51 protein-coding genes and 1 tRNA gene (1 of these 52 only partly in view) are annotated in these 56,704 nt (G+C 64.0%); 25 read left to right on the top strand and 27 right to left on the bottom strand.

Going from position 1 to position 56,704, the window contains the following annotated elements; all coding sequences use genetic code 11:
* The 3 genes from AU381_RS09850 to AU381_RS09840 all read right to left on the bottom strand — a co-directional run.
* Positions 1–1,927, bottom strand: the 5' portion of a protein-coding gene (locus tag AU381_RS09850; RefSeq protein ID WP_064241527.1) for an efflux RND transporter permease subunit. 1,259 nt of this gene lie to the left of the window's left edge; only the first 1,927 of its 3,186 coding nucleotides appear in the window; the start codon lies at positions 1,925–1,927; the stop codon falls past the left edge of the window.
* 131 nt (positions 1,928–2,058) lie between these two features.
* Positions 2,059–3,261 carry an efflux RND transporter periplasmic adaptor subunit gene (locus tag AU381_RS09845; RefSeq protein WP_064241526.1) on the bottom strand — a complete coding sequence of 401 codons (1,203 nt, stop codon included), beginning with the start codon at positions 3,259–3,261 and terminating at the stop codon, positions 2,059–2,061.
* Positions 3,262–3,302: 41 nt separating this feature from the next.
* Positions 3,303–4,118: an alpha/beta hydrolase gene (locus AU381_RS09840; protein WP_064241525.1), complete on the bottom strand. Its 816-nt coding sequence runs from the start codon at positions 4,116–4,118 to the stop codon at positions 3,303–3,305.
* 136 nt (positions 4,119–4,254) lie between these two features.
* Between AU381_RS09840 and AU381_RS09835 the strand changes: the two genes are divergently transcribed.
* The gene (locus tag AU381_RS09835; protein WP_064241524.1) at positions 4,255–5,166 is read left to right on the top strand and encodes a LysR family transcriptional regulator; all 912 of its coding nucleotides are present in this window, start codon (positions 4,255–4,257) and stop codon (positions 5,164–5,166) included.
* Positions 5,167–5,190: 24 nt separating this feature from the next.
* On the opposite strand, the gene AU381_RS09830 is transcribed toward AU381_RS09835, so the two are convergent.
* From AU381_RS09830 to dapD, 3 genes are all read right to left on the bottom strand, one after another.
* A complete protein-coding gene (locus AU381_RS09830; protein ID WP_064241523.1) occupies positions 5,191–7,092 on the bottom strand; it encodes a DEAD/DEAH box helicase in 1,902 nt (633 codons plus the stop codon).
* Positions 7,093–7,246: 154 nt separating this feature from the next.
* Positions 7,247–7,630, bottom strand: a complete 384-nt coding sequence (locus tag AU381_RS09825) for a DUF805 domain-containing protein (RefSeq protein ID WP_064241522.1) — start codon at positions 7,628–7,630, stop codon at positions 7,247–7,249.
* A 2-nt stretch (positions 7,631–7,632) separates the two neighbouring features.
* Positions 7,633–8,490 carry a 2,3,4,5-tetrahydropyridine-2,6-dicarboxylate N-succinyltransferase gene (gene dapD, locus AU381_RS09820; RefSeq protein ID WP_064241521.1) on the bottom strand — a complete coding sequence of 286 codons (858 nt, stop codon included), beginning with the start codon at positions 8,488–8,490 and terminating at the stop codon, positions 7,633–7,635.
* 307 nt (positions 8,491–8,797) lie between these two features.
* Here dapD and AU381_RS09815 point away from each other — a divergent pair, with 307 nt between their 5' ends.
* Complete coding sequence (locus AU381_RS09815) at positions 8,798–9,697, top strand: LOG family protein (RefSeq protein WP_064241520.1); 900 nt, start codon at positions 8,798–8,800, stop codon at positions 9,695–9,697.
* Between the two features lie 187 nt (positions 9,698–9,884).
* Here the strand turns inward: AU381_RS09815 and AU381_RS09810 are convergent, their stop codons facing one another.
* The gene (locus tag AU381_RS09810) at positions 9,885–10,598 is read right to left on the bottom strand and encodes a pyrimidine 5'-nucleotidase (RefSeq protein WP_064241519.1); all 714 of its coding nucleotides are present in this window, start codon (positions 10,596–10,598) and stop codon (positions 9,885–9,887) included.
* A 102-nt stretch (positions 10,599–10,700) separates the two neighbouring features.
* On the opposite strand from AU381_RS09810, the gene AU381_RS09805 reads away from it, so the two are divergent.
* Entirely contained in the window at positions 10,701–11,615 is a 915-nt protein-coding gene (locus AU381_RS09805) for a DMT family transporter (protein WP_064241518.1), read from the top strand.
* 110 nt (positions 11,616–11,725) lie between these two features.
* Complete coding sequence (locus tag AU381_RS09800) at positions 11,726–12,493, top strand: isocitrate lyase/PEP mutase family protein (RefSeq protein WP_064241517.1); 768 nt, start codon at positions 11,726–11,728, stop codon at positions 12,491–12,493.
* A 162-nt stretch (positions 12,494–12,655) separates the two neighbouring features.
* Here AU381_RS09800 and argB read toward each other — a convergent pair whose 3' ends face one another.
* On the bottom strand, positions 12,656–13,543 hold the full coding sequence (gene argB, locus AU381_RS09795) for an acetylglutamate kinase (RefSeq protein WP_064241516.1): 888 nt from the start codon (positions 13,541–13,543) through the stop codon (positions 12,656–12,658).
* 200 nt (positions 13,544–13,743) lie between these two features.
* Here argB and AU381_RS09790 point away from each other — a divergent pair, with 200 nt between their 5' ends.
* Complete coding sequence (locus tag AU381_RS09790; RefSeq protein WP_064241515.1) at positions 13,744–14,451, top strand: anti-sigma factor; 708 nt, start codon at positions 13,744–13,746, stop codon at positions 14,449–14,451.
* A 259-nt stretch (positions 14,452–14,710) separates the two neighbouring features.
* On the opposite strand, the gene AU381_RS09785 is transcribed toward AU381_RS09790, so the two are convergent.
* The 5 genes from AU381_RS09785 to rpmH all read right to left on the bottom strand — a co-directional run bounded on the left by AU381_RS09785 (position 14,711) and on the right by rpmH (position 18,618).
* Positions 14,711–15,250 carry a DUF1269 domain-containing protein gene (locus tag AU381_RS09785; RefSeq protein WP_064241514.1) on the bottom strand — a complete coding sequence of 180 codons (540 nt, stop codon included), beginning with the start codon at positions 15,248–15,250 and terminating at the stop codon, positions 14,711–14,713.
* A 227-nt stretch (positions 15,251–15,477) separates the two neighbouring features.
* Positions 15,478–16,128, bottom strand: a complete 651-nt coding sequence (gene yihA, locus AU381_RS09780) for a ribosome biogenesis GTP-binding protein YihA/YsxC (RefSeq protein ID WP_064241513.1) — start codon at positions 16,126–16,128, stop codon at positions 15,478–15,480.
* Positions 16,129–16,280: 152 nt separating this feature from the next.
* Positions 16,281–18,065: a membrane protein insertase YidC gene (gene yidC / locus AU381_RS09775; protein ID WP_174552525.1), complete on the bottom strand. Its 1,785-nt coding sequence runs from the start codon at positions 18,063–18,065 to the stop codon at positions 16,281–16,283.
* A complete protein-coding gene (gene rnpA, locus AU381_RS28390; RefSeq protein ID WP_162273412.1) occupies positions 18,065–18,463 on the bottom strand; it encodes a ribonuclease P protein component in 399 nt (132 codons plus the stop codon). The genes yidC and rnpA overlap by 1 nt, the downstream gene beginning before the upstream one ends.
* A gap of 20 nt (positions 18,464–18,483) precedes the next feature.
* Positions 18,484–18,618, bottom strand: a complete 135-nt coding sequence (gene rpmH, locus AU381_RS28385) for a 50S ribosomal protein L34 (RefSeq protein WP_077068067.1) — start codon at positions 18,616–18,618, stop codon at positions 18,484–18,486.
* Positions 18,619–18,949: 331 nt separating this feature from the next.
* On the opposite strand from rpmH, the gene AU381_RS09770 reads away from it, so the two are divergent.
* The 5 genes from AU381_RS09770 (at position 18,950) to AU381_RS09750 (ending at position 25,100) form a co-directional block, all read left to right on the top strand.
* Positions 18,950–20,947, top strand: coding sequence for a methyl-accepting chemotaxis protein (locus AU381_RS09770; RefSeq protein WP_064241511.1), 1,998 nt, complete (start codon positions 18,950–18,952; stop codon positions 20,945–20,947).
* Positions 20,948–21,135: 188 nt separating this feature from the next.
* Positions 21,136–21,933, top strand: a complete 798-nt coding sequence (locus AU381_RS09765; protein WP_064241510.1) for a TVP38/TMEM64 family protein — start codon at positions 21,136–21,138, stop codon at positions 21,931–21,933.
* A 19-nt stretch (positions 21,934–21,952) separates the two neighbouring features.
* Positions 21,953–23,377, top strand: coding sequence for a dihydrolipoyl dehydrogenase family protein (locus AU381_RS09760; protein WP_064241509.1), 1,425 nt, complete (start codon positions 21,953–21,955; stop codon positions 23,375–23,377).
* Between the two features lie 22 nt (positions 23,378–23,399).
* Positions 23,400–24,881, top strand: coding sequence for a sensor histidine kinase (locus AU381_RS09755; protein WP_064241508.1), 1,482 nt, complete (start codon positions 23,400–23,402; stop codon positions 24,879–24,881).
* Between the two features lie 142 nt (positions 24,882–25,023).
* Positions 25,024–25,100, top strand: a tRNA-Arg gene (locus AU381_RS09750).
* Between the two features lie 149 nt (positions 25,101–25,249).
* Here AU381_RS09750 and AU381_RS09745 read toward each other — a convergent pair.
* Entirely contained in the window at positions 25,250–27,559 is a 2,310-nt protein-coding gene (locus AU381_RS09745; protein WP_064241507.1) for an amylo-alpha-1,6-glucosidase, read from the bottom strand.
* A 157-nt stretch (positions 27,560–27,716) separates the two neighbouring features.
* On the opposite strand from AU381_RS09745, the gene AU381_RS09740 reads away from it, so the two are divergent.
* The gene (locus AU381_RS09740; protein WP_064241506.1) at positions 27,717–28,241 is read left to right on the top strand and encodes a hypothetical protein; all 525 of its coding nucleotides are present in this window, start codon (positions 27,717–27,719) and stop codon (positions 28,239–28,241) included.
* Positions 28,242–28,322: 81 nt separating this feature from the next.
* On the top strand, positions 28,323–29,360 hold the full coding sequence (locus AU381_RS09735) for an SDR family oxidoreductase (protein ID WP_082909751.1): 1,038 nt from the start codon (positions 28,323–28,325) through the stop codon (positions 29,358–29,360).
* A 68-nt stretch (positions 29,361–29,428) separates the two neighbouring features.
* Here AU381_RS09735 and AU381_RS09730 read toward each other — a convergent pair whose 3' ends face one another.
* Positions 29,429–29,899, bottom strand: coding sequence for an aminoacyl-tRNA deacylase (locus AU381_RS09730; protein WP_064241505.1), 471 nt, complete (start codon positions 29,897–29,899; stop codon positions 29,429–29,431).
* Positions 29,900–30,064: 165 nt separating this feature from the next.
* Positions 30,065–31,252, bottom strand: a complete 1,188-nt coding sequence (locus AU381_RS09725) for a hypothetical protein (protein WP_064241504.1) — start codon at positions 31,250–31,252, stop codon at positions 30,065–30,067.
* A 38-nt stretch (positions 31,253–31,290) separates the two neighbouring features.
* Between AU381_RS09725 and AU381_RS09720 the strand changes: the two genes are divergently transcribed.
* The 3 genes from AU381_RS09720 to AU381_RS09710 all read left to right on the top strand — a co-directional run bounded on the left by AU381_RS09720 (position 31,291) and on the right by AU381_RS09710 (position 34,178).
* Complete coding sequence (locus AU381_RS09720; protein ID WP_064241503.1) at positions 31,291–31,596, top strand: hypothetical protein; 306 nt, start codon at positions 31,291–31,293, stop codon at positions 31,594–31,596.
* Between the two features lie 118 nt (positions 31,597–31,714).
* Positions 31,715–33,466, top strand: coding sequence for a hypothetical protein (locus AU381_RS09715; protein WP_064241502.1), 1,752 nt, complete (start codon positions 31,715–31,717; stop codon positions 33,464–33,466).
* A 103-nt stretch (positions 33,467–33,569) separates the two neighbouring features.
* Positions 33,570–34,178 carry a helix-turn-helix transcriptional regulator gene (locus AU381_RS09710; RefSeq protein WP_064241501.1) on the top strand — a complete coding sequence of 203 codons (609 nt, stop codon included), beginning with the start codon at positions 33,570–33,572 and terminating at the stop codon, positions 34,176–34,178.
* 273 nt (positions 34,179–34,451) lie between these two features.
* Here the strand turns inward: AU381_RS09710 and AU381_RS09705 are convergent, their stop codons facing one another.
* The 6 genes from AU381_RS09705 to spdA all read right to left on the bottom strand — a co-directional run bounded on the left by AU381_RS09705 (position 34,452) and on the right by spdA (position 41,927).
* Positions 34,452–34,880 (bottom strand): DUF1810 domain-containing protein, encoded by a 429-nt coding sequence (locus AU381_RS09705; protein WP_064241892.1) that lies wholly within the window; start codon positions 34,878–34,880, stop codon positions 34,452–34,454.
* Between the two features lie 46 nt (positions 34,881–34,926).
* Positions 34,927–35,913 carry an aldo/keto reductase gene (locus AU381_RS09700; RefSeq protein WP_064241500.1) on the bottom strand — a complete coding sequence of 329 codons (987 nt, stop codon included), beginning with the start codon at positions 35,911–35,913 and terminating at the stop codon, positions 34,927–34,929.
* Between the two features lie 94 nt (positions 35,914–36,007).
* Positions 36,008–36,592, bottom strand: a complete 585-nt coding sequence (locus AU381_RS09695) for an IMPACT family protein (RefSeq protein ID WP_064241891.1) — start codon at positions 36,590–36,592, stop codon at positions 36,008–36,010.
* A gap of 262 nt (positions 36,593–36,854) precedes the next feature.
* Positions 36,855–40,562 (bottom strand): trifunctional transcriptional regulator/proline dehydrogenase/L-glutamate gamma-semialdehyde dehydrogenase, encoded by a 3,708-nt coding sequence (gene putA / locus AU381_RS09690; protein WP_064241499.1) that lies wholly within the window; start codon positions 40,560–40,562, stop codon positions 36,855–36,857.
* A 187-nt stretch (positions 40,563–40,749) separates the two neighbouring features.
* The gene (locus tag AU381_RS09685) at positions 40,750–41,064 is read right to left on the bottom strand and encodes a YkgJ family cysteine cluster protein (RefSeq protein WP_064241498.1); all 315 of its coding nucleotides are present in this window, start codon (positions 41,062–41,064) and stop codon (positions 40,750–40,752) included.
* Between the two features lie 56 nt (positions 41,065–41,120).
* Positions 41,121–41,927, bottom strand: a complete 807-nt coding sequence (gene spdA / locus AU381_RS09680; RefSeq protein WP_064241497.1) for a 2', 3'cyclic nucleotide phosphodiesterase SpdA — start codon at positions 41,925–41,927, stop codon at positions 41,121–41,123.
* Between the two features lie 202 nt (positions 41,928–42,129).
* On the opposite strand from spdA, the gene AU381_RS09675 reads away from it, so the two are divergent.
* On the top strand, positions 42,130–43,164 hold the full coding sequence (locus AU381_RS09675) for a proline racemase family protein (RefSeq protein WP_064241496.1): 1,035 nt from the start codon (positions 42,130–42,132) through the stop codon (positions 43,162–43,164).
* Between the two features lie 53 nt (positions 43,165–43,217).
* On the opposite strand, the gene AU381_RS09670 is transcribed toward AU381_RS09675, so the two are convergent.
* Entirely contained in the window at positions 43,218–43,751 is a 534-nt protein-coding gene (locus AU381_RS09670) for a sel1 repeat family protein (protein WP_425288617.1), read from the bottom strand.
* A 287-nt stretch (positions 43,752–44,038) separates the two neighbouring features.
* On the opposite strand from AU381_RS09670, the gene AU381_RS09665 reads away from it, so the two are divergent.
* Complete coding sequence (locus AU381_RS09665; RefSeq protein ID WP_064241494.1) at positions 44,039–44,659, top strand: FecR family protein; 621 nt, start codon at positions 44,039–44,041, stop codon at positions 44,657–44,659.
* Between the two features lie 9 nt (positions 44,660–44,668).
* Here the strand turns inward: AU381_RS09665 and AU381_RS09660 are convergent, their stop codons facing one another.
* Positions 44,669–46,537: a CHASE2 domain-containing protein gene (locus tag AU381_RS09660; RefSeq protein ID WP_064241493.1), complete on the bottom strand. Its 1,869-nt coding sequence runs from the start codon at positions 46,535–46,537 to the stop codon at positions 44,669–44,671.
* A gap of 5 nt (positions 46,538–46,542) precedes the next feature.
* Positions 46,543–47,247, bottom strand: coding sequence for a Crp/Fnr family transcriptional regulator (locus tag AU381_RS09655; protein WP_064241890.1), 705 nt, complete (start codon positions 47,245–47,247; stop codon positions 46,543–46,545).
* A 233-nt stretch (positions 47,248–47,480) separates the two neighbouring features.
* Between AU381_RS09655 and AU381_RS09650 the strand changes: the two genes are divergently transcribed.
* Positions 47,481–47,918, top strand: a complete 438-nt coding sequence (locus AU381_RS09650; RefSeq protein ID WP_064241492.1) for a DoxX family protein — start codon at positions 47,481–47,483, stop codon at positions 47,916–47,918.
* A gap of 73 nt (positions 47,919–47,991) precedes the next feature.
* Here AU381_RS09650 and AU381_RS09645 read toward each other — a convergent pair whose 3' ends face one another.
* Positions 47,992–48,420 (bottom strand): RbsD/FucU family protein, encoded by a 429-nt coding sequence (locus AU381_RS09645; RefSeq protein ID WP_064241491.1) that lies wholly within the window; start codon positions 48,418–48,420, stop codon positions 47,992–47,994.
* Positions 48,420–49,652 (bottom strand): ROK family transcriptional regulator, encoded by a 1,233-nt coding sequence (locus tag AU381_RS09640; protein ID WP_064241490.1) that lies wholly within the window; start codon positions 49,650–49,652, stop codon positions 48,420–48,422. Before AU381_RS09640 ends, AU381_RS09645 begins: the two co-directional genes overlap by 1 nt.
* Before the next feature lie 201 nt (positions 49,653–49,853).
* Here AU381_RS09640 and AU381_RS09635 point away from each other — a divergent pair, with 201 nt between their 5' ends.
* The 7 genes from AU381_RS09635 (at position 49,854) to AU381_RS09605 (ending at position 56,590) form a co-directional block, all read left to right on the top strand.
* On the top strand, positions 49,854–50,879 hold the full coding sequence (locus AU381_RS09635) for a sugar ABC transporter substrate-binding protein (protein ID WP_064241489.1): 1,026 nt from the start codon (positions 49,854–49,856) through the stop codon (positions 50,877–50,879).
* A gap of 289 nt (positions 50,880–51,168) precedes the next feature.
* On the top strand, positions 51,169–52,254 hold the full coding sequence (locus AU381_RS09630; protein ID WP_064241488.1) for an ABC transporter permease: 1,086 nt from the start codon (positions 51,169–51,171) through the stop codon (positions 52,252–52,254).
* The gene (locus AU381_RS09625; RefSeq protein ID WP_064241487.1) at positions 52,254–53,036 is read left to right on the top strand and encodes an ATP-binding cassette domain-containing protein; all 783 of its coding nucleotides are present in this window, start codon (positions 52,254–52,256) and stop codon (positions 53,034–53,036) included. Before AU381_RS09630 ends, AU381_RS09625 begins: the two co-directional genes overlap by 1 nt.
* A complete protein-coding gene (locus AU381_RS09620; protein WP_064241486.1) occupies positions 53,033–53,653 on the top strand; it encodes a nucleoside triphosphate hydrolase in 621 nt (206 codons plus the stop codon). The genes AU381_RS09625 and AU381_RS09620 overlap by 4 nt, the downstream gene beginning before the upstream one ends.
* A gap of 197 nt (positions 53,654–53,850) precedes the next feature.
* Positions 53,851–54,888 (top strand): dihydroorotase, encoded by a 1,038-nt coding sequence (gene pyrC / locus AU381_RS09615; RefSeq protein WP_064241485.1) that lies wholly within the window; start codon positions 53,851–53,853, stop codon positions 54,886–54,888.
* 23 nt (positions 54,889–54,911) lie between these two features.
* Positions 54,912–55,610, top strand: a complete 699-nt coding sequence (locus tag AU381_RS09610; RefSeq protein WP_064241484.1) for an orotate phosphoribosyltransferase — start codon at positions 54,912–54,914, stop codon at positions 55,608–55,610.
* Between the two features lie 53 nt (positions 55,611–55,663).
* Complete coding sequence (locus AU381_RS09605; protein ID WP_064241483.1) at positions 55,664–56,590, top strand: carbohydrate kinase family protein; 927 nt, start codon at positions 55,664–55,666, stop codon at positions 56,588–56,590.
* Positions 56,591–56,704: the final 114 nt, after the last annotated feature.

Raw genomic sequence — 56,704 nt, 5'->3', positions numbered from 1 at the left:
CGAACGGCTTCAGCGACACGAAGACGATGCCGGAATTGGACGAGTTGGTGAAACCGTTGATCGACAGGCCCGGGAAGGCGATGGCGTGCTCGACGCCCGGATGCTTCAGCGCGATGTCGCTCATCCGCCGGATGACGTCCTCCGAGCGGTCAAGCGTCGCCGCATCCGGCAATTGCGCGAAACCGATCAGATATTGCTTGTCCTGGGCCGGCACGAAGCCGCCGGGGACGGAGCGGAACAGCGCGAAGGTGACGCCGAGGAGGATCACATAGAGGCCCATGATCAGCGACTTGCGCGTCAGGATGCCACCGACGCCGCGGCCATAGGCTTCCGAGCTCGCCCCGAAGAAGCGGTTGAAGCCGCGGAAGAACCAGCCGAACAACGCGTCCATGATCCGCGTCAGGCGGTCCTTCGGCGCGTGATGGTCCTTCAGTAGAAGGGCGGCCAGCGCCGGCGACAGCGTCAGCGAGTTGAAGGCCGAGATCACCGTCGATATCGCGATGGTGAGCGCGAACTGGCGGTAGAACTGGCCGGTGAGCCCGGTGATGAAGGCAAGCGGCACAAAGACGGCGACGAGCACCAGGGCGATCGCGATGATCGGCCCGGAGACTTCCTGCATGGCGCGATAAGTCGCCTGCACCGGCGAAAGGCCCTGCGCGATGTTGCGTTCGACGTTTTCCACGACGACGATCGCGTCGTCGACGACGATACCGATCGCCAGCACCAGGCCGAAGAGGCTCAGCGCATTGATCGAGAAACCGAAGACATACATGACCGCGAAGGTGCCGACGATCGAGACGGGAACCGCGACGAGCGGGATGATCGAGGCGCGCCAGGTCTGCAGGAAGACGATGACAACGAGGACGACGAGCGCGATCGCTTCGAGCAGCGTATGCACGACCGATTCGATCGACGCGCGGACGAACTGCGTCGTGTCATAGACGATCTCGTAGTCGACGCCTTCCGGCATCGTCTGCTTCAGCTCGGCCATCGCCTTGTGGACGTTCTCGGAGATCTGGATGGCGTTCGATCCGGGTGCCTGGAAGACGCCCATGCCGACGGCGGCCTTGTTGTCGAGCAGCGATCGCAGCGAATAGTCCGCGGCGCCCATCTCGACGCGCGCGACGTCGCCGAGGCGGGTGATCTCGCCACTGGCGCCGGACTTGACGACGATCTCTGCAAAGTCCTCCGGCGTCCTGAGCCGCCCTTGCGCGTTGACGGAGAGCTGCAGGTCGAGGCCGGCGACGGACGGCGAGGCGCCGATGACGCCGGCGGCCGCCTGGACGTTCTGTCCGCGGATCGCACTGGCGATGTCACTGGCGGCAAGCCCGCGCTCGGCGGCCTTCTCCGGATCGATCCAGACGCGCATCGAATAGTCGCCGCCGCCGAAGATCTGCACCTGGCCGACGCCCTCGACGCGCGCCAGCCTATCCTTGACGTTCAGGACGCCGTAGTTGCGCAGATAGTTGATGTCGTATTGGCCGTTCGGCGAGATGAGATGCACGACGAGCGTCAGGTCCGGCGAGCTTTTCACCGTCGTGACGCCGAGCCGGCGTACCTCTTCCGGCAGCCGCGGCTCGGCTTGCGAGACACGGTTCTGCACCAGTTGCTGTGCCTGGTCCGGGTCGGTGCCGAGCTCGAAGGTGACGGTCAGCGTCATCAGGCCGTCGGCGGTTGCCTGGCTCTGCATGTAGAGCATGCCTTCAACGCCGTTGATCTGCTCTTCGAGCGGGGTCGCGACGGTTTCGGCGATGACGGACGGGTTGGCGCCGGGATATTGGGCGCGCACGACGATCTGTGGCGGTACGACCTCCGGATATTCGGAAATCGGCAAGCCGGTCATGCCGATCAGGCCGGCGACGAAGATCAGCACCGAGAGAACGCCCGCGAAGACCGGGCGGTCGACGAAAAAGCGTGAGAAGTTCATAACGATCCCCCTTGGGAACTTCAGGCAAAGCGGCGGACGTTCACGGCGGAAATCTCCGCCGCGCGCCTATGCATGCCATTCGAATTGTCTTTACGCCGCCCTGCTTCTCAGAGAGGCAGGGGCGCTGATGACTATGGTTTTGCGATCGAGGCGGTCGCCTGTTCGGCCGGCTGCGGAGCGACGACGACGCCGGGGCGCACGCGCTGCAGGCCATTGACAACGATGCTTTCGCCAGGCTTCAGGCCGCTCTCGACGATCCGCATGCCGTCAGCCGTCGGCCCGAGGGTCACCTGCCGGTATTCCACCTTGTTGTCCGAACCGACGACCAGCACGAATTTCTTGTCCTGGTCGGAGCCGATGGCGCGGTCGCTGATCACCAGCTTCTCGGCCGGCGACGGATCGCCGATCCGTATGCGGACGAACTGGCCCGGGATAAGCCGGCCGCGGGTGTTTTCGAGCGCCGCGCGGACGCGGATCGTGCCGGTCGCCGCATCCACCTCGTTGTTGATGAGCTGGATATGGCCGCTGATCGGCGTGCCCTCGTCGGCGGCCGTGCCGATCTGCACCGGAATGCTCTCGATCGCATCGGTACCGGCCGAAGCGGAAAGCTTGGCGAGCGCGGCTGCAATCACTTCCTCGCTGACGTTGAAGCTCGCATAGATCGGGTCGACGGAGACCAGCGTGGTCAGCACCGGCGAGGCGGAGCCCGCCGCGACCAGGTTGCCTGCCGTCACCTCGAGCCTGCCGGCGCGTCCGGCGATCGGAGCGCGCACCTCGGTATATCCGAGGTCAAGGCGGGCGGAGCGCAGCGCCGCCTTGGCTGAACGGACATTCGCCTGCGCCTCGTCATAGGCGCTGAGCCGCTGGTCGACGCCGCTCTGCGGGATGGCGCTGGTGCTGACCAGCTTGCGGGCGCGGTCGAGCTCGGTCTTGGCGAGTGCCACCCGCGCTTCGGCGGCCGCGACCTCCGCCTCGGCCCGCTCGACGGCGGCCGCATAAGGCTCGGGGTCGATGGTGACGAGCAGATCGCCCTTTTCGACGAGCGCTCCCTCGCGGAAATGGGCACTGAGGATCGCACCGCCGACGCGGGGACGAATCTCGACCCGCTCGATCGCCTCGAGCCGGCCGGAGAAGCTTTCCCAGGTGGTGATCCGGCGCGTCTCCGCCTTGGCGACGGAAACGGGAACGGCGGGCGGCGCGGCGGGCGCTTCGGTCGCGGCGTCCGCTTCGAAGCGCGCCGGGAGGCCGAGAAGGACGGCTCCTCCGCCGGCGACGGACAATAGAATGCTGAGGCCGGCGCCCCACAGGGCGCGGCGAGTAACGCTCGACGTCATGATCTCTCCTTGCCGGTTGGGAGCCGGCGTTAAATGTCTGCTTACTTCTGTGTGGCCTTCGCTCCCGCCTTCTCGAAGAAGCGGGAGAAAATGCCGGATATGATTTCTTCTTGTTCGGGCCAGCTTTGCTGGGCCGAGACATTGGCCGGGACCCAGGCGGCACGGCCCGGCAGGACGTGCATCTCCACCGGAACACCGGCAATTCGCAGGCGCTCGGCATAGGCTTTGGCCTCGTCGCGCATCGGACATTCTTCGCTGGTAATCACGAGGGCCGGAACGAGCCCGCCGAGCCGGGTGCAATGACCGGGCGCCGCGTAGGGGTGGGTCAGGCCGCTGCCTTCGCCGAGATATTGCTGCCAGCCGTCGGCGATCGACTGTACCGAGCTCTGCGGACAGAACTTGCGGAACGATGGCGTTGCCAGGCAGGGGTCGAGCAGCGGCGAAAGCAGGATCTGCCCCTTGAGATCGGTCAGAAACTGGTCCCGCGCCATCAGCGCCAGGCCGGCCGCGAGGTTGCCGCCCGCCTCCTCGCCGGCGACGAACAGCAGCGATTTCTTGTGCGCGAACTGCGGGCAGCGGCTGCGCATCGAAGCGAGCATGGCGTAGGCGGCGTCGAGCGCCGCCGGAAACGGATTGAGGCAGGCCGATGGATATTCCGGCGAGACGACGACGGCACCGGCAGCCGCAAGGGCACCGGCGACCTTCTCTCCGGCTGCGACCGAATCTCCCGTGAAGCTGCCGCCGTGCAGATGCAAGACGACCGGCGGCGGCGCGAGCAACGACGCACCCTTGTAGACGCGCACGCGGCACGAGCCTTGGCCCGTCTGCATCGTCTCTTCGGTAAAATGCGTTTCCATCTCTTGCCCCGGTAATGGGTGAATCCCTAGATGAGGGACAACCCGCGACGATCACATCCTACCATTGTATTACCTTTGGAATAGTCCGCCGGGTTTGATTACACTATTCGAAGTTTCGAACAATCGGCTATTGAAAATGGACCAGCTCACGGCCATGCGCGTGTTTCTTCGAGTGGTGGAGACCGGTAATTTCACCCGGGCCTCCGCTTCGCTCAACATGCCGAAGGCGACCGTTACCAACCTCATCCAGGGGCTGGAGGCGCACCTTCGCACCAAGCTCCTCAATCGCACCACGCGGCGGGTTCTGGTGACGCCGGACGGCGCACTCTACTACGAACGCGCCGCGCGCCTGCTCTCCGATATCGACGAATTGGACGGCAGTTTGTCGAGCGCCCAGAGCCTGCCGAAGGGCCGGCTGCGCGTCGAAACGGCGAGCGCCTTCGCCAATCTGATCATCATTCCGGCATTGCCCGAATTTCAGGCGAAATACCCGGAGATACAAATTGATCTCGGCGTATCGGACCGTACGATCGACTACCTCGCCGAGAACGTCGATTGCGCCATCCGCGGCGGCAACTTGACGGACCAGTCGCTGATCGCCAGGCGCATCACGGAGATGAAATTCATCACCTGTGCCTCGCGTGACTTCCTCGAGAGGCACCCTATGCCGCAACATCCATCCGACCTTGAGAAGAATTGCTATGCTGTCGGCTACTTCCTGCCGAAGTCGGGGCAGCAGATGCGCTTTCAATTCCGCAGGGGGAACGAGGAGATCGAGGTCGATAGCCGCTATACCGTGGCGGCAAACGAAGCGACGACCTATGTCGCGGCGGCGCGAGCGGGAATGGGCGTCATCCAGGCGCCGCACTTCATGGTTCGCGACGACCTTCGTGCCGGCACCATGGTCCCCGTCCTGACCGACTGGCAGGTCGATCCGATGCCGGTCTATCTGGTTTATCCGCCGAACCGGCATCTGAGCAGCCGGCTGCGGGTCTTTGCCGACTGGGTGGTGAAGGTGATCGCGCAGTCGCAGCTCGATGGCGCGTAAGCCGAGGACGAACTTGGCTGTGGGTCAGGCCTGCCGGTTCTTGGCATTGTTGCGCTTGGACTTCGGCTTGAAGTCACCGGCCGTTTTCCGCGCGTCAGGCTTCCCCTTCTTCTTGCTCCAGGGCTTTTCGTCCCGCTTCTCCGGATGCGCGTCCTGCGTGAGGGGAGGCTTCTTTTCGAACTTGCGTTTCGGCTGAAAGTCTTTTTGGCCACGCTCCGGCGCAGTCTCTGCCGGCCGCGGCCTTTTCCTCGCGAATTCTTGCTTGTCGTCGCGGGGCCGCGAGCTGTCCGGGGCGCCCGGCAGCGACTTGACGCGAATGCCCTTTTCCAGCGTCCTGTTCGGGCCGATCGCGGAGAGGAAGCGCTCGGCGCCTTCGGCCGTCAGCTCGACATAGGTTTCCTCGGGCTGCATGCGGATCGCGCCGATGTCGCGCTTGCTGAGCTTGCCATGGCGGCAGAGCATCGGGATCAGCCAACGGGGCTCGGCGTTCTGCTTGCGCCCGACGGAGAGCGAGAACCATTGCCCGTCGGTGAAGTCGGCGCGCGGCGCGGGGCCGTTGTCGCCGGTTAAGGCCGGGCCGTCGCGGCGGGCTTTTTTCCGGTCGTCGGAAAGGGAGACGTCGGAAAGCTCCTCTGGCGCTGAGCGGCCGGCGCGAAACTGCCGCAGGAAGGCGGCGGCGAGCTTTTCGGCACCATGGCGCTCGATCAGCGCATGCACGATCGCCTGCTCGTCGTCGCGCAGCGGCTCATCGAAGGCCGCATCGGCAATGAGGCGCTCCTCGTCGCGGCGCGTCACCTCGTCCGCGGACGGCGGTTTCGCCCAGGCTGCGGTGATGCGGGCGCCGTCCAGCAGTCGCTCCGCTTTCCGCCGCTGATTGAGCGGCACGATCAGAGCGCTGACGCCCTTCTGGCCGGCGCGGCCGGTGCGGCCGCTGCGGTGCAGCAGCGTCTCCGAATTGGTCGGCAGGTCTGCATGGATGACGAGCTCGAGACCCGGCAGGTCGATGCCGCGCGCTGCCACGTCGGTCGCGATGCAGACCCGGGCGCGTCCGTCGCGCATCGCCTGGAGCGCGTGGTTTCGCTCATTCTGGCTGAGCTCGCCCGAAAGCGCCACGACCGAGAAGCCGCGATTGTTGAAGCGGGCCGTCAGGTGGTTGACCGCGGCGCGCGTCGAGCAGAAGACGATCGCATTGCGAGCCTCGTAATAGCGAAGCACGTTGATGATGGCGTTCTCGCGGTCGCTCGGGGCGACGAGGAGCGAGCGGTATTCGATGTCGCCATGCTGCTTCTGCTCGGAGGCGACGCCGATGCGCACGGCGTCGCGCTGGTAGTTCTTGGCAAGGGTGGCGATCGAGCGCGGCACGGTCGCCGAGAACATCAGTGTGCGGCGCTCGGCCGGCGATGCTTCGAGGATGAATTCCAGGTCCTCGCGGAAGCCGAGATCGAGCATCTCGTCGGCTTCGTCCAGAACCACCGCCCGCAACGCCGAAATGTCGAGCGAGTCGCGGCGGACATGGTCGCAGATCCGCCCCGGCGTTCCGACGACGATGTGAGCGCCGCGCTCGAGCGCCCGCCGTTCGCTGCGGATATCCATGCCGCCGACGCAGGAGGCGATCGTTGCCCCTGTGATCTCATAGAGCCATTCGAGCTCGCGCTTGACCTGCAGCGCCAGTTCGCGCGTCGGCGCAATGACGAGCGCCAGCGGCAGGCCAGGCGCATCGAATTGCTTTGCAGGGCCGAGCAGCGTCGGTCCGAGCGCCAGACCGAAGGCAACGGTCTTGCCGGAGCCGGTCTGAGCGGACACAAGCGCGTCGGCGCCCTCGAGCGCCGGGTCGAGCATCGCCTTTTGAACCGGTGTCAGGGTGTTGTAACCGCGTTTCGCCAACGCCTCGCCGATCGAGGGCGCGATCCCTTCGAACTCTGTCATGTTCTGTCTTTCGGATTTCGGTCGTCGCACCGGCAGACGAGCGGACCATGGATCGGGTCGTCATCAGGCGTCGATAGCCGCGGCCAACGTCGCGGCCCTGTTCATTTGCGGCGCTACATACGCGCTGCCGGAGAGAATGTACAGGGGCGGGTGGTCAGTGCCGCGGGCCGTTGCGGCGCATGCCGAATTCGTTGGCACCTTGCACGCCGGGCCAGAGACAGAGGGCGATGAAGACGATAGGGCTTAGCACCGGGATGAAAAGGCAGAGGGCGAGCGGGCCGGGATAGCCGATATCGTGCAGGCGCTTGATCGCCAGCATGGCGATCGAAACGGTCGAGGCAACGCCGGAGCCTATAAGCGCCAGCGTCCAGAGCGCCAGTGCCGCGTCCTGGTCCTCGTATTTCAGCATCTGCATCAGGACGATACCGCCCAGCACGCACCAGAATAACCAGGAGAGAAAGAAGGGGAGGCGGCCGATCCGGCCGGACGGGCTGAAGAACAGCCAGGTCATGCTCGGCTGCCGCCCCTCCTCGGCCATGGTCAGTCCCGGAGCAGCTCGTTGATGCCGGTCTTGGAGCGCGTCTTCTCGTCGACCCGCTTGACGATGACGGCGCAATAGAGGTTCGGCGCCGGCTGGCCGTTTGCCATCGTCGAGCCCGACGGCATGGAGCCGGCGACGACGACCGAGTAGGGCGGCACCTCGCCATACATGACTTCGCCCGTGGCGCGGTCGACGATCTTCGTCGACTTGCCGATGAAGACGCCCATGCCGAGGACGGAACCTTCGCGGACGATGCAACCCTCGACCACTTCGGAGCGGGCGCCGACGAAGCAATTGTCCTCGATGATCGTCGGTCCGGCCTGCATCGGTTCAAGCACCCCGCCGATGCCGACGCCGCCCGAAAGATGCACGTTCCTGCCGATCTGTGCGCAGGAGCCGACGGTCGCCCAGGTGTCGACCATCGTTCCCTCGCCGACATAGGCGCCGAGGTTGATGAAGGAGGGCATCAGGACCGCACTCGGGGCGATATAGGCGGAGCGGCGCACCACGCAGTTCGGCACGGCGCGGAAGCCCGCCTTCTCGAATTCGTTGACGCTCCAGCCATCGAACTTGGAGGGGACCTTGTCCCACCAGACGGATTCGCCCGGGCCGCCCTTGACGAGCTCCATGGGGTTCAGCCGAAAGGAGAGGAGCACGGCCTTCTTGAGCCACTGGTTGACGGTCCAGGCCCCATCGGCGCCGCGTTCGGCGACGCGCACCTTGCCGCTGTCGAGCAGGTTCAACGCCGCCTCGACCGCATCGCGGATCGCGCCGCGTGTGCTGGTGTTGACGGTCTCGCGATCTTCAAACGCGGTCTCGATCGTCTGCGACAGGGAGGCGAGGTCGTGGTTCGTCATCGGAATTCCTTAACGTTCGGCGTTGTCCAGCAAGCTCTACTGCATAATTCTTCAAACCGGAACCGATTTAAGGTCGGAATCGGCCGGCAATTCAGAGGGCGCCGCCAACCGCTCGCGCCTGAAAGAAGTGCGTCGCCGCGGCACCTGGCTCTGAAAAGTTGAAGGGCTTTTCGGCCCGCTCTCCGAACGGGGGACTTGGCAAGCCTTCCCGTTTCCGGCAGAGAGACGCACTTATGGCTTAGCAACATATGCATGGACGTGTCCGGACGAGATGCCGGCTGTTCGGAACGCGACGGGACGAAGATATATGGGACGCATGAAGAAGCGCAGTTTGCGCCGCAAGGGCGGGGTCTGGGATCCGCTCGCAGACAGCTCGCAAAGCAGGCAGCGCGCCTCGACTGTTCCTCTGACGCCCCAATCGGCCTCTCCGACCTACCGGCTCGCCTATATCGACGACGATTTCCTGTGCCGCGAGGAACTGCGGCCGGTGCGCCTGCAGCTCGAACTTTTGAAGACGGAGATGATGCTCGAGGAGCGCGGCATCAACTCGACCGTGGTGATGTTCGGCGGCGCGCGCATTCCGGAGCCGGGCGGCGAGGCCTGGGCGGCCAAGAACGAGACGCAGCGCCAGAACCTGGAGGCGGCCTCGGTCTACTACACCGAGGCGCGCAAGTTCGCCAGAATCTGTTCCGAGCAGTCCGCCAAGCTCGGTCACAAGGAATATGTGATCGTCACCGGCGGCGGTCCGGGCGTCATGGAGGCGGGAAATCGCGGTGCCGCGGATGCCGGCGCGCCATCGATCGGCCTCAACATCGTCCTGCCGCACGAGCAGGCGCCGAACAGCTACGTCACGCCGGAACTGTCCTTCAACTTCCACTATTTCGCCATCCGCAAGATGCATTTCCTGCTGCGCGCCAAGGCGGTGGCGGTCTTCCCCGGCGGCTTCGGCACGCTCGACGAGCTGTTCGAGACCATGACGCTGATGCAGACCGGCCGCCTGGCGCTCGTGCCTCTGATCCTCTTCGGCGAGAAGTTCTGGCGCACCATCATCAATTTCGAGGCACTGGCCGAGTTCGGCACCATCGCGCCGAACGATCTCGACCTCGTGCATTTCGTCGAAACCGCCGAGGAGGCCTGGGAGATCATCGCCCGCTTCTACGAGACGGTGGATCCGCGCTCGGTGCCGATGGCGTCTGGCAGGCGGTAACACAGGATAACGAAGACCCCTCCCACAAGGGGGAGGGGCTTCCCGGCTGCACCGTATCGACCCTTACTAACGGCCGTTGCGTCCAGCGCGACGGTTCGAACGGGGCAGGTGATCGCGGCGGGCGCCGAGCCCCTCCCACCTGTGGGGAGGGGTTGGGGAGGGCATTCGCACCCTCTTCAGTCGCCGATCACGCCCCTGCCACCACCCGACGCAGGAAGCCTGCCAGGTCCTCGGTGACGTAGTCGATCTGCTCGTCCGCGTCGCTGGAGGTCTCCCAGGCTTCGGCGAACTCGTATTCGAGGTTGCGCGGCACCAGCAGAACCGTCTTCATGCCGAGCGCTTTCGGCACCAGGAGGTTGCGCGGCAGGTCCTCGAACATCGCCGCGTGCTGCGTGTCGACGCGGTGAAGACTCATGAACTTGTCGTAGGTATCGCCGGCAGGCTTCGGCACATAGCCGGCGGCGACGATGTCGAAGATGTCGTCGAAATGATCGAGAATGCCGAGCGCGCGTGCCGTCATCTCGGCATGCATGACGCTGCCATTGGTGAAGATGAACTTGCGCCCAGGCAAGGCCCTGATGGCTTCGCCAAGCTCAGGGTTCGCCGGTACCACGCTGTAATCGATCGCATGCGCCCTTTCGAGGAAGTCGTTCGGATCGATGCCGTGATGGATCATCAGGCCCTGGAGCGTGGTGCCGTGATCGCGGTAGTATTCCTTCTGGAGCTTTTTCGCCTCCGCCGGCTCGAGCGACAGGAGTTCGGCCACATAGGCCGTCATGTTGCGGTCGATCTGCGCGAAGAGATTGACGTGGTGCGGATAGAGCGTGTTGTCGAGATCGAAGACCCAGTCTATGACATGGGCAAATTCTTCATGGGTCGGCAGGCGGTCGAGCTTTTTCATGGCCGCCTTATGGCATGGCGCGTTGGCGAGGAAAACGGATTTATTTTACGCGCGCTTCGCCGGCGCATGGATTGTCGCCGTTCAGCATGCTAGCCGGCGAAGATGGAAACCTGGATTCTCATCACCGTCGCCGCAGCCTTTCTGCAGAATATCCGCTCCTCCATGCAGAAGCACCTGAAGGGCGCCATGGGCACGACCGGCGCCACCTTCGTGCGCTTCGGCTTCGGGATGCCCTTCGCGCTCCTGTATCTGGGCATACTGTGGCGGGTTGCGGGACACGACCTGCCGGTTCCGAACGGCACATTCTTCTTCTGGTCGCTCGTCGGCGGACTGGCGCAGATCGCCGCCACTTTCCTGCTTGTCCATCTCTTCTCCTTCCGCAACTTCGCCGTCGGCACGGCCTATTCCCGCACCGAACCCGCCCAGGCGGCGCTTTTCGGCTTGATCTTCCTGGGCGAGAAGGCAAGCCTCGGCGCGCTGGTCGCGATCGCCATCTCGGTGGTCGGCGTCATGCTCATATCCGTCGCCCGAACGACGCTGAGTGCCGGCTCGCTGCTCACTTCCGTCTTCAGCCGGACGGCCGCGATCGGGCTCCTCTCCGGCACGTTCTTCGGTCTCTCGGCCGTTTCCTATCGCTCCGCCTCGCTGGCCTTGGCGCCGAGCCTTCCGGCGCCGGATTATCTGATGCAGGCGAGTTTCACCCTCGGCTTCGTCATCCTGCTGCAGACGATCGTCATGCTCTTCTGGATCGTCGCGCGGGAGCCGGATGAGTTGAAGCGGATCGGTGTCGCATGGAGGCCCGCCTTCGTCGTCGGCTTTGTCGGAGCCTCGGCCTCCTTCGGCTGGTTTTCGGCGATGACCTTGCAGCAGGCCGCGATCGTCAAGGTGGTGGCCCAGGTCGAGATGCTTTTCACCTTCGCCTCGTCCTTCTTCGTTTTTCGCGAGTGGATCAATCGCCTCGAACTGACCGGTTGCCTCCTGATTGTTCTGGGCGTGGTGATGCTGATCGTGCTTTGATGCATCGGCGCAACGTGATCCTATAGCGACATTGCACCGCGAACCGGTACTATTCAGGCGATTCGCACGTGGCCAAGGCGAACGGGGCGTCTAATCAAGGAGGAGATGCGATGACCCAGGAGGAGAGGGCGCTTGCCTTTGCAGGCCTGCACCGCAAGGGCGATCCGATCGTTCTCTACAATATATGGGACGCGGGCAGCGCCCGCTGCGTGGCCGAGGCCGGCGCCAAGGCGCTGGCCACGGGAAGCTGGTCGGTGGCGGCCGCGCATGGTTTCGGCGACGGGCAGAAGATCCCGCTGCAACTGCTGGTCGAGATCGCCCGCGAGATCGCCGCGGCGACCGACCTGCCGCTGTCGGTCGACTTCGAGGGCGCCTATTCGGAAGATCCGGCCCAGGGAGCGGCCAATGTGGCGCAATTGATCGACGCCGGCGCGATCGGCATCAATTTCGAGGATCAGGTCGTCGGCAAAAACGGGATTCATCCGATCGACAAACAGGCGGCTCGCATCCGCGCGATCCGCGACATGGCGGAACGCCAGAACGTCCCGCTTTTCATCAATGCCCGCACCGACCTGTTCCTGCAGGAAAGCGATGCGACACGCCACGCGAATTTGCTGGATGGTGCGATCGCCCGCTCCAAAGCCTATGCCGAAGCGGGGGCGAGCGGCTTCTTCGCGCCGTGGCTCGTCGATGTCGACCTGATCGGCAGGCTTTGCGCCGCGTCGCCGCTGCCGGTGAATGTCATGATGAGGCCCGGCGCGCCGGACCTTGCAACGCTTGCCGCCGCCGGAGTCGCCCGCGTCAGCTACGGGCCGTTCCCGTATCGGGCGATGATCGCCTGGCTGCGCGGTGAGGCGGAGAAGGTCTACGGGAAGTAACTGTCAGGAGGGTTTGCCCCTCATCCCGCTGCCGCGACCTTCTCCCCGTTGGCACGGGGAGAAGGGGTATGCCGCGCCGCCTCTGTCCCCTCTCCCCGCGCGCGGGGAGAGGGTTAGGGTTAGGGGCAAAGTTGCGGTGTGTAGAGGCGGAGACGCCCGCCCTTACGGCACGATCAGCGTGCCGGCGCCGCGCTCGGTGAAGATCTCCAAGAGCACCGAATGGGCGGTCTTGCCGTTGAGGATGACGACGCCCTGCACGCCCGCCTTGATCGCCTCCATGCAGGTTTCGACCTTCGGGATCATGCCGCCGGAAATGGTGCCGTCGGCGATAAGCGCGCGCGCCTGGGCGACCGAAAGCTCCTTGATGAGATTGCCTTGCTTGTCGAGAACACCGGGAACATCTGTCAGGAACAGGAGGCGCGTCGCGTTGAGCGCGCCGGCGATGGCGCCCGCGAAAGTATCGGCGTTGATGTTGTAGGTATGTCCGTCGCGGCCGGGAGCGACGGGGGCGATCACCGGGATCATTTCCGAGCGCGCCAAGAGGTCGAGAAGTGTGCGGTCCACTTCGACCACCTCGCCGACGAAGCCGAGATCGAGTATGCGTTCGATATTGGAGTCCGGATCCTTGATGGTCTTCCGCGCCTTTTCCGCGAAGACCATGTTGCCGTCCTTGCCGCAAAGCCCGATTGCCCATTCGCCGGTCTGATTGATGAGCGCGACGATCTCCTTGTTGATCGAACCGGCGAGCACCATCTCGACGATCTCGACGGTCTTCTCGTCCGTGACGCGAAGCCCGCCCTCGAATTTCGATTCGATGCCCATCTTGTTGAGCATGGCGCCGATCTGCGGTCCCCCGCCATGCACGACGATCGGATTGACGCCCGACTGCTTCAGGAGCGCGATATCGCTGGCGAAGGCGCGCCCGAGCTCGGGATTGCCCATGGCGTGGCCGCCGTATTTGACGACGATCGTCTTGTTCTCGTAGCGCTGCATGTAAGGCAGGGCCTGGGCGAGCAGGCGTGCCTGGATTTCACTCTCTGTTGCGGACATGACGGACCCTCGAAGATTGCCGGCTGCTGTTTAGCGCAAGTTTCCGCCGGATGGAATGATCCGGGCGCAACATAAGTCGACCCACGATGACGCCGGCCCGTGGCGAAAAGCTGTCACCTGTACGATTGACGAGATTTGGGATTTGGCTGATCCTGCTTAAGTCCGAGGTGAAATCTCTCGAATCGAGAGAGCATGGAACGATGACGACGCAGAAACCCGAGAGCGGGGATTCCCGCCGCGATGAGGTGATCGCCGGGGAATACGTGCTGGGCGTGCTGTCCGCAGAAGACCGCCGCAAGGTCGAAGCGCGCATGGCGACCGACGGGGACTTCGCTGCCATGGTGCTGCGCTGGCGGAACAACCTCGCATCCCTCGACTCCGCCTATGAAACGATTGCGCCGCCGCGCGCCTTGCCTGCCGTCGAGCGCCGGCCGCTGCATGGCGGCGTGGGCGATTCCACGGGATTGTGGAGTTCCGTGTCTTTTTGGCGCAGCCTCGCCATCGCGTCGCTGGCCGCCCTCGCCGTCCTGGTGATCTCCCTGGCGGGACTGTTCGGCGGCGGTTCGGGCGGCCGGCCGCTGGTGGCAGAACTGACGGGGCAAGGCATTTCAGTGGGTCTTGTTGCCCAGTTCGACGTCGGCTCCGGACGGCTGCGGTTGACTCCGGTTGCGGCGAGCCAAAGCGGGGAAAAATCCCTCGAACTCTGGCTGCTACGGGGCAACGATCCTGCGATCTCCCTCGGCGTTATGCCGCAGTCCGGTGAAGGCGAGTTCCGGGTTCCTCCCTCGATGCGGACGAAGATCACCGAAGGCTCGACCCTCGCCGTCAGCCTCGAGCCGCGCGGTGGTTCGCCGACCGGCTCTCCCAGCGGCCCGGTCCTCGCCCGAGGCACTGCCGGCTATCGTTGAACGTACGAGACATGCAGGTCAGCATCGTCGTCGGCAACCCTCATCCCGCTGCCGCGACCTTCTCCCCGCAAGCGGACGCAAGCGGGAAGAAGGGGCATGCCGCAGCCTCTCGTTCCCTAACGTGGCTTGGCGAGGGGATGCCAACCTAATGCATGTCCCCCAAAAGTGTGCAGCGGTTTTGGGATGACGGCATCCATGAAACAAAGACCTAAAGCGCGCCGCGTGAATACGTTTGAACGCCACGCGCTTTAGCAGCAGATCAAAACGTCCCGGCTTGCGGCGAGGGCGTCTGCACATCGGAAAGGGCGGCCTGGAGCTTCTGCTCCTGCTCCGGGGAGAGGGAGGTCTTCAGCACACGGCCGCGAAGTCCCGACAACTCGGCGAGCACCTTTTCCGGCTGCACCTTGCGCACCAGGATGAAGAGGGCGGAAGAGTTGTTCGGAATCGTGCTGCCGAGCGACTTGATGAAATCGTCGTCGATGCCGTAATCGGCAAGCGAACCGGAGAGGGCTCCGGCCCCTGCGCCGATCGCGCCGCCGATCGCGAAACCTGCGAGCGGGTTCAGGAAAAGCAACCCGACCAGTCCGCCCCAGAGCGAGCCTGACAGGAGGCCCGAGGCCGCACCGACAGTTGGGAGATTGATGCTCTGTTTCAGATGCACCTTGCCCTCGGCATCGCGCACCACGACGACCGCGTCTTCCAGATCGATCAGATATTCCTTCTTCAGGCTATGGAGCTTCAGGAGGACGCGGTCGGCCTCCTCCGGCGTGTCGAAACCAATGACAATCAAGTCGGACATCTCTCTCTCCTCTGACACTGCAGCGCAATGCGTCTTCCAGGCGCACAAAGGTCGCTGCAGCACTTTTGAATGCTGCATGTCTCCTTGGGTTGCGGCCCAGGGAAACATGCAGGGCGACGAGCGCCTGTCGTCGCCAGCGAGGAAGATAGAGCGGCTGAATTCGCCGGGTAGTGAGTTGCGGCAGATGTGTATGGCAGCGCAGGCGACCGGTGCTGCGCATGACGGTTTTAGCGCAGGACGGCCTGTTCGATTGCTGAGCGCAGATCTTCGATCCCGGCGCCCTTTTCCGAGGACGTCGACAACACCTCCGGATAGGCGGCCGGCCGCTTCTTGATCTTGTCGAGCGTTTCGGCGATCAGCCGCGGCACGCCGGCGGCCTTGATCTTGTCGGTCTTGGTGAGCACGATCTGGTAGGAGACCGCCGCCTTGTCGAGGAGCGACAGCACTTCCTCGTCGTTCTTCTTGATGCCATGGCGGGCGTCGATCAGCACATAGACGCGCTTCAGCGTCGAGCGGCCGCGCAGATAATCGAAGACGAGCTTCGTCCAGGCATCGACCTGCTCCTTCGGCGCCTGGGCGTAGCCGTAGCCGGGCATGTCGACGAGCGCCATCGGCGGCAGATCGTCGGCCTCGCCGGAATAGCCGTCCGGCACGAAATAGTTGAGTTCCTGGGTGCGCCCGGGCGTATTGGAGGTACGGGCGAGGCCCTTGTGGCCGACGAGGGCGTTGATCAGCGACGACTTGCCGACATTGGAACGGCCGGCAAAGGCGACCTCCGTCGGCCCCTCCGGCGGCAGGAACTTCATCGCCGGCACGCCGCGGATGAAGATCCACGGCCGGCCGAAGACACTGGCGTTCTGATTGTTCTTCCCCGACATGTTCTGACGTTCCTCTTTGCCGCGCCGGCATCCGGCTTTTGAGACTGCTTGTCAAGCGCGGCCGCGCCCGCTGCCCTGACGCCCCGCCGTACGTGAAAGAAAAAGCCCCGGACTTTTCGATCCGGGGCCGCGGAGCAAAAGTTGGGTGCCGGCTATTCCGCCGGCTTGGGTTTCTTGGCGAACATCCCCTTCAGATTGTCGAAGAGTTCGATCTTCACGCCCTGGCGCTTCATGATGATCGACTGCTGGGCAATCGACAGGGTGTTGTTCCAGGCCCAGTAGATCACCAGGCCCGCCGGGAAGGACGCCAGCATGAAGGTGAAGACCAGCGGCATCCAGGTGAACAGCATCGCCTGGGTCGGGTCCGGCGGCGTCGGGTTCATGCGCATCTGCAGGAACATGGTGATGCCCATGACGATCGGCCAGATGCCGAGATGCAGGAAGGCCGGACCATCGAACGGCAGCAGGCCGAAGAGGTTGACGATCGTCGTCGGATCGGGGGCGGAGAGGTCACGGATCCAGCCGAAGAACGGCGCGTGGCGCATCTCGATGGTGACGTAGATGACCTTGTAGAGCGCGAAGAACACCGGGATCTGGATGAGAATCGGCCAGCAGCCCGCCAGCGGATTGATCTTCTCGTCCTTGTAAAGCTGCATCATCGCCTGCTGCAGTCCCATGCGGTCGTCGCCGAACTTCTTCTTCAGTTCCTCCATTTTGGGCTGGACCTTCTTCATGTTCGCCATCGAAGCATATTGCTTGTTGGCGAGCGGGAAGAAGATCAGCTTGACGACGATCGTGGTGATGAGGATCGCGATGCCGAAATTGCCGAACAGACGGAAGAAAAAGTCCATCATTTTGAACATCGGCTTGGTGATGAAGTAGAACCAGCCCCAGTCGATCAGCTTGTCGAAATTTGGGATGGCATAAGCTACTTCATAGTTGTCGACGACCGGGACTTCCTTCGCGCCGGCGAAAACGAGGTTCTTGACTTCCGCAGACTGGCCCGGCGCGACGGTGATGGCATCGCTCTTGTAATCGCTCTGATAGCGCGGGCGACCGTCGGCGAAGTGAGAGAAGCGGATGTCGAAGGGCGTCTCCTGCGGCGGGACGATCGTCGCGGCCCAGTACTTGTCGGTGATGCCGAGCCAGCCGCCCGTCGATTTGCCCGGTTCGACCGGCTGGTCGTCCTCGACCTTCGAATAGCCGACCTCCTGAAGGCCGTTTTCGCCCGCCACGCCGATGAAGCCCTCGTGTAGCACGTAGATGCTCGGCGTCGTCGGCTTGTTGAAGCGCGTCACACGGCCATAGGAGGAAAGCGAGACCGGCGCGGCGCCCTCGTTCTTGATGCTGTCGACGACCTGGAACATATAGCGATCGTCGACGGAGATGGTCCGGGCGAAGGTGATGCCCTTGTCGTTCGTGTAGGTGAGCGTGACCGGCGTTGCAGGCGTCAGCTTGTCGCCGCCCGAAAGCGTCCAGACGGTCTGCGGGCCAGGTACGGAGCCGGTCGCGTCGCTGCCGATATAGCCGATCTCGGTGAAATAGCCGTCCGCGGTCTCCGCCGGGCTGAAGAGGGTGATGACCGGGCTCTTCGGATCGACCGTCTCGCGGTAGCCCTTGAGCTTCAGGTCGTCGAAGCGTGCGCCGGTCAGGTTGATGGAACCGGAAAGCGCCGGCGTGTCGATCGCGACGCGTGCAGACTTGGCCACGGCCTGGTCTCGGCTTTCGCCGGCGCCCGGGATTGCGCCGCCGGGAAGTGCCTGGCCCGGCGCCGCCTGCTGGCCGCCCTGCTGGGGCTGCGCCTGCTGCGTCTGCTGGGCTTTTTCCGCAGCGATCCGGTCCTTTTCCATCCGTGGATTGACATAGAAGAACTGCCAAGCGACGAGGATCAGCACCGAGAGCGCTATCGCCACGAAATAATTGCGGTTGTTTTCCATCATGGTTTCCTGGAACCGGCCGGGGGCCGCTTCGGTTTCGGCTTGTTTTCGATGCGCTCCCGTAGCGCCCGGGTCAATGCGTTAAAAGGTGCATTCAGGAGATCGCGTCGGGCGACAATCACATAGTCGTGTCCGGGTTTCATTGCAAACCCGGCGGAAAGCCGCACGGCTTCCTTGAGGCGTCGGCGCATCCGGTTTCGCTCAACCGCGCTGCCGTGCTTTTTGGTAACGGTGAAGCCGACGCGGGCTTCGCCTTCCGGATCGTTCCGGTCAAGAACTTCGAGGAGAAATAGCGGGCCTTTGCGGCTTTCTCCAGCCCTGACCGCCAAAAACTGCGGACGGCTTTTCAGCCGTCCGACAGTGGTCTTGTCTTTTTCTGACGTCATGTGCCCAAACAATGCTTTCGGGCAGCTTCGGCTCAGGCCGAAAGACGCTTGCGGCCACGAGCCCGGCGGGCTGCGAGAACCTTGCGGCCACCCTTGGTGGACATACGTGCACGGAAGCCGTGACGGCGCTTGCGGACAAGCTTGGACGGTTGGTAGGTACGCTTCATTTATTTAAATACCGCGGTGTGCGGCCCTTCTTGAGTTTGCAAATTGCAAGAGCGTTTACGTTACCGGACACAGCTTCGCCTTCGGGCGGCTTGACCGGACGTGCGCGGCTTATAAGGACAAATGTCCGGCAAAGTCAATTCCCGCCATGTCCTTCCCGCGAAGCGAGCCCGGCCGGAGGGGCAGTTCCGGCGGAGCCGATGTCTCACCCGGTCCATTTTCCGCGAAAACGTCAGGGCTTTTTTAACCGAAGATATTTTAGAATTTACTAATGCGTGTAGGCCGCGTGCCTGTGCCCGTAAAGGGTGAGCGGCGCGGAAGGGGGAGCAGGAAATGAGAATTCGCGGAAAGATATACTTGATCGTCGGCATCATGAGCCTGCTGGCGATCGCCATCACCGGCATGTCGTTGCTGATCGTGTCCAAATACAGCGACGAACTTGAACAACTCCAGAACGCGTCCGAACGAAGCTTCAAGGGCGAGCGGCTCAACCGCCTGGTGACGGCCGTGGTGATGGAATCGCGCGGGGTCTATGCAGCGCCGACAATCGAGAAGGCCACGCCTTTCGCTGAGGGTATCATCAAGAACCTCGACAAGATCGACGCGCTGTTGAAGGACTGGCGCCCGCTGGTGCCGGCAGACAGGCTGCCGGAATTCGACGCGGTGGCCAAGCGCGCCGAGGAATTCAAGCTGTTCCGCACCGAAACGGCCCGCCTCGGCCGGGAGGTCTCGCCGCAGGCCGCCAACGAGCAGGGCAACAACGAGGCCAACCGTGCCAACCGCAAGGCCTTCCAGGCGGAGATTGACGTGGTCGTCGATGCCGACCGGGAATCCCTCCAGGCCATCACCGAAGAGATCGCCGCCTTCGAAAGCACGATCGTCCTCATCGTCCTCAGCATTGCCGGCCTCGGCATGGCTGCCGGCATCGGCGCGGCCTTCTATATCGGCACCAACCATCTCAGCCGCCCAATCGTCGACCTGACCGGCAGGATGAAGGTCCTGGCCGGCGGCGATCTCTCGGTCGACGTGCCCTTTGCCGGGCGCAAGGACGAGATCGGGGACATGGCGGCGGCCGTCGAGGTCTTCAAGCAGAACGGACTTGCGGTGCGCGAGCTCAATGCCCAGGAAGCGGCGCTGCGTGAAAAGAGCGCCGAACTGCAGTCGAGCATCGGCGTCGTCGTCGCGGCCGCGGCCGCCGGCGACTTCACACAGCGTATCGGCAAGGATTACGACAACGACGATCTGAACCGCTTCGCCGCCAGCGTCAACGAACTCGTCGGCAGCGTCGACAGCGGGATTGCCGAAACGCGGCGGGTGATCGCGAGTCTGGCGGCAGGCGATCTGACGCAGAGCATGGATGGCCGCTTCCAGGGCGCCTTCGCCGAACTGCAGAAGAACGTCAACGAGACCTTCTCGACCCTGCAGAAGACCATACGCGAGGTGCGCTCGGCAACGGATTCGATCAACGGCAACGCGTCCGAACTGCGCTCGGCCGCCGACGACCTGTCGAAGCGGACCGAGCAGCAGGCCGCCTCGCTGGAGGAGACCTCGGCTGCCCTCGACGAGATCACCGCGGCGGTGCGCAGTTCGACCGAGCGGGCCCACGAGGCGACGCTCATGGTGACCGAAGCGAAGGAAAACGCCGCCGAATCCGCCTCCGTGGTGCGCAACGCCATCGAGGCGATGGGGCGCATCGAGCAGGCCTCGAGCGAGATCGGCCAGATCACCAACGTCATCGACGAGATCGCCTTCCAGACGAACCTGCTGGCGCTGAATGCGGGCGTCGAGGCCGCCCGTGCCGGCGACGCCGGCAAGGGTTTCGCGGTCGTCGCGCAGGAGGTGCGCGAACTCGCCCAGCGTGCCGCCAGCGCCGCCAAGGACATCAAGGCGCTGATCTCGAAATCCGGCAGCGAGGTGGCGACCGGCGTCAAGCTCGTGCAGGCGACGGGTGCTGCGCTCGGCGAGATCGAGACGCGCGTTCTGAAAATCAACGATCACATCCATTCGATCGCGATCGCCGCACGCGAGCAGTCGACGGGGCTCGGCGAGGTGAGCACCGCCGTCAACCAGATGGATCAGGTGACGCAGCGCAATGCCGCCATGGTCGAGGAGGCAAATGCGGCGACGCACAAGCTCTCAGCCGAAGCTAACGGTCTCGCTACCCTCATCACCTATTTCAAGGTCGACCACGAGCCGGCGCATGCGATCACGCCCGCCAGGGAGACGAGCCGCCCCGTCGCATCGCCCGCCCGCCGCATGATGGGAACGGTCGCCCGCGCCTTCGGCGGCGGCTCGGTGGCTGCCGTCCGCAGCGATTGGGAAGAGTTCTGAGCCCGAGACAAAATCGAGCAGATCAACAAGCCCGCCGGCCGCCGCCGGCGGGCTTCCTATTCTCACGGCAACGTGAGTTGTCATGGCCGGCCGTTCACGCTCTCGTTTAAGGACGCGACCATTCTTTACTGGTCGGCCGGCTGGAGTCCTTCTAAGTCAAGGAATTAAGTCACGCGAAAGCGAAGTTCATGAGCCATGGTGTCAGCAACGGGGCGGAAGAAGAAAGAGCCCTGAGCGTTCGCCTGGGCCGGAAGGACGGCGTTTTCGGAGGTGCCCGGTCGCGCTGGCGGGCCTTGCCGCTTGCGCTGCTGCTTGCGGGCGGAGTGGTCGCCTATGCCCTCGGACTGCAGAACTATGTTTCGCTGTCAGAGCTCGTCCGTCATCAGGAAGCGCTGAGCCTCCATGTCGACGCCTATCCCGTCCGTTCCGCCCTGGCATTCTTTGCTGTCTATGTCGCGGCCGTGGTCTTCTCGATCCCCGCGGCATCGGTGCTGACGATTTCTGCCGGATTTCTGTTCGGCCCCTTCCTCGGCGGCGCGATCACGGTACTCGCGGCTACCTTGGGAGCAAGCCTCCTGTTTCTCGCGGCGCGCGGCGTCCTCGGCGATCTCCTGCGACGGCGTGCCGGACGCTTTTTGGAGCGCCTCGCCGAAGGGTTCCGGCGCAATGCCTTCCTTTACCTGCTGGTCTTGCGGCTGGCGCCGGTCTTTCCGTTCTTCGTCGTCAACATCGCGCCGGCCTTTTTCGACGTGAAGCTGCGTACCTACGTCGCCGCCACTCTCATCGGCATCGTTCCGGCGACTTTTGCCTATGCGTGGCTCGGCTGCGAACTCGATGACGTGATCGCCCGCGCTGGCGAGAGCGGTCACGCGCTGGCGCTTTCGGATTTTGCAACGAAGGAAATTTCGCTGGTCCTTCTGGTGCTGGCGCTGTTTGCGGCATTGCCTCTCGCCTACAGGCTTATAAAGTCACGTCGACAAGGCTGACGACGAGAAGGCGCGCGGCGTGGGCAAGATACTCAAACCGGACATTTGCGTGATCGGCGGCGGTGCGGCCGGCCTGTCGGTCGCCGCCGGTGCGGCCGCCTTCGGCGTTCCCGTCGTTCTCGTCGAACAGGGCAAGATGGGCGGCGATTGCCTGAACTATGGCTGCGTGCCGTCGAAGGCGTTGATCGCGGCGGCAAGGCAGGCGCAGGCGATGCGCCAGGCAGGCGCGTTCGGCCTGGTGGCGGCAGAGCCGTTCATTGACGGTGAAAGGCTTCGGGCTCGCATTCGCTCGGTGATCGAGGGTATTGCGCCGCATGACTCCGTCGAGCGCTTTTCGGGCCTCGGCGTCGAGGTCATCCAGGAAACGGCCCGCTTCATCGACGACCGGACGGTCGCCGCCGGCGATCATCTCATTCGCGCCAGGCGCTTCGTCATCGCCACCGGCTCCTCGCCAGCCATTCCGTCGATCGCCGGCCTGGCCGAGACGCCTCACCTTACCAACGAAACGCTGTTCGAGTTCAAGCATGTGCCCCGGCACCTCCTTATCGTCGGCGCCGGGCCGTTCGGCCTTGAGATGGCCCAGGCCTATTGCCGGCTGGGAACCCGCGTCACGGTCGTCGAGAAGGCCGATGCGCTTTCGAGGGAAGATCCGGAACTGAAGACGATCGTCCTCGACGCCGTCCGAGCCGAAGGCACGACTCTCCACGAACGCACCGTCATTCGTTCGGTCGAACGCGCTGGCGATGGGGTCCTGCTGCATTGCGAGCATGAAAGCGGGCCGCTCGGCATCGAAGGAAGCGATCTGTTGCTGGCCACGGGCCGCGCTGCCAATCATGCGGCGCTGAACCTCGGCGCCGCCGGCATTCGTCACGATGCCGGGCAGATTCACGTCGGCGCGGACCTGCGCACGAGCAACCGCCGCGTCTATGTTGTCGGCGACGCGGCGGGCGGCCTGCAGTTCACGCATGCGGCGAACTACCACGCCAGGCTCGTCCTGCAGCAAATCCTCTTCCGCCTGCCGGCCCGCGAAATCCGGGATATCGTCCCCCGGGTCACCTTCACGGACCCGGAAATTGCCCAGGTCGGCCCGACCGAGGACGAGGCGCGCGCAAGCTTCGGCGCGATCGAGCTGGTCCGCTCGGATATGTCAGGAAGCGATCGGGCCCGAACCGACGGCCTGGGGCGCGGGATGGTCAAGGTCGTGGTCGGCCGAGGCGGGCGGATTCTCGGCGCCGGTATTGCCGGCGCAGGTGCAGGCGAGATGATCAACCTCTGGGCCTTCGCCGTTGCCAACCGGCTGACGCTCAAGCATTTTCGCGACTATGTCGCGCCCTATCCCACCCTTTCCGAGATTGGAAAACAGGCGGCGATCTCCTATTATTCTCCAATGGCGCGAAATCGCTTCGTTCGTTCTGCGATCCGCATCTTGCGGCGTTTCGGCTGAGGGCAGGGAATAGTCACAGGTCATGGTAGAAGACGCACGTCCGGCCAATGAGAGTGCGCCGCCGCGAGCGGCCGTCGGATTTCTGCGCGGGCTTTCCGGCAAGCTTCTGCTGCTGACGATAGTCTTCGTCATGCTGGCGGAAGTGCTGATCTTCGTGCCCTCCGTCGCAAACATGCGTATCCGCTGGCTCGAGGACCGGCTGAACACCGTGGCTGCCGCCGCCGTGGTCGTCGATGGGCTTCAGAACATCGAGCTGCCCCGCGCCGTGCAGCGCGAGACCCTGATGGCCACCGGCACCAAGGCGATCGTCATCCGCCGCAAGGATGCCTCGCGCATGATCGCGACGGTCGACATGCCGCCCGCGATCGACGGCGAATACGACATCGCCAACTTCACGGCGCTCGGCGCCATCCGCGACGCTTTCGATACGCTGCTTTTCGGCGGCAAGCGCGTCATGCGCGTCTATGGGCCGCTCGGCGAGAGCGATGCGACGATCGAACTTGTGATGAAGGATGGGAGCCTGCGCAATGCCATGCTCGTCTACTCGCGCAACGTGTTCCTGTTGTCGATCGTCATTTCGCTGATCACCGCGGCGCTGATCTTCCTCGCCATCAACCGCATGCTGATCGTGCCGATCAAGCGCTTGACGGCGAGCATGCAGGAATTTTCCGACGAGCCTTCCAGTCCGGAACGCGTCCTGGTGCCGCCGAAAGGCGGCGACGAGCTGGCGGTCGCCGGCCAGCACCTCGCCAGCATGCAGCGCGAACTGCAGAAGACCTTGAAGCAGCAGAAAAGCCTCGCCGAGCTCGGCCTTGCCGTTTCGAAGATCAACCACGACATGCGCAACATCCTGTCCTCGGCGCAGCTGATCTCCGACCGGCTTTCCGATGTCGACGACCCGGTGGTCAAGCGCTTCGCGCCGACGCTGCTCAGGACCATCGACCGAGCCGTCGGCTACACGCAGGAGGTGCTCTCCTACGGGCGGACGGCCGAGGCCGAACCGCGCCGCCGCTTCGTGGCGCTCCGCCCGCTTGTCCAGGATGTCGGCGAGCTCCTGGCGGTCGACCGCCAGAGCGGCATCGAATTCGATGTCCAGATCCGCGACGACATCATGGTCGATGCGGACGGCGAGCAGCTTTTCCGCGTCGTCCACAACATCTGCCGCAATGCCGTCCAGGCACTGACGAACCACCAGCCCGAAGACGGTCGCCCGAGGATGATTTCCGTCTCCGCCGTCCGGACGGGCAGCGTGGTGACGATCTCGATCGAAGATACCGGCCCGGGCATGCCGGCCAAGGCGCGCGAAAATCTTTTCACCGCCTTCCGCGGTTCGGCGCGCTCCGGCGGCACGGGGCTCGGCCTTGCGATCGCCCGCGAACTGGTACTCGCCCATGGCGGCACCATCGCGCTCGTCGAAAAGCCGACCCCCGGCACGCTGTTTCGCATCGAGCTGCCGGACCGCCCGGTGCGGCTCGATGCCTTCCGCGCCAAGGGGCGCAGCTGATCCTCCTTGCGGCGGTTGTTGCCACAAAGCGGCCTTTCACCGTCGTCCGCAAAAAAGAAGTTTTTTGCCGAAAGGCGCTTGCAATCCCCGAAAGGACGCTTTAGAGGATCGCCACGCAAGCGGTGGTCATCGCTTCAGGCACGCACCCGTAGCTCAGCTGGATAGAGCACCAGACTACGAATCTGGGGGTCAGGAGTTCGAATCTCTTCGGGTGCGCCATCTTTTCCTATGTCGATTTCCACGCTATTTTGCCTTTAGGGCAGGATCGTTGACCTATTTCGTGCGACAAGATTTCTCCTGTCGCCGGAGCTTGAGTCAGGCGTATCTCGGGAGAGCACCCAAGCAGCGGTCGCCAAGCTGCACCCACTTCAGTGGCCCGGCGCCAGACTTGCGAGAGCGTCTTTGGCGCGCTCCCAGTAGGTTGCCGTGAGCGACCAGGGGCTCGGCTGCCGAAGCACGTGCAGAGAGCCGCGTTTATCCAGCACCTGATAGCCGCTTCGGCCGTTGGCCTTGCGGAAAAAGCGGATGGTAACGGTCGCATTCGCAACATGCAGATTGGAAAGCGTGATCTCGGGCAGCCAGGCCGGAAGCCACGGGTCGATGAACAAGACCCGCAAAGGGGCGAAGGGCTGGAGCCCCAGCATGGCCTGGAGCAACGTATAGGGGGTGGTCGCCGACCACGCCTGCGGCGAATTGGCGGTCGGATACACCGCGGGAAACGGATGGTCCTCGTCCCGCTGATGCCCGGCAATACATTCCGGCAACCGACAAAAATCAAAAAGCGCGGCGGTTTCGAACTGCGAACGGCATATCCGTTCGACATAGTCATGACATCCGTAGCGATAGGCGCCAATCGCAAATGGGCCGTGCTCCACCGGCCAGACGGTACCGCGATGGTAGGAATAGGGATTGAAGGCCGGATGCAGCGACGAGAGCGTCCGCACGCCCCAGCCGGTGAACATGTCCTCGGCAAAAAGCCGCTCAAGGGTGCGAGCGACAAGGGCAGTATCGGCAATGCCCGTGGCGACGCAGTGCAGAGCATTGGAGCCAATCGATCCGACCTGGCGCTTGTCCGGATCGAGGGCCATTGCAAAGAAGCCCTCGTTCTCCATCCAGAAGGCATCGTTGAAGCGTTTCTTGAGTTCCCTGGCCGCTTTGTACAGGTGCTTAGCCTCGTCTCCCCGGTCGAACCACCACAAGACTTCTGCAAGGTTCATCATGGCGGCGTAGACGATTCCCTGTTCTTCGCAGGTGGCAACCGGCTTCGGCACCTGTGATCCGTCCTCGTAGACAATCGCATCGCTGGAGTCCTTCCAGGCCTGATTTTCAAGCCCGAGTTCCGAGCGCGTCTTGTATCCGCAGAAGCGGTCGTGATCTTCATCGCAGGACTCGTCCAGCCACTTGAGAGCGGCGATTGCCGGGTCGAGGTAAGGCTTGACGAAGGCCTTGTCGCCCGTCCAGTGCCACAGCTGCGCCACGACGAAGGGGTAGAAGCCGGACGTCGTGATCGAACCATAATAGCGGCCCTTCGGGGTATGGTTGAGGGTGGCAAGCGGGCCGGTGTGGGCTTCGTGCAGCATTCGCCCCGGCTCCTCGTCCCGCCAGTCGTTCATCTCCTTTCCCTGCAGCCTTGTGAGCACAGGCAAGGTCCCTTGCATGATATCGCTCGTCACGGGTGCTGCCTCCCAGGCCGCAGTGAGTGTGTCTCGACCGAACAGCGCGATGTAGGTCGGCAGGCCCGCCGCAACCGTCCAGGCTCGTTCGGCGGTATCGAGATCGTGGAGCCGCAAAGCGTCGAGATCACGTTTGCCTTGTTCGAGCGTCCCGATCACCACATTCGACAGAGTCATGCTCTCGGGGGTGGCAAAGCGTGTGGCCTCGCTCATGAACACTTGCGACGAGCGGTCATAGTCATTTGCTCGCGGCTGAAACGACCCGCAGCTGTAGATCGGGTGCAGATCGCGACCGTCCATCACCGGAACAAAGTCAATGCAACAATGCCAATGCTGACGAGGGGCGAGGTTGATCCGGAAAACGATCCGCTGATCTTCATGTCGTGGCCGCGTGGTCGCGTTCGAAAAGCGAACTCTGAGCCCGCGGTGGATCGAGGCTGTGCCCTTCTCGCCCTGATGGTCGTACGGTTGATGGGCTTCATAGTCGAACCTGAGCTCGGCAGCTTCTTCGCCTTCGCTCCAGCTGCAGCTTAGCTGTCCAACCTGCTTGCGGTTGCCGTGGGTTTCGTCCTGATCGGCGAAATCGGCGTCCAGCTCGAGTTCGAGTGCGAAGCTGACGCCTTCTTGCGTGAAGTTCTCCAGATCGACATCCTCGTGCAGCCCTTCGCCGACATAGCGCGACAGCCGCAGCTCGATCGTTTCCTGGGCTATTTCCGAAACTTTCGGATGACGAGTGTATGCCTTCGGGGGCGGAGCGATGTAATAGCCAAGCCAGGAGTGCTGTGCCACGTTGGAAACAGAAACAGCGTGTGGCGGACGCCCGTCGATCAGATATCGATAGCGGGATAAAAGCCTGGTCTGATGAACGAACAGTCCCTTGTCGGGCCCTTGGGCGAGAAAGCCGTCGCGGTCCGTTGCCAGGACGGTGCGGCCCTTGCTTACATAGATGGTTTCCGGACGTGCCCGCAGGCGAATGAGGCTGTGGTCGGGTCGTTCAAGGGGCATATCGGCGGCTCCACACCTGCAGGATATTACGCCGGGTGATGCGCGAGAAATTTCGAGCGTTCAATTTCCCGTGTATCCACCCGGCAGGCGGGAACAGCCGGCCGGTTCGGCCCGTTCTTCTTGAGCGGAAATTTGCGCCCGAAAGGGAGTGACAGCCATGGCCTATCGGGAATACATCCACACACCAGTGACACCGCGCGACATGCGGTGGGGTCTTCGGCAGGGCGCCATCGCCGGCATGGTCGCGGGCATCGTCTTTGCCGCCTTCGAAATGATCGCCAGCGCGTCGATGATGGGTGCGGAGGCGTTTTTCATGCCCCTGCGCATGATCGGCGCCATCGCGCTCGGTCCGGCGGCACTCGATGCTGGTTATTCGCTCGTCACGGCGGGCATCGCCGGCGTCGTCGTGCATTTCGTCCTTGCGATCATCTACGGGATTATCTTCGGTGAAATCGCAGCAATGCTGCGAGGCGCCGTTGCCTTCATCGGAGCAGGCAGCCTGTTCGGGCTCGCCCTCTGGCTGATCAACTTCTATGTGATCGCGCCGGCCTTGTTCCCCTGGTTCCTGGAATCGAGTCCGCTGGTACAGTTCATCGCCCATACCTTCTTCTTCGGATCTGTGCTCGGCTACTACCTGTGGAAGTCGCACCAGAGGAGCGGGTTGGAAGAACCGATGGTTTAGTCGCGCATCGGTGCATCCGCCGGGACGGGACGCGCAGCCGGCAATGAAGCTGACTCGGCTTGGGAGCGTCCAGGAGTAAAATTGCTTCAACCCCTGCACCATCCCCAACTATCAGGGCGGACGGTAGCCGTAACGGGAGCGTCCGCCGGCGTCGGACGGGCAACCGCTGTTGCCCTTGCGGAAAGGGGCGCGAAGGTCTGCCTGATTGCCCGGAAAAGTCAGGGCCTGCTTGATGCTACGGCCGAAGCGCAGTCCAGGGGCGCGAAAGCAATTGCCGTTGCGGCAGATGTGGCAGATGCCAGCGCCGTGTTCGCTGCCGCCGACGAATGTGAGCGGCGCCTCGGGCCGATCGATATCTGGATCAACAACGCGATGGCCACCGTGTTTTCGCCGGTGGCGGAGATCTCTGCGGAAGAGGTCCGGCGCGTAACGGAAGTGACCTACCTCGGATATGTCCACGGCACGATGGCTGCCCTCGGCGTAACGCGTCCCCGTAATCGGGGAGTAATCGTCCAGGTAGGCTCTGCGCTGGCGTATCGCGGCATTCCGCTTCAGGCCGCCTATTGCGGCGCGAAGCATGCCATCCGCGGCTTCACAGATTCCCTCCGCGCCGAACTCATTCACGAAGGGAGCAAGATCGCGCTGACCGCTGTCCACTTGCCTGCGGTGAACACGCCGCAATTCGATTGGGCACGTGCGCACGTGGACAGGCAGCCGAGGCCGGTCGCACCGGTCTACCGGCCGGAGGTGGCGGCAGCCGCTATCGTTCGTGCAGCACTCCACCCGAAGCGCGAATACTGGCTCGGGAACCGTACATCGTTGATCATTCTGGGCAATATTGTTGCGCCCTCGATGCTGGACCGGCTCCTGGCGCGAACGGCGATCGAGGCACAGCAGACCGACCAGCCGGCCAATCCGGGCCGCCGAGACAATCTCTTCGCGCCTGTCGGGGGACTGCACCGGATCGACGGGACTTTTGGATCGGAAGCAGGCGCAGATGCAACTGCCGTTTCGGAGCCTCTGGCCAGAATCGCCGCCGTGATCGGCGGGGCGCTGATCGCCGCAGCCTTGGGCGCATTTATCGGGCGCGCCTGGCGCCACCGACGGGGCCGGCGCTGAAACCACGGTGCTGTGCCTCAAATCGCAGCCGATTTTAGGTACAAGCAGCGGGGCGTATTTGGTGCCACTCAACCGGGATGGCTGAACCGAGCCACCTGCGCATCCCGCGTCAGGTTGCGGAAGCTGGCGCCGCTCATGTGCACGAGGGTTCTGTGGTCGCCGCCCTCAAAATAGACGTCGTTGGCCTTGTCGAGACTCTCGTCGAGAATGACCGGTACGCCATAGGCGGATCCGATGGGCGGCACTGCGCCGATATCGCAGTCGGAAAAGAGCGAGCTGACCTCTTCCTCCGAAGCGAGGCCCAGACGCCTGTTCATGACATCCTGCAGCGTCGAGAGCTCGACCCGATGCGTGGCCGGAACGACGGCAAGCACATAGCCCGTCTCATGGTGCACGACCACGGATTTAGCCAGCCGGTTGCCCGGAACATGGGCGGCCTCCGCCGTCTGGCTGGTCGTAGCGGTACGGTGATGAGGGACGGTGTCGTAGTCGATACCCTCGGTCTCGATATAGTTCTGGAGTTTCCTTGCGATCGTCATCGTAGGCGCCCCTTCTGTTGAATAGTGACGCAGAAAGGGATCATTCTGCTCTGATCGTCTGCGGAGTCAACGATGAATGGCCGCAGGCAATCGCAGCGGGTACGCTTGCGTCGGGCAGCTCACAGCGCTTCGCGTGGCATCGGTGAAGGGGCCGCTGCTCGTGTCTCACTGCGCTCCGAGTTCCACGTCCCCGTCGAAATTGAACACCGCTCGAACGCTGAAGATGTGGGCGGTCTCGTCGGCGTCACGCGCAACCGTGTAGGCAGCGGCGAATTCCCAACCTTCGAATGACGTGCCTTCCTGGGGCTCGTAGATGGCTTCGAAATCGGCAAGATGCTCGCGCGTGTCCGGCTCCCCGGCAACGAGGTTCAGTTGCTGCGTATAGCTCGCAACATAAGTTACCGGCTCCAGTTCAAGTGCCGCGGAGCCCGTGAGTAGCCAGGCATCGTCGGAGCCGCCGTCGAAATGCCGAAGGTAAGTAGTTTCGCCGAGCAATCTGAGTGTCATTTCGTCCAGTTCCACGCTCGTCGTCGCGGCGGCGAGGTAGGCCAGTTCGTCGCCACCCTTCAGCCTATCCTCAGGTTCTTCGCGGCTGGGCTGTCCGGCGGCTTGATATCGCATGCCGAACCTATAGCCGAAATCGCCGTCAGAATAACACGCGACTGGCTCCGCCCCTCTGCAGCCATCAAGCGTGATCGAGAAGGAGGAGAGGCCATCGGTATTGCCGGCGCCCCCGTCGGACAGTCTCGTCCGGCCGCGACGGGTGAACAGGGAATTGCTGAGAAACGACCGGTCAGTCGTGAAGGCAGTCGCGGCCAAGGCCTGCTTTATGCCAAGGCCGGCGAAGTCAAGCACGACTTCGGCGCCAAGCCGCTCGTCCGCGTCGATATCCGAGAGCAGCTCCGTGGCATTGATCCCCGGCGCAACCTCGCTGGCAAGGCTGAAGATCGTATCGAACTTTCCGGCCCTGATGGTAGCGGGTCCCGCTTCGGCGCTGGTATAGAGTTCGGCCAAGTAGGACCCGACGCCGTGAAAGATTTGATTCTCGCCAGCTTCCCGCTCGATGACGTGTTCGGTGATGATGGAGGTGGCGAACCGGAGATTGTCAGTCGGTGCAAGAAACAGGTCGACCGTGATTGTCGGTTCCAGTTCGTCGGATTTCAGGAGCGAGGGATCGGCGGCAAACACCCAGTCGTTCTGAACTTCGGCCGAGACTTCATAACCGGCACAAGGCGCCGCGCAGCCTTCGACAAGGACCGGCAGCCGGTCTTCGGCCATCGCTGCAACCGGAAAGACCAGCAACACGGCACCGCTGCAAACGACGGCGAGGACGATGCATACCGGCCTCTTCAACCCTGCGCACCGACGGCTGGCCGTGGCACTGGCCGGAGTTGGCGAGCAAGGGCGAGACTGTGGAGGCGGCCAGCGGGCTTGCTAATGCCTTCTACCGAAGAAAGGGAAATCCGCATGGCCGTCATCCTGTTTTTGCCCGGGCCGAGACCATAGCCGATGATTTGGTTGGCACCAATGCCGCTGCGGCCTTCGACACATCCGACGAACGTTTTCCCTTGGACACGGCAAGCGAACCGGCGGCCTTGCCGGACGCGGCGGCCGCCTATGTCCTGGCCATGGCCAGGATCCTCGCGCGGGCAGCTTATCTCACATCCGTAGGACGGCTCGTCCAGTTCGTTGAATGACCGGGCCTTTTCCGCGTCACGCCTGCCGGATTCCCGTGAGACGACAGTAACCGCATGCTCGGGCGGCGAGCGGGCGGCTGGGGCGTGTCCGCGATGCCATCACCTCGGAGGACATGTCATGGCCATCTTGCCGAATTTTGGTGCGGCGACCTTCATCCCCGGAGCGCCGATCAACAACCCTTACTTCCCCCTGATCCCCGGTCACGTCCTGAGCTACAGCGGCGACGAAATCGATCCCGACACGGGGGAGGTCACGACGGAGCGCAATGACTTCTTCACCACCTCTGCGACATTCGAAGTGCGCGGGGTCACCACGACGGTGATCCGCGACACGGTCTACGAGGACGATGTGATTCTCGAGGACACCTTCGACTGGTACGCGCAGGATACCGCCGGCAATGTCTGGTACTTCGGCGAGATCGTCGTCAACTACGAATACGATGACGACGGTAATTTCATTGGCGTCAACCACGAAGGCCAATGGTCGGCCGACGATCCGGGGAATCAGCCCGGTTGGGCGATGAAGGCGAGCCCGGAGTTCGGACCTGCCGTCTATCAAGAATTCGCGCCGGGTATTGCCGAGGACGAGAGCATCCTCGCCGAGACCGGGCTCAGCCTCAAAACGCCCCTCGGCAAATTCAAGGACGTGATCAAGACCATCGACAGTTCGGCGCTCTCCACCGGTGTCGAGTTCAAATTTTACGCACCCGGCGTGGGCCTGATCACCGAAACCGCCGTGGCGCCGGACGGCACGACGACATCGACGGTGGACCTCTACCGGCAAGGGATTGTCGGGCAGGAGGATCCCGACGATAGCGACGACGTCACGCCGGCCCTGACGAAACTCGAGGAAGGCAAGACGATCGAGGATCTCGCCGACATACGGGATCTCGACGTGGCGGACTTCGCCGGGACCGGGACGACGAAGCAGGTGACGGTGCTCGGCGGCTCCACGGACAGCGCCGATGCACTGGGCGCCTATTTCATCGATGAGGCGACCGGAACCATCAGCGAGGGACGCATACTGGTCGCGGATCTCTCCGCTGCGACGAGCGGGACATCGGTCGCCGTCGACGTTCCGGATGGCCAGACCCTGGGTCTCTTCCTGGTGCGCGGCACCGACGAGATCGGCGTTGATCTGGACGAGTTCACCGATGGCGGCCTGCAGCTCAAGAACCTTCTGACGGGCGCGCCGGCCAACGTGAACGATCTCTTCGCCCCGACCGTCATGGATGATGCCGGCAACATCCTGCCGATCCAGCCCTTGAGCGCGCTCGGCGCCGATGACGGTGGCAATCTGTTGAACCCCGCCGGCAGCATGCAGGCGATCGGGCTTTCGTCGGGCGCGGCAGGGGCAAGCGGCATCGAGATCATCGGCTTCGAAGACCGCCTCAACACCAGTCCCGAATATGACGGTGATTTCAATGACGCGATTGTGGCTGTCAGCGACGCACCGATCCCCGCCGAAACGCTCAGCCAGCTCGTACGTGAGGCCGGAGGCGGAAAAACTGGAAACGCAGCCGTTAACCGGTCGACCGGCGAAGTCGGAGGCGACGTCCCCGACGACGAGCAAACCGAGGACGCGGGCGACAGCGGGGCCGAAGATTCGGCGGGCGATACGCTCGACGACTGGGTGGCTGGCGACACCTTCGAGTTCGCCGATGGGTTCCATCGTGTCGGACGGATCGCCGATTTCGAACTCGACGGGAGGGACGGTCTCCTCGCGGACGGGGATTGGGTGGATTTCGGCCATCTCGAACGCCTCAGTCACGTTCATCTTGATGGCACCGATGGGCATTTCGACGGAACGTCTGACAATGGACTGAAAGGCATCGCGTCGCTCAGCGCCGACGGTTTCTTCTTTGTCTGAGTCCTTCAATCGGCGCCCGTCTGTTGCGAAGGTCCAAGGGCGGGCGCACAATGGCGGCGGCACTGCGAGTTGCGGGGCGCCGCCGCCTGCGGCGAGAGGGACGATGGATTGGACCAAGGGACGTGGCCGGCAAATATTGGTCGCGGGTGCGGCTGGAACCTTCGCACTGCTGCTTGGCCTCGAAGTGGTGAAGGAGGAGGAGGAGCTTTCCGTCGCGGAATTGCTCACGGAGGCGGTGAGCATCGCGCTTCTGGTTGGCTGCTCGGCCTGCGTGGCGCTGGTATCATCGCGCCTTCGCGTGCAGGAAGCCGATAACGTCGATTTGCGCGACAAGGTCGCGCGCATCCGCGAAAGCAATGCTCAATGGCGTGCCGATCTCGCCGATCATTTCCAGGAACTCGGCGCAGCCATTCAGCGCCAATTCGCGGCCTGGGGCTGCACCCAGGCGGAACAGGAGGTCGGATTGCTCCTGCTCAAGGGCTTCAGCCACAAGGAAATCGCGCGGATTAGGGGAGCGAGCGAAGCGACAATCCGCCAGCAGGCGACCTCGGTCTACCACAAAGCCGAGCTCTCCGGGCGCGCCGCGCTCTCTGCATACTTCCTGGAGGAACTGCTCCTGCCACCGGCTCCGAAGCCGCAAACCGCTGGACCGGGCGACAGCCAAGCTCGCCCGGATAACGCCGAGACGCACGGCCGTACCATGCCTGGCTGATCTCTGTGGATCGGTCATGACTTGTCACCACGTGCCGCCGCTCAAAAGGTGGCTCGGCAAGTCCAGCCGTTATGATGGCTCAAGACCTTATTTTAATCTTAGGGGGCCTACATACTCTCAGCATTCATGTTGGAACTGAAGCCGAAGCGCATAATTGTAATAGGATCTGGCTTCTCTTCCGCTTGCGCGTTGGACTCTGCTGACAAGGGCGCAGTGCGGCGCGTTGGCGGCAGGCTCAGGGCAGGCCAGGCTCTTGCTGTGAAGGGGCCGGTATCACGCCCTGCCGAGAATTTCCATTGTCTGAGCATCCCTGGCGCCGTTGTAGTAATGGTCGAGAGCTCTTGCGAAGGCGCCGACGGTCGGGGCAGCGGCCTCGAAAAGCGTCATCGACGAGCGGAACTTGAGATCGTCCGGCCGGCCGAAGATTTCCAGCGCACTGCGGCCCGTGACTGTATTCACCGCCTCCGTGCATTCGAGAAGGCGTCGCCCAAGAAGCGGGTGCTTGAGGTAGGCCTGCGCCTCGGCGATGTCCGCCAGCGCATAATATTGCGCCATCGATGAATGGCCGAGACCACGGATCTGCGGGAAGATGAACCACATCCAGTGGGTCCGTTTGGCGCCGGCGCGAAGCTCCGCCAGCGCGGTCTCATAGACGCCTTGCTGCGCCTCGACGAAGCGCGTGAGATCGAAGGCTTCGCTCATCGTTGCCTTGCCTTGGCGGAACGCCAGAATGCGCAGCCGCAACCCCTTACCATCGCTGGTGAACATGAACCTTGATCAGCCGCTCGTAAACTGCTGCGATCGCCTGCATGGCCGTGCCGTCGATCGGGGGAAGGGCGCTCGCCGCCGCATTCGATTGCGCCTGGGTGGCGTTGCGGGCGCCGGGGATGACGACGGAAACGGGTTCCTGCTCAAGGATCCAGCGGAGCGCGAACTGCGCCATCGGCACATCGGCAGGCACCAGCTTGCGCAATTCTTCCACCGCTTCAAGCGCCGCCTCGAAAGGCACGCCGGCGAAGGTCTCGCCGACGTCGAAGGCTTCGCCGTGGCGGTTGAAATTGCGGTGGTCGTCGGCGGCGAAGACCGTGTCCCTGCCGATCTTGCCAGAAAGCAGGCCGGAGGCGAGCGGCACGCGCACGATGATGCCGACATTTTTCTTTCGCGCCTCGGCGAAGAACAGATACTGTGGCCGCTGGCGGAAGATGTTGTAGATGATCTGCACCGTGGCGACGCCCGGATATTCGATCGCCTTCAAAGCCTCCTCGACCCTCTCGACCGAGACGCCGTAGTGGCGGATCTTGCCCTTGGCTACCAGCTGGTCGAGTGCTTCAAAGAGCTGGGGCCGGTAGTAGACGTCGGTCGGCGGGCAGTGGAGCTGGACGAGATCGAGGGTATCAACGCCGAGGTTTTTTAGACTACGGTCGATGAAGGCCTCGATATTGGCGCCGGTATAGCCGTCGGCGACATGCGGATTCAGTCGTCGTCCTGCCTTGGTCGCAACGAAGGGTTTCTTTCCGCCGCGTTCCTTCAGCACTGCCGCGATGATCTTTTCGGAACGTCCGTCGCCATAGACGTCCGCCGTGTCGATGAAGTTGACCCCGCTGTCGAGCGCGGCGTGAAGGGCGCGCTTGCCGTCCTCCTCGCTGACATCGCCCCAGGAGCCGCCGATCTGCCAGGCGCCGAAGCCGATCTCCGAAATGCTTGCGCCCGTCCGTCCCAAAATCCTCGTTTTCACCTGAAGGTCTCCTCGATCACCTATCTTCGCCGCGACGCCATGCATCTTTATCGATCATTTGTAAGATGATTATGAGACCGAGGAAAAGTGGCGTTCAGTTCTCCATCGACAAGAAAGCCCGGCCGCGACTGAGATCACTTACAAGCGCGAGCGTCGCTTCCGCCATCTCCTTCCGCAGGTCGACCGCCAGCACCGCCCCGGTGTCGGTGAAGCTTTCGCTGGCGATTGCGATGCCGCGGGCGGTGAGCCGCGCCTTGATGAGCGCGAGATCGCCGAGGTCGCAGGCGATCGTGGCACGCAGAGTTTCGGCGAGTTCGACCTTCTCCGCCGCCCTGAGACAAAGTGCGGCGGTGCCGCCATAGGCGCGCATCAGCCCGCCGCTGCCGAGCAGGACGCCGCCGAACCAGCGCGTGACGACCACCGCGACCCGGTCGAGCGACTGGCCGTCGATCGCCGCGAGGATCGGCTTGCCCGCCGTGCCGCCCGGCTCGCCATCGTCATTGAAGCGGTAGGCCTGGCCGATCCGCCAGGCCCAGCAATTGTGATTGGCGGTCGGGTCGGAATGTACGGCGAGGAAGGCCTTGGCCGAAGCCTCATCGCCGATCGGGCCGGCGATCGCCAGAAAGCGGCTCTTCTTGATTTCCTGTGTCGAGGTCTCGATGCGCTGGAGCGTGAACATCCGCTGCTTCCCGGTTTTGGAGCGGTGATAGCGGAAATAGGGGCGCTTCGTCATCCTTGATGGACTGCCTGCCGAGGCGCAGCATTGCCCCTCCCCAACCCCTCCCCACAGGTGGGAGGGGCTTTGGCGCCCGCTGCGGCCGAGTGCCGTGCCTGAAAATTTCTGCCTCGTTGCAACGGTCAAAAGGGAGTGAAGAGTGTGCGGCAAATCAAGCCCCTCCCCCTTGTGGGGAGGGGTTGGGGAGGGGAACTTTTTTGGTCGCTCAGCCAATCGCCATCAGGCTGGCATTGCCGCCGGCGGCGGCGGTGTTGATCGAAGTGGAGACCTCCTCGACCAGCCAGCTCAGGCAGTAGGCTTCCGGATTGCGGGCGATTTCTTCTCCCGAGGCGGCCTGGACCAGCACCAGCGGGCCCGGCAGGCCGGCGATCGCTTTGTTGACCTCGCGGATGCGTTCCGCGTCGCCTTCGACGAGGGCGCCGGCAAAGGGACCGTCTGCGGCCCAGTCCTTCGACCAGGAGACGCGCAGAGCGACGCTGTGCGGCAGGTTTTTCAGCGAGGCCTGCAGGCCGGAGGCGGCGTCGACGACGACGCTGTTGCCGGTCGAAAGCGCCGCGGCGAGCTGGTGGTAAAGCCCGCTTTCGGTCGCCGGCACCGACAGGATGCGGCCGCGCGGATGCAGCGCGTAGAGATTGCGCTCGCCGACGGGGCCGGGGAGTTCGAGGTCCAGACCGAGCGCCGAGATGCTGCCGGCATTGCGGGCGGCCTCCGCCTCCGCCGTCGCGCCCTTGCCGTCGAGCCACTTGGCGAAATCGAGCAGTACCGGATCGGTGTGTACGGAGCTGTGCTGCGGCGGTACCGGAGCAGTCGTCACCAGCCGGCCGAGATAGAGCGGCCCGCCGGCCTTGGGACCGGTGCCGGAAAGGCCGCGGCCGCCGAAGGGTTGCACGCCCACAACCGCTCCGATGATGTTGCGGTTGACATAGAGGTTGCCGGCCCTGATGCGGCTCGTCACATGGGCGATGGTCTCGTCGAGGCGCGTGTGCAGGCCGAAGGTCAGCCCGTAGCCGGTGGCGTTGATGTCGTCGATCAGCCGGTCGAGAGCGTCGCGGCGGTAGCGGATGACGTGCAGCACCGGCCCGAAGACCTCGCGCTTCAGATCGGAAAGCGTCTCAAGCTCGATGATCGTCGGCGGCACGAAAGTGCCCTTTTCCGTCTCGGCGGTGAGGCCGATCTGCTCCACCTTCCGGCCAAGCCCGCGCATCCGCTGGATGTGCTTCTCGATCGTGTCCTTGGCCTCGGCGGTGATGACCGGGCCGACATCCACGGAAAGACGATCGGTGCGGCCGATGTTCAATTCGTGGAGCGCGCCCTTCAGCATGGTGAGCGTACGGTCGGCGATATCCTCCTGCAGGCAGAGCACGCGCAGTGCCGAGCAGCGCTGGCCGGCGCTGTCGAAGGCCGAGGCGATCACGTCGCCGACGACCTGTTCGGCGAGCGCCGATGAATCGACGATCATCGCGTTCTGGCCGCCGGTTTCGGCAATGAGCGGGATCGGCCGCCCGGCGGGCGAGAGCCGACCGGCGAGCTGCGCCTGGATGAGCCGCGCCACCTCCGTCGAGCCGGTGAACATCACGCCCGCCGTCTCCGGCGCTGCGACCAGTGCGGCGCCGACGCGGCCGTCGCCCGGAAGAAGCTGCAGCGCGCTTGCCGGCACGCCGGCCTCGTGCAGGATGCGCACGCCCTCGGCGGCGATCAGCGGCGTTTCTTCCGCCGGCTTGGCAAGCACCGGGTTGCCGGCCACGAGGGCTGCGGCGATCTGGCCGGTGAAGATTGCCAGCGGGAAGTTCCACGGGCTGATGCAGACGACGGGTCCGAGGGCCTTATGGCCCGGGCCGAGGGTGCGGCGCGTCTGCTCGGCGTAATAGCGCAGGAAATCGATCGCCTCGCGCACCTCGGCAATGGCGTTCAGCAACGACTTGCCCGCCTCGCGGATGATCAGCCCGAGAAGCGTCGGCATGCGCGCCTGCATGAGGTCGGCGGCCCGATCGAGGCAGGCGGCTCGTTCGGCCGGGGAAATGGCAGCCCAGCCCGATGCCGCATCGGCCGCGAGGCGAGCGGCCCGTCTTGCATCCTCCTCAGAAGTCTCGGTGACCGAGCCGACCCGGTCGCGATGATCACCCGGGTTCACGACGGGGCGCGTTTCGCCGTCCGCCGCGCCGGTTGCGAGTTGCGGTACCGCCGTCCAGGCGATCGTGGCGCTCGCCTTGAGCGTCTCGGTCAGGGAGGCGAGCGTCGCTTCATTGGATATGTCGAGGCCGGCGGAATTCGTGCGCGCACCGCCGAAGAGCTCCGTCGGCAGCGCTATTTTCTCGTGCTTCGCGCCGACGACCGGCATGGCGTGGACGATCCCAACCGGATCGGCGACAAGCTCGTCGATCGAAACGCCCGGATCGGCAATGCGATGCACGAAGGAGGAGTTGGCACCATTCTCGAGCAGGCGGCGGACGAGATAGGCAAGCAGCGTCTCGTGCGTGCCGACGGGCGCGTAGATACGGCAGGGCCGGCCGAGTTTCTCCCGTCCCACCACCTCTTCATAGAGCGGCTCGCCCATGCCATGCAGGCACTGGAATTCGTATCTGCCGACCTGAAAGTCCTTGCCGGCCATGTGGTAGATGGTGGCGAGCGTCTGGGCGTTGTGGGTGGCGAATTGCGGGAAGACGACGTCGGTCGCCGAAAGCAGCTTGCGGGCGCAGGCGATGTACGAAACGTCGGTATGGATCTTGCGGGTGAAGACCGGAAAGTCCTCGAGCCCGTCGAGTTGCGCCCGCTTGATCTCGGCGTCCCAGTAAGCGCCCTTGACGAGCCTCACCATGATGCGCCGGCCGGCGCGCCGCGCCAGATCGATGATGAAGTCGAGCACGAAGGGGCAGCGCTTGCCATAAGCCTGCACGACGAAGCCCATGCCGTTCCATCCGGCGAGATCGCCGTCGAGGCAGAGTTCCTCCAAGAGATCGAGCGACAGTTCCAGCCGGTCGGCCTCTTCGGCGTCGATGTTGAGGCCGATATCGTATTTCTTGGCGAGAAGCGCGAGCGACTTCACCTTCGGCAGCAGTTCGCCCATCACGCGCGATGCCTGTGCGCGCGAATAGCGGGGATGGAGCGCGGAGAGCTTGATCGAGATGCCCGGGCCTTCATAGATGCCGCGGCCGGCGGAAGCCTTGCCGATCGCGTGAATGGCTTTCTCGTAGTCCTTGTAGTAGCGCTCCGCATCGGCGGCGGTCGTCGCCGCTTCGCCGAGCATGTCGTAGGAATAGCTGAAGCCCTTCTGCTCGAGCGCGCGGGAGCGGCGCAGCGCCTCGTCGATCGTCTCGCCGGTGACGAACTGCTCGCCCATCATCCGCATGGCCATGTCGACGCCGCGACGGATCACCGGCTCGCCGCAACGGGAGATCAGCCGCGTCAGCGCCGCGGCGAGGCTGCGGTCGTTGACGGTCGAGGTCAGCTTGCCGGTGACGACAAGGCCCCAGGTGGCGGCGTTGACGAAGAGCGACCGGCCACCGCCGAGATGCGACTTCCAGTCGCCGTCGGCGATCTTGTCGCGGATCAGTGCATCGCGGGTCGCCGTGTCGGGAATGCGCAGCAGCGCCTCGGCAAGGCACATCAGCGCCACGCCCTCCTGGCTCGAAAGCGAGTATTCCTGCACCAGCCCCTCGACGCCCGAGCCGTTGTGCTTGGCGCGCAGAGCCTCGACCAGCTTGCGGGCGGTCCTTTCGGCCGAGTCTCGTATTTCCCTGGGCAGCGTCGCGGCTTCGACGAGCGGCGGCAGGCATTCCGTCTCAGGCAGGCGATAGGCGGCCGTGATCGCCTGGCGCAGCGTGCTCTGGGGCCGGATCGGCGCCGCAAAGTCGGCAAACGGCGCGGGGGCGGCGTCGGCCGTGATGGTTGGCTTTTGAAGCTGGGTCTGTCTCATCGAACGCGGTCCTCCACGCGGGGTAGCAAGGCACCTTGGCGCCCTGAAATTCGTGGCCGAAAATACGCTTCATGGCGCCGAACATCCATCCGGCAAATTGCCTGCGTCGCAGGATGTTTCTCTATACATGCTGCCAAACCGAGAGAAACATACGGTTCACAGGATCATGATCCGCATGTTCCATCATTCAAGCCGCGGCGCCGAACAGGCGTTGGCGGGCCATCAGGCATTCGTCGTCTCCGGGCATGCAGGTCCGGCAGACGATCGGTCTGACGGCATAGACCTTGCAGGCGACGAATTTTCCGAGCGTGCCCTCGAGCGCCGTGCAGCGGTCGTTCTCGCAGCGCATGCCGCCAAGGTCGGGGGCGACATGGTCCGCCGGTATTCGCTCGAGCTCCTCTTCCGTCTCCAGGGAGAAACGCGGCCACTCGGCCGAATAGGCGCAACAGGCGCCACAGCTTTGACAATCGAAATCGTAGCTCAGGGAAAGGGAGAGGGTCATGGCGGCAGCCTACCACGAAGCCGAAAGCGTCGAAATGGTCAAGGTTCAGGCGCGTCTCACGCCTCTGCCGCGTCGCGCCTCGCGATCTCGTAATCCTCGGTATGCACCAGTACGCCGTCGGCGGTGACCACCGCGATGCCGTAGGCTGCCGGCTCGTCGACGGAAAGCGAGGCATCCGTTATGTCGAAGGGCATCGGTTGCTGGTGGACCGGGCTCTTGAAGATCGAGAAGGGAATGCCGCGGCTGGAGCCGCTGATGGTGCGATGCACATGGCCGGCGAAGATGTGGCGCACGTTGCCGTGCCGTTTCACGAGCCCGTAGAATTGCTCCTCGTTGATGAGGCGGATCATGTCGATGCCCGCAAATCCGCTGGCATGCGGCGGGTGGTGCATGAACACGAGAACCGGCTGGTCGCCGGCGCTGCCGAGCTGCCTGTCGAGCCAGGCAAGACGTTTTTCGCACAGATGGCCGGCATGGCTCATCGGATAGTCGTAGGGGGGCGCAAACAGCGTGTCGAGCAACACGGCACGGCAATCGGCAAAATCGATCACCTGCTGCACGAAGCCGTTCTCGTCCCTCGCGGCCTCCGGGAACACCTCCAGGAAAACCTCGCGCCGGTCGTGATTGCCGAGCATGATGGCCGCAGGCGGAACCAGTCCGGAAAGCAGATCCTTCAACCGTTCGTAGGAGACGCGGTCCGCCTGGTGCGTCAGGTCGCCTGCAAAAATCACCCGCTCCGCATCGGCATGGTAGCGGTTGATATGGGCAATCCCGTTGGCGAGCCGCCGGTAGGGGTCGATCCCGATGATCGTCGTGCCTTCGGGAACCATATGCAGGTCGGTAAAAATGATGAGCTTTGTCATGGGGGCGTGTCGCGATAGTGCACCTGACGGCACGCTCCTCCCCTTGCGTTCCGCGGTCAAGCGGCATCTTTGGGCGGGTCATGGTGACGCTGCTGTGCAAGGAGCCAGCGGGCGATCCCTTGCGGGTCGATCACGAACGCGCTATGGATCAGCTCGGGGTTCTGATATATCAGCTCGCCTCGTCATATCCGGAGACACGGTCATGAGATGGAAGCGCACGATCCAGTTGCTGGACGTTCACTGCGAGGGCGAGATCGGCAAGGTGGCGATCGGCGGCGTGCCGAAAATCCCGGGCAACTCGATCGCCGAGCAGCTGAACCACATCAACACGGTGGATGACAGCCTGCGGCGGTTCCTCTGCCTCGAGCCGCGCTCCGGATCGATCGGCTCGGTCAATCTGCTGCTTCCCCCGAAGCGGCCGGAGGCGGACGCCGGCTTCATCATCCTGCAGGCCGACCAGGCCCATGCCATGTCCGGCTCCAATTCGATCTGCGTGACGACGGCGCTGCTCGAATCCGGCATGATCGAGATGAAGGAGCCGGAAACCGTGGTGATGCTCGATACGGCCGCAGGTCTCGTGAAGGCGACGGCCACCTGCCGCGACGGCCGCTGCGAGCGGGTGAAGCTCACCATGGTTCCGTCCTTCGTCCAGGAGCTGGATGTCGAGTTGGACACGCCCGAATGGGGCCGCATCAAGCTCGATCTCTGCTTCGGCGGCGTGTTCTATGCCCTGGTGGATGTCACCCAGACCGGTACGACGATCGAAAAGGCGAATGCGCGCCGGATCGTCGAGGCGGGCATGGCGCTGAAGGACCTCGTCAACCGCACGCTGCCGGTCGTTCATCCGGAAATCCCCGAGATCAGCGGCGTTGCCTATGTGATGTTTCGCGATACGGAGGCGGACGGAACCGTCAGGACCTGCACCACCATGTGGCCGGGCCGCGTCGACCGTTCGCCCTGCGGCACCGGTAGCTCGGCCAATCTCGCCACGCTCCATGCGCGCGGCAAGGTCAAGCCGGGCGACGTCCTGAAATCCCGCTCGATCATCGGCTCGGAATTCGAAGTGGGCCTCGAATCCGTGACGATGGTCGCCGGGCGTGAGGCGATCATTCCGACGATTTCGGGCCGAGGCTGGACCTTCGGGCTGCATCAGGTGGCGCTCGACCCCTTCGATCCGCTCGCCGACGGCTTTGCGCTGACCGATACCTGGGGGCCGCAGGCGGGCGAGATCCGGTAGGGCAGGGATGCGCCGGCTTCGGTTGGTGGCGCGTTAGAGCCTTTCAGTCTTCGTCACCGGACTTGGTCCGTCGTCGCCCGTTCGAACCACAGGGCGGCAAGCCGTCCGTCGACGTCCGTACCGACGCCGTCCCGATAGGCGGCAGCGAGATTATGGGCGGCGACGGCATTGCCGGCGGCCGCAGCGCGCCGGTAAAGATCGAAGGCCGCTTCCGCCTCGCCTCGCTCAACCAGTCGGGTGCCGTACATCGCCATCGCCAGCGCGTGGCCGTTTTGCGCGGCTTCGCCGAGAATGCGAAGCGACTTCAGCTTCTCGCCGGCCCGGTCGAGAACGCGGGCGAGCTGGAACTGCGTCCGCGCGCCACCATTCTGGTTATAGGCCTCGCGGCAGGCCGACAGCGCCACGCCGATGCGGATATCTTCGCTGGCGACAGGTGGAAAGGCCTTGTTGCGTTCGAGATCGAGTTCGCTGCCGGCTTCCCGGTCGCACTGCTCGGCGGGGGTGAGATCGGCGGCGCGTGCCGCGGGAGGCGCGGCGAAGGATAGGAGCATCGCCGTTGCAATGAGAGGCGCGCTTGCGACGCGCATGGGCGATTTGATACGGGTGTCCATGGTGCTCTCCCTATGCATTTCTCCTTCAATCGACATGCGCAATGCAAAGTGCGACCTTTGCGCGTCTGATGGGACGCGCGGCGCTGTAGTCAGGCCACTATCCTAGAACTGCCGGGAGGCGGTGCCTGTTCCAAGCGAAACAGCGAGCATCCGGAGCGCCGGTGAACTCGGCGGGACGGGCGTCTTGCATCTTCGAAGCGTCGGTCTATCCTCGAACGAAGGCTCGAACAGGGGAGCGCTGCAATCGCAGCGGGGAGAAGCCGATGCCGCAGCTGCGCATGAGAAGAAGGATGGTGCTCGGCGGCCTGATCATGGCGGTCATCGGCGGCCGAAAGGCCGCGGCCGCGAGCGGCACAGTCGTGGGCAAGGCGGAGACGATACGCGGCAATGTTCGCCGTCGGCAGGGTGATGCGGAGGAGCGGCTTGCCGCAGGCGGCGCCGTTCTCGACCGGGACTATGTCAAGACGAGCACCAACAGTTTTGCCGATCTCGCCCTCAGCGAAACGCGCATCCTGCTTGGGCCTGAGACGGAACTGCTGATCGACAGCTTCATCGCCGGCGAGGGAGGCACGCTGGAGCTCGGCCTCGGCCGGATGGTCTTCGACCGGCCGCAAGGACTGCCGAAGGTGGACGTCGTGGTCCGCACGGCATTCGGCATGATCGGCGTTCGCGGCACGAAGTTTTTCTGCGGGCCCAGCCGGGCTGCTGCCTTCGCCGTCTTCGTCGAGCACGGTGCCGTCAGCGTCGAAGGCGGCGGCGTCACACGGATGCTTTCCGCCGGGCAGGGCGTGGATATCGGCCGCCCCGGTGCGGCGCCGAGCGAGCCGACCAACTGGGGACAGGCACGGATCCGGGAAGCCTATGCGAGCGTCGGACCAGGGTAACGATGCTTTCTAAATGGCGTCGTCGGCGACGGTGAAGAGCTCCATCGATCCGAAGCTGCGGATCTCATGCTTGCCGAGCGGGCGAAGCGCAACCCTGCACTCAGCGGCGGCCGCCGGGCCGATGCAGATTGCCGTGCCGAGGAACTTGTTCGCCTCCTGGAGACGCGCGGCGAGGCTCACGGCGTCGCCATGGGCGGTGTAATCGAGCTTGCCGCCGGCGCCGACCTCTCCAAGGACCGCCGGTCCGGTCTCGATGCCGATCCGGGTCCTTCCGAAATCATGCTTGGCAAATTGCGGTCGCCGTCGCATTTCTTCGGTCAAGGCATGGATGGCCATCGCGCATCGGATGGCCTTGTCGACATGGTCGGCGAGATCCTCCGGCGCGTTGAAAAGGCAATGGACCGCATCACCGACCACCTTGTCTACCATGCCGCCATGGCGGGCAACGAGCGCGTTCACCTCCGCGAAATAGATGTCGAGCAAGGCCACGAGGTCGCGAGGCCCGAGCTTTTGGGAAAGCGTCGAGAAGCCTTCGATGTCGGTGAAGAGGGCCGTCACGGGCCGCTCTTCGCCCGTCGCACGGCCGCGGTCCGGATCGTCGATGTAGCGTGCCACCACCGACTGCGGCAGATATTGGGAGAATTTCTGGCGGGCGATCGCTTCGGCACGGCGCACCCGAGCAAGCTGCAGGGCGCTCGTCACGATGAGGACCGCCACCAGCGCGACCGAGATGCCGACGGCGTCGAAGAGCCAGCCGGTCGTGGCATAGATGGCGCCGGCCAAGGCACTGACGGCAAGCACGGCCGCGGCGCCGGACGTCAGTGTCAGCGAGGGGCGGAGTTTCGTTGCGCCATAGGCGGCAACCACGCCCGCGGCGACACTGAACAGCGCCTCGATCGGGGGCAGACCGCCATGGCGATAGGGCACGAATCCCGTCACGACCGCATTGGCTATGTCGGCATGGATCTGCACCGAGGGCTCGAGCGGCATGGAGGCGGTCGGCCTCAGGCCGCCGAGGCTCGGCATGCTGCTGCCGAGAAAGATGAGCTTGCCAGCGAGCCGGCTCCGGTCGATGCTGCCTGCGATGACGTCGGCAGCCGAAACCGTCCGGTCGGCGATTTCCGCCTGCGAACTCGCCACGAAACGAAGGTTGCCATCCGCGTCGAGGGGAATGATGGCGTGGTCGAGCCTCAGCCAGGCGGGTTCTCCGCCGAGCACCGCCGTGCTGCTTGCCGCGCCGAGCCGGCCCGCTTCGATGCCCAGCGCCGGAAAGGCGTCGTTGCCGATAATGGCAAAGGCCTGGGCACGCCGGACGCGCGCATCCTCGTCACCGACGAGGAAGGCGGCCGTTGCCGCCTTCGAGCGCTCCATGAAGATCGGGCAGGCAGTCTCCGCGCCCTCGAGGAACCATTGCGCGGGGACTGCAAGCTGACGGCGCAACGCCAGTGGCGGAACGGGGCGCGGCCGCTCCAGGGCGCGTTCGGCCGCCAGAAAGCCCAGCACGACCGGCGCTTCACCGATCGCCGAAGCGAGCGCGGCGTTTGCCGGCGCGGCCGGATCGCAGTCGGAACTGAAGACGAAGTCGACGGCGATCGCCTTCGGGCCGGCGGCTGCAAGCCGCGATATCAGCTCGGCCGTCGCGGCCCTGTCCCAATTTTCGGATCTAGCCTCGTAGGCCCTCCGATCGATGTCGACCACAACGATGTCCGTCGAGCGCGGCGAAGGGACCCACTGGGTGAGATTGTCGAAGAACAGCTCGCGCGGCGTGCGCAACACCGTCCCGGCATGGAGGTAGAGAATGAGCGCCGCGGCCAGACTCGCAATGATCCCGCCGGCAAGCGGGCTGATGCGGCGATGCGGCCATGGCGTCAGGCTCAATCGGCCTAGTCCTCCGGTGGATCGGCGATCGTCAGCAGGCGTCCCACATTACACGAGATGATGCCGTCCGTCCGCTTGAGAGCGCCGCTATCCTCCAGCCAGAGAATGGCACGGTTCACCTTCGGCCGGCTTGCGCCGAGAATGGCGGCGATATCGGTCTGGCTCAGGGTCAGGCGAAGATTGGCGCTGGCCGGCAGTTCGTTCCCGTGGATCTGCCGGAGCGTCGCCAGGAAAAAGCGTGCCACGCGGGCGTTGAGGTCGTAGAGCGCGATCGTCTCCAGCCGGTCCGTCGTGTCGCGCAGCTGCGCGCAGAGGAAGCGGATGACCGCCTCGGCGATCTTCGGTTTCTGAGTGATGAGATCGAGAAAGGCCTTCTTGCCGATCACATAGCCCTCGGCGGCGGTGACCGCGGTTGCATCGGCCGAGCGCGGCTGGTCGTCGAGCACCGCCATTTCGCCGAACAGCGCCCCCGCCTCGTGCTGGCGCAGCATCAGCTCGCGGCCCTGTGGCGTGAACAGCGAAAGCTTGATGCGCCCGGAAACCACGACGATCATATAGTTGCCTTCATCGCCGCGCTGGAAGATGACGGTGCCGGCCGGCCATTTCCGGTAGCTGGCGATGTCGGCGAGTTCGCAGAGCGTTTCCTTGTCGAACTCTTCGAAAATCGGAAAGGACCGCCAGAAGGCGGGACTCCGGTTGATTTCGGTCATGAGATTTCCCCGCGTGCCCTCGACGCGCGGAAATTCTTCACACCAGTCGCGGCCTCTTGCAACAGAAAAGAGCTTGGCGAATGGGGCATTGTCGGATGTCGACGCCATCGGGTTGACGATATCACCTCGTCGTCGCGAAATTGTGAACGATCTGTTTCCGCCAAGGCGGCTGGCCGATTCGGGAAATGCTGATATTGCTATCGCCAAATCAGTTTCCAACAGGAGCCTCGTGCATGTCTCAGACTGTCATCGTCCTCATCGGGCGCGTTCTTCTCTCGATCATTTTCATCGTCTCCGGCTTCGGCAAGCTCACCGATCCGGCGGGTACGGCCGGCATGATCACCAATGCCGGATGGCCGGCGGCAACCGCGCTCGCCTATCTCGCCGGTCTTTTCGAATTGGTCGCGGGCCTTGCCGTTCTGGTCGGCTTCCAGACGCGCATCGCTTCCTACCTGCTCGCCGCCTTCTGCCTTGTCACGGCTTTCGTCTTCCATAACGGCCCGATCAACATTCCCGGCTTCCCGGAAGCGGCGAACGGCCTTCTGTCGGTGTTCAACCAGATCATGATGATGAAGAACATCACCATTGCCGGCGCCTTCCTGGTGCTTGCCGGCTTTGGCCCCGGAGCGCTCTCGCTTGACGCCCGCCTCGGCAGGACTGTCGCTGCCTGAGGTGACGGACATCATCGGATGATAGGAAGAACCCGCCGGCACGACCGGCGGGTTCTTTGCGTTACGGGATGGCTCAGGGATAGATCACGCCCTTGCGCAGAATGACGTTGCCGTAGAGGCGCGGCTCGCTGGTCTGCACGACCGTATGGGCGGCTTTCACCCGCGGATAGAATTCAGCGCCGAGAAGCGGAACGACCGGCCGCTTCGGCTCGTGCTTGCGGCAGCATTCGATAATGTCCCGATGCACCGGGTCGAGCGCGTCCTTGTCCTGCTTGACGGTCGCGCGGAAGATCGCCTCCGGCACGAAATCGTCGATCGGCAGCACGCTGAGGATGGCATCGAGGACCGGGACGAGAGAGTGGCCGTCGAGCCGCACCAGCCGGCGAGCATGCTCCTGGCCCGGATAGTTCCCGTCGACAAGGGCGATCTCGTCGCCATGCCCCATAGCCCTGAGCGCGGCAAGCAATTCCGGGCTCAGTATGGGGTCTATTCCTTTCAGCATCACGTAAGCTCCTTGAAGAGGACGTTGGTATCGAGCAGGTAGCGGGAGAAGAGCGGCAGGCTCGCCCCGCCGATCGCCCGGGCGTGGCTTCCGACCGCGCCTTCGACGATGTCCGGGACCGTTACGCCCTGCAGGTCGAGGGTCTGCAGCGCCTTGCGCGTCGCCGTCAGCAGGCGGGCCCGTACCCAGGGCGGGAAACCGCCGTCGATCACGGCGGCGGAAAAATCGACGATGGAGACGGCCGAGACGATGGCCTGGGCCAGCGCGGACGCCGAATCCTGGATCCAGACTTCAAGAGGTTCGCCGAAATCGATCCAGTCGTCGGCGGAATACCAGAGCGGCTTGGGATCCACGCCGCGTTCGCGCAACAGCTTCTCGAGCACGAAGACCGAGGCGATCTTCAGCAGTTGCGTTGTCTTGCCGTCCTTGCCCGAGACCGGCAGCGGACCCACCGCACCGGCTGTGCCGGTCCGGCCCGAGAAGAGCGCGGAGTTGAGCACGACGCCGCCGCCGATGAACGAGCCGATATAGAAATACACGAAATCCGGATAGTTGGCGCCGACGCCGAAGGCGAGCTCCGCCCCGCAGGCGCTGGTGCCGTCGTTCTGGAGGAAGACGGAATGGGCGGTCCGCGCCGCAACAGCGGCCTGAAGGTCGAAGTCGCGCCATTTGTCCATCTCTTCAGGCGGCGCGCCGACCTCCTCGGCCCAGTTCCACAACTCAAAGGGCGTCGCGATGCCGACGCCGGCGATGCGTTTGCGTTCGCCCGGACCGAGTTGCCGTTCGAGTTTGCTCATTCCCTCGACGATGAAGGTCACAAGCTCGTCGGGGAGCGGATAGGTGTGGATCTGGTGCAGATGCAGCCGGATGTTGCCGAGGAAATCCATCAGCACCAGGTCGGCGCTGCGCCGGCCGATCTTGACCCCGAAGGAGTAGGCGGCATCGGGATTGAGGCGCATCGGAATAGACGGCTGCCCGACGCGGCCGCGCACCGGCGCGCCACGGACGAGCATCCCGTCGGCCTCGAGCGCGCGCATGATGACCGAGACGGTCTGGGCGGAAAGGCCGGACCGGCGCGCAATTTCCGCCTTTGACAGGCTGCCGTGGCGGCGCACCAGCGACATGACCAGCCGCTCGTTATAGGCGCGCACGCGCGTCTGGTTCGCCCCGCCGCTCGGGTCGATGACATCCGGTTGCGCCGATCCCCGGTTTGGATCTTCTATCAGTGACACGCCACCGCTCCTCCCGTTGGCATCGGCCGCTGGACGCAGAATGCCACATCCAGATAATAATTCAATTTGATTTATTTATTGACACCCCGAAAATTTGGTGTTTGATTGACGCTCGGAAGCGCCGTGGCAGCGGAAGGAGAATGCTGCGACGGCGAAGCCTGAAGGCCGGTCACCGGCATTATTGATCCTTGGGAGGGTTTGATGAAGAAAACTGTTCTTTCCACCGCATTCGGCGCGCTCGCACTGGGCGTTGCCTTCGCGTCGCCGTCGCAGGCGGCCGACGTTTCCGCCTGCCTCATCACCAAGACCGACACCAACCCCTTCTTCGTGAAGATGAAGGAAGGTGCGACTGCCAAGGCCCAGGAACTCGGCGTCACGCTGAAGGCCTATGCCGGCAAGGTCGATGGTGACCACGACAGCCAGGTTGCCGCTATCGAGTCCTGCATCGCCGATGGCGCCAAGGGCATTCTCATTGCCGCATCCGACACCAAGGCGATCGTCGATCAGGTCAAGAAGGCGCAGGACGCAGGCGTTCTCGTGATCGCCCTCGACACGCCGCTCGATCCGGCGACGGCTGCAGACGCCACATTTGCAACGGACAATCTGCTGGCGGGCAAGCTGATCGGCCAGTGGGCGGCCGCAACGATGGGTGAGGGCGCGAAGACCGCAAAGGTCGGCTTCCTGGATCTGACTCCGTCGCAGCCGACGGTCGACGTGCTGCGTGACCAGGGCTTCATGATCGGCTTCGGTATCGATCCCAAGGATCCGAACAAGATCGGCGACGAGGACGATCCGCGCATCGTCGGCCATGACGTGACGAACGGCAACGAGGAAGGCGGCCGCACGGCGATGGAAAACCTTCTGCAGAAGGACCCGGACATCAACGTCATCCACACCATCAACGAGCCGGCCGCCGTCGGCGCCTATCAGGCGCTCAAGGCCGTCGGCAAGGAGAAGGACGTGCTGATCGTGTCGGTCGACGGCGGCTGCCCGGGCGTCAAGTCCGTTGCCGAAGGCGTCATCGGTGCCACCTCGCAGCAATATCCGCTGATGATGGCCTCGCTCGGCATCGAGGCGATCAAGAAGTTCGCCGAGACCGGCGAGAAGCCGAAGCCGACCGAAGGCAAGGACTTCTTCGATACGGGCGTCGCGCTCGTCACCGACAAGCCGGCCGCCGGCGTCGAATCGATCGACACCAAGGTTGGCACGGATAAGTGCTGGGGCTGATCGCCCGCTTCCTCGATCCCATGAAATGACGGAAGGGCGGCCCCGGCCGCCCTTCGCGTAAGCCAACGTCTTTGACAAGGCGCGAAACCTGCGCAAATTTGAGAGCGGGATAATGGAAGTCGCGATGCCGCGCGTCCCGCTTCTTGCACCGATCATGAACCGGAAGCGGGATAACGTTGATCCGGACTTACCTTGATCGGAATTCTGGAACTCGCCGCTATCATCGGCGGGCCGCGCATCCGGCAATAATGCGCCCCACTTGAGCGTGGGGCTTATGGGAGGAGTCTCCATGGCCGAGCCAAACACAGCCGCACAACCATCCCAGGAGTTCGAAAAGGTCCTGGTCAACAGTTCGACGGAAGTGGCGTCTTTCGACACGCATGACAAGACGCCGCTTCAAAAAGTTCAGCATTTCCTGCATTCGACGCCGGCCGCCGTGCCGTTCGTCGTGCTCGTCGCCTCGATCCTTGTGTTCGGTCTCGCGATCGGCGGCAGGTTCTTCTCGTCCTACACGCTGACGCTGATCCTGCAGCAGATCGCCATCGTCGGCATGCTCGGCGCGGCGCAGACGCTGGTGATCCTGACGGCCGGCATCGATCTTTCGATCGGCGTCATCATGGTCATCTCGGCCGTCGTCATGGGCAATTGCGCCGTGACCTACGGCCTGCCGGCGCCACTGGCCGTGGCGGCCGGATTCGTGGTGGGCGGCGCCTGCGGCCTCTTGAACGGCCTTCTGGTTTCTCGCCTGAAGCTGCCGCCCTTCATCGTCACGCTCGGCACCTGGTACGTGATCATGTCGACGAACTTCATCTACTCGGAGAACGCGACGATCCGCGAGGCGGACGTGACCGCGGTCACGCAGTGGCTGCATGTCTTCGGCGTCAGCTTCAAGATCGGCACGGCCGTTCTGACGCTTGGCGTGATCAGCATGGTGCTTTTGGTCTTCGGCCTCTGGTACGCGCTGAACCACACCGCCTGGGGACGGCATCTCTACGCGGTCGGCGACGATCCGGAGGCGGCCAAGCTCTCCGGTATCCGCGTCGGCAAGGTGCTCCTCAGCGCCTACACGATCGCCGGCCTGATCGCGGCGCTCGCCGCCTGGGTCTCGATCGGCCGCAACGGCTCGATCTCCCCGTCGGCAGCCGTGACCGACTATAACCTGCAGGCCATTACCGCAGCGGTGATCGGCGGCATCTCGCTCTTCGGCGGCCGCGGCTCGATCCTCGGGACGCTGATCGGCGCGATGATTGTCGGCGTCGTGTCGATGGGCCTCAACATGCTCGGCGCCGACCCGCAATGGAAAGTCTTCCTGACCGGCGTGCTCATCATCTCCGCCGTCGCAATCGACCAGTGGATCAGAAAGGTAGCAGCTTAATGGCACAGCAACCCATTCTCACCGCCCGCGGTCTCGTCAAACGCTATGGCCGTGTCACCGCCCTCGATCACGCCGATTTCGACCTCTATCCGGGTGAAATCCTCGCGGTGATCGGCGACAACGGCGCCGGCAAGTCCTCGATGATCAAGGCGATCTCCGGCGCCATCACTCCTGACGAAGGCGAAATCCGCCTCGAAGGCCAGCCGATAAACTTCCGCTCGCCGATGGAGGCGCGCGCCGCCGGCATCGAGACCGTGTATCAGAATCTCGCTCTGTCGCCGGCGCTTTCGATCGCCGACAACATGTTCCTCGGTCGCGAGATCAGGAAGCCGGGCCTTTTCGGCAAGCTGTTCCGCACCCTCGACCGTTCGGCCATGGAGAAAATGGCCCGGTCGAAGCTTTCGGAACTCGGCCTGATGACGATCCAGAACATCAACCAGGCAGTGGAAACGCTCTCGGGCGGCCAGCGCCAGGGCGTGGCGGTCGCGCGCGCTGCCGCTTTCGGCTCCAAGGTCGTCATCATGGACGAGCCGACCGCCGCCCTCGGCGTCAAGGAGAGCCGGCGCGTCCTGGAGCTGATCCTCGACGTCCGGCGCCGCGGCCTGCCGATCGTGCTGATCTCGCACAACATGCCGCATGTCTTCGAGGTGGCGGACCGGATCCATATCCACCGCCTCGGCCGTCGGCTCTGCGTCATCAATCCGAAGGAATACACCATGTCGGATGCGGTCGCCTTCATGACCGGTGCCAAGGCGCCGCCCGGCGAGGCAATCGCCGCATGAATGTGCAGTCCTTGAAGGACGAGATCCTGAAACGGGCGGCGGGCGCCGGCCGTTTCATCGTCGCCATTGCCGGGCCTCCGGGCGCCGGTAAGTCGACGCTTTCCGAAGCCCTTGCCGAGGCGATTGCCGAAGCTGGGCAAAGCGTCGCGGTGCTGCCGATGGACGGTTTCCACATGGACAATGCCGTCCTCATCGAGAAGGGCCTGCTGCCGCGCAAGGGCGCGCCCGAAACTTTCGATGTGCGGGCCTTCCTTTCGACGCTCGCCGCCGTGCGCGCCAACGACGGCGAGGTGCTCGTTCCGGTGTTCGACCGGACCCGCGAACTGGCGATCGCCTCCGCCCGGGCAATTGCCCCGGGAACGAGGATCGTGCTCGTTGAGGGGAATTACCTGCTGCTCGACGAGGCGCCATGGCGCGGGCTCGATGCCGTCTTCGACTATTCGATCTTCATCGATCCGGGCATCGACGTGCTCGAACAGCGATTGCTGCAGCGCTGGTACGACCACGGTTATGATGAGGAGACCGCACGAAAAAAGGCCTTCGGCAACGACATCCCGAATGCCCGCCGCGTCGTCGGCAACTGCCGCGCCAGCGATCGGGTGATCCGAGATTTTTGAAGGTGGGCTCCGAGCGAATGCATGCGGTTTTCGCGTGCATCCCGCTTTCTGCCTCTTCGAAACCCCATTGTACTCGGCGGCGCAATGATGTTATCGAGGCGCGGTTTCACCACATGAGTTACCGCCCCTTTCAAGCGCACTGGCCGGCCTTGATGCCGCCGGCGCGGATCGGGCGCGAGCATCGGGAGAAAGCTTAAATGCAAGAGCTCGTTATCCGCCGCCCGGACGATTGGCATCTCCATCTGCGTGACGGCGGCATGCTGCGCGGTGTCATTGCCGACACGAGCCGCCATTTCGCCCGCGCCATCATCATGCCCAATCTCGTCCCGCCGGTGGTGACCTCCGCCGACGCGGCCGCCTATCGCGAACGCATCCTTGCCGCTGTGCCCCGAGGTCACCGGTTCGAACCGTTGATGACGCTCTACCTGACCGAGGGAACCGACCCGGACGACGTCGAGACCGGTTTCAGAAACGGCCTCGTCAAGGCGGTGAAACTCTATCCGGCGGGCGCGACCACCAATTCGCACAGCGGTGTGCGCGACATCACAAAGGTGATGCCGGTTCTCGAGCGCATGGCCGAGATCGGGATGCCGCTCTGCGTCCACGGCGAGGTGACGACGCCTGAGGTCGATATCTTCGACCGCGAGGCCGTCTTCATCGAAACGGTCCTTGACCCGCTGCGCCGACGCCTGCCCGACCTCAGGATCACCATGGAGCATGTGACGACTAAGGATGGGATCGACTACATCAAGGAGCACGCGGCCAATCTTGCGGGTTCCATCACCACGCATCACCTGATCATCAACCGCAACGCCATTCTCGTCGGCGGTATCAAGCCGCATTATTACTGCCTGCCTGTCGCAAAGCGCGAGACGCATCGTCTGGCCCTGCGGGCGGCCACGGTTTCAGGGGACGTTCGGTTCTTCCTCGGCACCGACTCCGCTCCGCACGCCGATCCGCTCAAGGAATGCGCCTGCGGCTGCGCCGGCATCTATACGTCCATCAACACGCTGAGCTGCCTCGCCCATGTCTTCGAGGAGGAGGGGGCGCTCGACCGGCTCGAGGCCTTCACTTCGCTGAACGGCCCCGCCTGGTATGGCCTACCGGTGAACGAAGATACGATCACGCTGCGCAGGGGCGACGAGCCGGTCCGCTATCCCGCCAAGATCGAGACCGAGGCCGGACCGGTCACGGTCTTCGATCCGATGTTCCCCCTCTACTGGGCCGTCGTCTAGCTAAAGATTTTGAAGGAGAGGTCATGTTTTCGAACGCGTTCACCGACAAGACGGTGATGGCCGAGCTGGTCGCGAAGATGCTCTGGGAGATCAAGGCGGTGCATTTCCGCGCCGACGAGCCTTACAGGCTCTCCTCCGGCATGGCGAGCCCGGTCTATATCGACTGCCGCAAGCTGATCTCCTATCCGCGCATCCGCTCGGCGGTGATGGACTTCGCCGCCGCGACGATCCTCCGCGAAGCCGGCTTTGAGAAATTCGATGTGGTCGCTGGCGGCGAGACGGCCGGCATTCCCTTCGCGGCGATGCTTGCCGAACGGCTCGGCCTGCCGATGATCTACGTGCGCAAGGCGCCGAAGGGCCACGGCCGCAACGCCCAGATCGAGGGCCACATGCCGGAAGGCGCGCGCGTCCTGGTGATCGAGGACCTGACGACCGCCGGCGGCTCGATGTTCAAGTTCATCGACGCGATCCGGGCGGCCGGCGGCATCGTCGAGCACGGAATCGCGCTCTTCTACTACGATATTTTCCCGGAAGCCCGCGCCAACATGAAATCGAAGGGCGTCGACCTGCACTACATCGCCACCTGGCGCAACGTCCTTGCAGTCGCCCGCGAGCAGGCGCTGTTCGACGAGAAGACGCTGAACGAGGTCGAAGCCTTCCTCAATGCGCCGCTCGCCTGGTCGGCCCGCAATGGCGGCGCCGGCACGCTCGCTGCCCAGTAACGCGGCGCCGGGATGCCGATCTCGTCGATGGAACATTTCAAGGGAGGACGTTCATGATCGTTTGCTGCGGAGAGGCTCTGATCGACATGCTGCCGCGCGAGACGGCGGCCGGGGAAAGCGCCTTTGCGCCCTATGCCGGGGGGGCCATCTTCAATACGGCGATTGCGCTTGGGAGGCTCGGCATCCAGACCGGATTCTTCACCGGGCTCTCCGACGACATGTTCGGCGATATCCTGCGGGAGACGCTGAAGGCAGCAAACGTCGATTTCGGCCCCTGCGCCACGCTGCCGCTGCACACGACACTCGCCTTCGTGAAACTCGTCAACGGACATGCGAGCTACGCCTTCTTCGACGAGAACACCGCCGGGCGGATGATCACCACGGACCATCTGCCCGCCTTCGGCGATTTCTACGAGGCGCTGCATTTCGGCGCGATCAGCCTCATTCCCGAACCCTGCGGCTCGACCTACGAGGCGCTGATGGCCCGTGAACACGAAAAGCGGGTGATCTCCTTCGATCCTAACATCCGGCCCGGTTTCATCAAGGACCGGGAGGCCCATCTCGCCCGCATGAACCGCATGGCGACGATGTCGGACATCATCAAGTTCTCCGACGAGGATCTTGCCTGGTTCGGCATGGAGGGCAGCCATGATACGCTCGCGGCCGAATGGCTGCAGCGGGGGCCCAAGCTGGTGGTGATCACGAGGGGCGCCGACGGCGCCGCCGGCTATACGAAGAGCCACAAGGTCGAGGTGGCGAGCGAGCGGGTCACGGTCGTCGACACGGTCGGCGCCGGCGACACGTTCGATGCCGGCGTGCTCGCCTCGCTGAAGCTCAACAATCTGTTGACCAAGCAACAGGTCGCAGACCTGAGCGACGATGCGGTCCGGCAGGCGCTGGCGCTCGGCGCCAAGGCGGCCGCCGTAACCGTATCGCGCGCCGGCGCCAATCCGCCGTGGAAACACGAAATCGGGCTGTAATCTGCGGTATATTCCGACCGATCGGAACGCGGCCGTCCATACCCCCTCTGGCTGCCGCCATCTCCCCCACAAGGGGGGAGAATCGGCGCGGCTGCCCCATCACTCCGATCGGAA

Source organism: Sinorhizobium glycinis (genome assembly GCF_001651865.1).
GTDB classification, from domain to species: domain Bacteria; phylum Pseudomonadota; class Alphaproteobacteria; order Rhizobiales; family Rhizobiaceae; genus Sinorhizobium; species Sinorhizobium glycinis.
Note: the sequence above shows the minus strand (reverse complement) of the source record. Positions and strands in the feature narration are given on the sequence as shown.

Excerpts from the sequence above, each read along its gene's own strand:
- AU381_RS09845 (WP_064241526.1), bottom strand. The coding sequence starts at position 3,261 with ATGACGTCGAGCGTTACTCGCCGCGCCCTGTGGGGCGCCGGCCTCAGC.
- AU381_RS09840 (WP_064241525.1), bottom strand. The coding sequence starts at position 4,118 with ATGGAAACGCATTTTACCGAAGAGACGATGCAGACGGGCCAAGGCTCG.
- AU381_RS09835 (WP_064241524.1), top strand. The coding sequence starts at position 4,255 with ATGGACCAGCTCACGGCCATGCGCGTGTTTCTTCGAGTGGTGGAGACC.
- AU381_RS09830 (WP_064241523.1), bottom strand. The coding sequence starts at position 7,092 with ATGACAGAGTTCGAAGGGATCGCGCCCTCGATCGGCGAGGCGTTGGCG.
- AU381_RS09825 (WP_064241522.1), bottom strand. The coding sequence starts at position 7,630 with ATGGCCGAGGAGGGGCGGCAGCCGAGCATGACCTGGCTGTTCTTCAGC.
- dapD (WP_064241521.1), bottom strand. The coding sequence starts at position 8,490 with ATGACGAACCACGACCTCGCCTCCCTGTCGCAGACGATCGAGACCGCG.
- AU381_RS09815 (WP_064241520.1), top strand. The coding sequence starts at position 8,798 with ATGGGACGCATGAAGAAGCGCAGTTTGCGCCGCAAGGGCGGGGTCTGG.
- AU381_RS09810 (WP_064241519.1), bottom strand. The coding sequence starts at position 10,598 with ATGAAAAAGCTCGACCGCCTGCCGACCCATGAAGAATTTGCCCATGTC.
- AU381_RS09805 (WP_064241518.1), top strand. The coding sequence starts at position 10,701 with ATGGAAACCTGGATTCTCATCACCGTCGCCGCAGCCTTTCTGCAGAAT.
- AU381_RS09800 (WP_064241517.1), top strand. The coding sequence starts at position 11,726 with ATGACCCAGGAGGAGAGGGCGCTTGCCTTTGCAGGCCTGCACCGCAAG.
- argB (WP_064241516.1), bottom strand. The coding sequence starts at position 13,543 with ATGTCCGCAACAGAGAGTGAAATCCAGGCACGCCTGCTCGCCCAGGCC.
- AU381_RS09790 (WP_064241515.1), top strand. The coding sequence starts at position 13,744 with ATGACGACGCAGAAACCCGAGAGCGGGGATTCCCGCCGCGATGAGGTG.
- AU381_RS09785 (WP_064241514.1), bottom strand. The coding sequence starts at position 15,250 with ATGTCCGACTTGATTGTCATTGGTTTCGACACGCCGGAGGAGGCCGAC.
- yihA (WP_064241513.1), bottom strand. The coding sequence starts at position 16,128 with ATGTCGGGGAAGAACAATCAGAACGCCAGTGTCTTCGGCCGGCCGTGG.
- yidC (WP_174552525.1), bottom strand. The coding sequence starts at position 18,065 with ATGGAAAACAACCGCAATTATTTCGTGGCGATAGCGCTCTCGGTGCTG.
- rpmH (WP_077068067.1), bottom strand. The coding sequence starts at position 18,618 with ATGAAGCGTACCTACCAACCGTCCAAGCTTGTCCGCAAGCGCCGTCAC.
- AU381_RS09770 (WP_064241511.1), top strand. The coding sequence starts at position 18,950 with ATGAGAATTCGCGGAAAGATATACTTGATCGTCGGCATCATGAGCCTG.
- AU381_RS09765 (WP_064241510.1), top strand. The coding sequence starts at position 21,136 with ATGAGCCATGGTGTCAGCAACGGGGCGGAAGAAGAAAGAGCCCTGAGC.
- AU381_RS09755 (WP_064241508.1), top strand. The coding sequence starts at position 23,400 with ATGGTAGAAGACGCACGTCCGGCCAATGAGAGTGCGCCGCCGCGAGCG.
- AU381_RS09745 (WP_064241507.1), bottom strand. The coding sequence starts at position 27,559 with ATGCCCCTTGAACGACCCGACCACAGCCTCATTCGCCTGCGGGCACGT.
- AU381_RS09740 (WP_064241506.1), top strand. The coding sequence starts at position 27,717 with ATGGCCTATCGGGAATACATCCACACACCAGTGACACCGCGCGACATG.
- AU381_RS09730 (WP_064241505.1), bottom strand. The coding sequence starts at position 29,899 with ATGACGATCGCAAGGAAACTCCAGAACTATATCGAGACCGAGGGTATC.
- AU381_RS09715 (WP_064241502.1), top strand. The coding sequence starts at position 31,715 with ATGGCCATCTTGCCGAATTTTGGTGCGGCGACCTTCATCCCCGGAGCG.
- AU381_RS09710 (WP_064241501.1), top strand. The coding sequence starts at position 33,570 with ATGGATTGGACCAAGGGACGTGGCCGGCAAATATTGGTCGCGGGTGCG.
- AU381_RS09705 (WP_064241892.1), bottom strand. The coding sequence starts at position 34,880 with ATGAGCGAAGCCTTCGATCTCACGCGCTTCGTCGAGGCGCAGCAAGGC.
- AU381_RS09695 (WP_064241891.1), bottom strand. The coding sequence starts at position 36,592 with ATGTTCACGCTCCAGCGCATCGAGACCTCGACACAGGAAATCAAGAAG.
- putA (WP_064241499.1), bottom strand. The coding sequence starts at position 40,562 with ATGAGACAGACCCAGCTTCAAAAGCCAACCATCACGGCCGACGCCGCC.
- AU381_RS09685 (WP_064241498.1), bottom strand. The coding sequence starts at position 41,064 with ATGACCCTCTCCCTTTCCCTGAGCTACGATTTCGATTGTCAAAGCTGT.
- spdA (WP_064241497.1), bottom strand. The coding sequence starts at position 41,927 with ATGACAAAGCTCATCATTTTTACCGACCTGCATATGGTTCCCGAAGGC.
- AU381_RS09675 (WP_064241496.1), top strand. The coding sequence starts at position 42,130 with ATGAGATGGAAGCGCACGATCCAGTTGCTGGACGTTCACTGCGAGGGC.
- AU381_RS09670 (WP_425288617.1), bottom strand. The coding sequence starts at position 43,751 with ATGCGCGTCGCAAGCGCGCCTCTCATTGCAACGGCGATGCTCCTATCC.
- AU381_RS09665 (WP_064241494.1), top strand. The coding sequence starts at position 44,039 with ATGCCGCAGCTGCGCATGAGAAGAAGGATGGTGCTCGGCGGCCTGATC.
- AU381_RS09655 (WP_064241890.1), bottom strand. The coding sequence starts at position 47,247 with ATGACCGAAATCAACCGGAGTCCCGCCTTCTGGCGGTCCTTTCCGATT.
- AU381_RS09650 (WP_064241492.1), top strand. The coding sequence starts at position 47,481 with ATGTCTCAGACTGTCATCGTCCTCATCGGGCGCGTTCTTCTCTCGATC.
- AU381_RS09645 (WP_064241491.1), bottom strand. The coding sequence starts at position 48,420 with ATGCTGAAAGGAATAGACCCCATACTGAGCCCGGAATTGCTTGCCGCG.
- AU381_RS09635 (WP_064241489.1), top strand. The coding sequence starts at position 49,854 with ATGAAGAAAACTGTTCTTTCCACCGCATTCGGCGCGCTCGCACTGGGC.
- AU381_RS09630 (WP_064241488.1), top strand. The coding sequence starts at position 51,169 with ATGGCCGAGCCAAACACAGCCGCACAACCATCCCAGGAGTTCGAAAAG.
- AU381_RS09625 (WP_064241487.1), top strand. The coding sequence starts at position 52,254 with ATGGCACAGCAACCCATTCTCACCGCCCGCGGTCTCGTCAAACGCTAT.
- AU381_RS09620 (WP_064241486.1), top strand. The coding sequence starts at position 53,033 with ATGAATGTGCAGTCCTTGAAGGACGAGATCCTGAAACGGGCGGCGGGC.
- pyrC (WP_064241485.1), top strand. The coding sequence starts at position 53,851 with ATGCAAGAGCTCGTTATCCGCCGCCCGGACGATTGGCATCTCCATCTG.
- AU381_RS09610 (WP_064241484.1), top strand. The coding sequence starts at position 54,912 with ATGTTTTCGAACGCGTTCACCGACAAGACGGTGATGGCCGAGCTGGTC.
- AU381_RS09605 (WP_064241483.1), top strand. The coding sequence starts at position 55,664 with ATGATCGTTTGCTGCGGAGAGGCTCTGATCGACATGCTGCCGCGCGAG.